This window comes from Geobacillus sp. E263 (assembly GCF_007197795.1).
Taxonomy (GTDB): domain Bacteria; phylum Bacillota; class Bacilli; order Bacillales; family Anoxybacillaceae; genus Parageobacillus_B; species Parageobacillus_B toebii.
In genome coordinates, this window is record NZ_CP041632.1 from 2,824,351 (window position 1) to 2,882,021 (window position 57,671).

At 40.9% G+C, this 57,671-nt stretch carries 61 protein-coding genes, 5 pseudogenes and 1 riboswitch (1 of these 67 running past the window's edge); of the genes and pseudogenes, 9 read left to right on the forward strand and 57 right to left on the reverse strand.

What is annotated here, in order from left to right; genetic code table 11:
- A protein-coding gene (locus FNL97_RS14450) for an RNA polymerase sigma factor (RefSeq protein ID WP_062753977.1) crosses the window boundary here: on the forward strand, positions 1-271 show its final stretch. The gene continues 290 nt to the left of window position 1, outside the view; 271 of the gene's 561 nt are visible here — the last part of the coding sequence; its start codon lies beyond the left edge, outside the window; it ends in the stop codon at positions 269-271.
- Positions 268-1,818 (forward strand): DUF4179 domain-containing protein, encoded by a 1,551-nt coding sequence (locus tag FNL97_RS14455; protein ID WP_143416033.1) that lies wholly within the window; start codon positions 268-270, stop codon positions 1,816-1,818. The genes FNL97_RS14450 and FNL97_RS14455 overlap by 4 nt, the downstream gene beginning before the upstream one ends.
- A gap of 28 nt (positions 1,819-1,846) precedes the next feature.
- Here the strand turns inward: FNL97_RS14455 and FNL97_RS14460 are convergent, their stop codons facing one another.
- Positions 1,847-2,167: a DMT family transporter gene (locus tag FNL97_RS14460; protein ID WP_143416034.1), complete on the reverse strand. Its 321-nt coding sequence runs from the start codon at positions 2,165-2,167 to the stop codon at positions 1,847-1,849.
- A gap of 58 nt (positions 2,168-2,225) precedes the next feature.
- A riboswitch (guanidine-I (ykkC/yxkD leader) is annotated at positions 2,226-2,328 on the reverse strand.
- A gap of 118 nt (positions 2,329-2,446) precedes the next feature.
- On the opposite strand from FNL97_RS14460, the gene FNL97_RS14465 reads away from it, so the two are divergent.
- Positions 2,447-2,926 (forward strand): DUF6141 family protein, encoded by a 480-nt coding sequence (locus tag FNL97_RS14465; RefSeq protein ID WP_143416035.1) that lies wholly within the window; start codon positions 2,447-2,449, stop codon positions 2,924-2,926.
- A 60-nt stretch (positions 2,927-2,986) separates the two neighbouring features.
- On the opposite strand, the gene FNL97_RS14470 is transcribed toward FNL97_RS14465, so the two are convergent.
- From FNL97_RS14470 to FNL97_RS14485, 4 genes are all read right to left on the reverse strand, one after another.
- Positions 2,987-3,847 carry a VOC family protein gene (locus tag FNL97_RS14470; protein ID WP_143416347.1) on the reverse strand — a complete coding sequence of 287 codons (861 nt, stop codon included), beginning with the start codon at positions 3,845-3,847 and terminating at the stop codon, positions 2,987-2,989.
- A 66-nt stretch (positions 3,848-3,913) separates the two neighbouring features.
- Entirely contained in the window at positions 3,914-4,120 is a 207-nt protein-coding gene (locus FNL97_RS14475; protein ID WP_071997977.1) for an NAD(P)H-binding protein, read from the reverse strand.
- 90 nt (positions 4,121-4,210) lie between these two features.
- Positions 4,211-4,651 carry an Rrf2 family transcriptional regulator gene (locus tag FNL97_RS14480; RefSeq protein ID WP_042412101.1) on the reverse strand — a complete coding sequence of 147 codons (441 nt, stop codon included), beginning with the start codon at positions 4,649-4,651 and terminating at the stop codon, positions 4,211-4,213.
- Between the two features lie 199 nt (positions 4,652-4,850).
- Complete coding sequence (locus FNL97_RS14485) at positions 4,851-5,207, reverse strand: VOC family protein (protein ID WP_143416036.1); 357 nt, start codon at positions 5,205-5,207, stop codon at positions 4,851-4,853.
- Positions 5,208-5,663: 456 nt separating this feature from the next.
- Here FNL97_RS14485 and cdr point away from each other — a divergent pair, with 456 nt between their 5' ends.
- Complete coding sequence (gene cdr / locus FNL97_RS14490) at positions 5,664-7,316, forward strand: CoA-disulfide reductase (RefSeq protein WP_143416037.1); 1,653 nt, start codon at positions 5,664-5,666, stop codon at positions 7,314-7,316.
- A gap of 232 nt (positions 7,317-7,548) precedes the next feature.
- Here cdr and ybaK read toward each other — a convergent pair whose 3' ends face one another.
- The 36 genes and pseudogenes from ybaK to FNL97_RS14665 all read right to left on the reverse strand — a co-directional run.
- Complete coding sequence (ybaK, locus tag FNL97_RS14495) at positions 7,549-8,025, reverse strand: Cys-tRNA(Pro) deacylase (protein ID WP_012749287.1); 477 nt, start codon at positions 8,023-8,025, stop codon at positions 7,549-7,551.
- A 260-nt stretch (positions 8,026-8,285) separates the two neighbouring features.
- Positions 8,286-9,680: an acetaldehyde dehydrogenase (acetylating) gene (locus FNL97_RS14500; protein WP_012749278.1), complete on the reverse strand. Its 1,395-nt coding sequence runs from the start codon at positions 9,678-9,680 to the stop codon at positions 8,286-8,288.
- 541 nt (positions 9,681-10,221) lie between these two features.
- Positions 10,222-11,172 (reverse strand): LLM class oxidoreductase, encoded by a 951-nt coding sequence (locus FNL97_RS14505; protein WP_143416348.1) that lies wholly within the window; start codon positions 11,170-11,172, stop codon positions 10,222-10,224.
- Positions 11,173-11,512: 340 nt separating this feature from the next.
- On the reverse strand, positions 11,513-11,815 hold the full coding sequence (locus FNL97_RS14510) for an ArsR/SmtB family transcription factor (RefSeq protein WP_012749276.1): 303 nt from the start codon (positions 11,813-11,815) through the stop codon (positions 11,513-11,515).
- 608 nt (positions 11,816-12,423) lie between these two features.
- Positions 12,424-13,464, reverse strand: coding sequence for a zinc-dependent alcohol dehydrogenase family protein (locus FNL97_RS14515; RefSeq protein ID WP_062753995.1), 1,041 nt, complete (start codon positions 13,462-13,464; stop codon positions 12,424-12,426).
- A gap of 256 nt (positions 13,465-13,720) precedes the next feature.
- On the reverse strand, positions 13,721-14,011 hold the full coding sequence (locus tag FNL97_RS14520) for a hypothetical protein (protein ID WP_143416038.1): 291 nt from the start codon (positions 14,009-14,011) through the stop codon (positions 13,721-13,723).
- Between the two features lie 113 nt (positions 14,012-14,124).
- A complete protein-coding gene (locus FNL97_RS14525) occupies positions 14,125-14,907 on the reverse strand; it encodes a sulfite exporter TauE/SafE family protein (protein ID WP_062678946.1) in 783 nt (260 codons plus the stop codon).
- Positions 14,908-14,970: 63 nt separating this feature from the next.
- Positions 14,971-15,198, reverse strand: coding sequence for a sulfurtransferase TusA family protein (locus tag FNL97_RS14530; RefSeq protein WP_143416039.1), 228 nt, complete (start codon positions 15,196-15,198; stop codon positions 14,971-14,973).
- Positions 15,199-15,217: 19 nt separating this feature from the next.
- A complete protein-coding gene (locus FNL97_RS14535) occupies positions 15,218-16,354 on the reverse strand; it encodes an MBL fold metallo-hydrolase (RefSeq protein WP_143416040.1) in 1,137 nt (378 codons plus the stop codon).
- Positions 16,355-16,401: 47 nt separating this feature from the next.
- On the reverse strand, positions 16,402-16,971 hold the full coding sequence (locus tag FNL97_RS14540) for a sulfurtransferase TusA family protein (RefSeq protein WP_012749270.1): 570 nt from the start codon (positions 16,969-16,971) through the stop codon (positions 16,402-16,404).
- Between the two features lie 27 nt (positions 16,972-16,998).
- Positions 16,999-17,295 (reverse strand): rhodanese-like domain-containing protein, encoded by a 297-nt coding sequence (locus tag FNL97_RS14545; RefSeq protein ID WP_003252666.1) that lies wholly within the window; start codon positions 17,293-17,295, stop codon positions 16,999-17,001.
- A 19-nt stretch (positions 17,296-17,314) separates the two neighbouring features.
- Positions 17,315-17,680 (reverse strand): rhodanese-like domain-containing protein, encoded by a 366-nt coding sequence (locus FNL97_RS14550; RefSeq protein ID WP_143416041.1) that lies wholly within the window; start codon positions 17,678-17,680, stop codon positions 17,315-17,317.
- A 12-nt stretch (positions 17,681-17,692) separates the two neighbouring features.
- Positions 17,693-18,175 (reverse strand): DsrE/DsrF/DrsH-like family protein, encoded by a 483-nt coding sequence (locus FNL97_RS14555; RefSeq protein WP_012749267.1) that lies wholly within the window; start codon positions 18,173-18,175, stop codon positions 17,693-17,695.
- A gap of 56 nt (positions 18,176-18,231) precedes the next feature.
- The gene (locus tag FNL97_RS14560; protein WP_003252677.1) at positions 18,232-18,459 is read right to left on the reverse strand and encodes a sulfurtransferase TusA family protein; all 228 of its coding nucleotides are present in this window, start codon (positions 18,457-18,459) and stop codon (positions 18,232-18,234) included.
- 91 nt (positions 18,460-18,550) lie between these two features.
- Entirely contained in the window at positions 18,551-18,811 is a 261-nt protein-coding gene (locus tag FNL97_RS14565; protein ID WP_012749266.1) for a metal-sensitive transcriptional regulator, read from the reverse strand.
- Positions 18,778-19,167 (reverse strand): sulfurtransferase, encoded by a 390-nt coding sequence (locus FNL97_RS14570; protein WP_216368308.1) that lies wholly within the window; start codon positions 19,165-19,167, stop codon positions 18,778-18,780. Before FNL97_RS14570 ends, FNL97_RS14565 begins: the two co-directional genes overlap by 34 nt.
- 146 nt (positions 19,168-19,313) lie before the next feature.
- Positions 19,314-19,880 (reverse strand): class I SAM-dependent methyltransferase, encoded by a 567-nt coding sequence (locus FNL97_RS14575; RefSeq protein ID WP_012749264.1) that lies wholly within the window; start codon positions 19,878-19,880, stop codon positions 19,314-19,316.
- Between the two features lie 24 nt (positions 19,881-19,904).
- On the reverse strand, positions 19,905-20,102 hold the full coding sequence (locus FNL97_RS14580; protein WP_041269582.1) for a hypothetical protein: 198 nt from the start codon (positions 20,100-20,102) through the stop codon (positions 19,905-19,907).
- Positions 20,103-20,200: 98 nt separating this feature from the next.
- Positions 20,201-20,434: a glutaredoxin family protein gene (locus tag FNL97_RS14585; RefSeq protein WP_012749263.1), complete on the reverse strand. Its 234-nt coding sequence runs from the start codon at positions 20,432-20,434 to the stop codon at positions 20,201-20,203.
- 13 nt (positions 20,435-20,447) lie between these two features.
- Complete coding sequence (locus FNL97_RS14590; RefSeq protein WP_041269581.1) at positions 20,448-20,837, reverse strand: DsrE/DsrF/DrsH-like family protein; 390 nt, start codon at positions 20,835-20,837, stop codon at positions 20,448-20,450.
- 152 nt (positions 20,838-20,989) lie between these two features.
- Entirely contained in the window at positions 20,990-21,088 is a 99-nt protein-coding gene (gene cydS, locus FNL97_RS18940) for a cytochrome bd oxidase small subunit CydS family protein (protein ID WP_012749261.1), read from the reverse strand.
- A 13-nt stretch (positions 21,089-21,101) separates the two neighbouring features.
- Positions 21,102-22,115 (reverse strand): cytochrome d ubiquinol oxidase subunit II, encoded by a 1,014-nt coding sequence (locus FNL97_RS14595; protein ID WP_012749260.1) that lies wholly within the window; start codon positions 22,113-22,115, stop codon positions 21,102-21,104.
- Positions 22,112-23,461 (reverse strand): cytochrome ubiquinol oxidase subunit I, encoded by a 1,350-nt coding sequence (locus FNL97_RS14600; RefSeq protein WP_062678939.1) that lies wholly within the window; start codon positions 23,459-23,461, stop codon positions 22,112-22,114. Before FNL97_RS14600 ends, FNL97_RS14595 begins: the two co-directional genes overlap by 4 nt.
- A gap of 541 nt (positions 23,462-24,002) precedes the next feature.
- Entirely contained in the window at positions 24,003-25,421 is a 1,419-nt protein-coding gene (locus FNL97_RS14605; RefSeq protein WP_143416349.1) for a SpoVR family protein, read from the reverse strand.
- A 308-nt stretch (positions 25,422-25,729) separates the two neighbouring features.
- Positions 25,730-26,897: pseudogene (locus FNL97_RS14610) on the reverse strand (IS256 family transposase).
- A gap of 294 nt (positions 26,898-27,191) precedes the next feature.
- Positions 27,192-29,330 (reverse strand): heavy metal translocating P-type ATPase, encoded by a 2,139-nt coding sequence (locus FNL97_RS14615; protein WP_143416042.1) that lies wholly within the window; start codon positions 29,328-29,330, stop codon positions 27,192-27,194.
- Entirely contained in the window at positions 29,323-29,691 is a 369-nt protein-coding gene (locus tag FNL97_RS14620; protein WP_011230088.1) for an ArsR/SmtB family transcription factor, read from the reverse strand. Before FNL97_RS14620 ends, FNL97_RS14615 begins: the two co-directional genes overlap by 8 nt.
- Before the next feature lie 223 nt (positions 29,692-29,914).
- Positions 29,915-31,267 (reverse strand): Nramp family divalent metal transporter, encoded by a 1,353-nt coding sequence (locus FNL97_RS14625; protein ID WP_143416043.1) that lies wholly within the window; start codon positions 31,265-31,267, stop codon positions 29,915-29,917.
- A 325-nt stretch (positions 31,268-31,592) separates the two neighbouring features.
- Complete coding sequence (locus FNL97_RS14630) at positions 31,593-32,639, reverse strand: flavin-containing monooxygenase (RefSeq protein WP_143416044.1); 1,047 nt, start codon at positions 32,637-32,639, stop codon at positions 31,593-31,595.
- A gap of 25 nt (positions 32,640-32,664) precedes the next feature.
- Entirely contained in the window at positions 32,665-33,612 is a 948-nt protein-coding gene (locus FNL97_RS14635) for a cation diffusion facilitator family transporter (RefSeq protein ID WP_011230085.1), read from the reverse strand.
- Between the two features lie 14 nt (positions 33,613-33,626).
- Positions 33,627-33,935 carry an ArsR/SmtB family transcription factor gene (locus FNL97_RS14640; protein ID WP_011230084.1) on the reverse strand — a complete coding sequence of 103 codons (309 nt, stop codon included), beginning with the start codon at positions 33,933-33,935 and terminating at the stop codon, positions 33,627-33,629.
- 291 nt (positions 33,936-34,226) lie between these two features.
- Complete coding sequence (locus FNL97_RS14645) at positions 34,227-34,949, reverse strand: ZIP family metal transporter (RefSeq protein ID WP_012749256.1); 723 nt, start codon at positions 34,947-34,949, stop codon at positions 34,227-34,229.
- Positions 34,950-35,085: 136 nt separating this feature from the next.
- Positions 35,086-35,559 (reverse strand): PCYCGC domain-containing protein, encoded by a 474-nt coding sequence (locus FNL97_RS14650; RefSeq protein WP_011230081.1) that lies wholly within the window; start codon positions 35,557-35,559, stop codon positions 35,086-35,088.
- A 270-nt stretch (positions 35,560-35,829) separates the two neighbouring features.
- Positions 35,830-36,249 (reverse strand): annotated as a pseudogene (locus FNL97_RS14655) (transposase); the annotation flags it as partial.
- Between the two features lie 314 nt (positions 36,250-36,563).
- A complete protein-coding gene (locus FNL97_RS14660) occupies positions 36,564-38,432 on the reverse strand; it encodes a DUF8451 domain-containing protein (protein WP_143416046.1) in 1,869 nt (622 codons plus the stop codon).
- Between the two features lie 296 nt (positions 38,433-38,728).
- A pseudogene (locus tag FNL97_RS14665) lies at positions 38,729-39,535 on the reverse strand (SpoVR family protein); the annotation flags it as partial.
- 251 nt (positions 39,536-39,786) lie between these two features.
- On the opposite strand from FNL97_RS14665, the gene FNL97_RS14670 reads away from it, so the two are divergent.
- Together FNL97_RS14670 and FNL97_RS14675 are read left to right on the forward strand one after the other, a co-directional pair.
- A complete protein-coding gene (locus tag FNL97_RS14670; RefSeq protein ID WP_012749251.1) occupies positions 39,787-40,383 on the forward strand; it encodes a DedA family protein in 597 nt (198 codons plus the stop codon).
- A 121-nt stretch (positions 40,384-40,504) separates the two neighbouring features.
- Entirely contained in the window at positions 40,505-40,756 is a 252-nt protein-coding gene (locus FNL97_RS14675) for a YhdB family protein (protein ID WP_012749250.1), read from the forward strand.
- Positions 40,757-40,840: 84 nt separating this feature from the next.
- On the opposite strand, the gene FNL97_RS14680 is transcribed toward FNL97_RS14675, so the two are convergent.
- The 10 genes and pseudogenes from FNL97_RS14680 to FNL97_RS14725 all read right to left on the reverse strand — a co-directional run bounded on the left by FNL97_RS14680 (position 40,841) and on the right by FNL97_RS14725 (position 50,626).
- Positions 40,841-42,058 carry an MFS transporter gene (locus FNL97_RS14680; RefSeq protein WP_143416048.1) on the reverse strand — a complete coding sequence of 406 codons (1,218 nt, stop codon included), beginning with the start codon at positions 42,056-42,058 and terminating at the stop codon, positions 40,841-40,843.
- Complete coding sequence (locus tag FNL97_RS14685) at positions 42,055-42,582, reverse strand: NADPH-dependent FMN reductase (protein ID WP_143416049.1); 528 nt, start codon at positions 42,580-42,582, stop codon at positions 42,055-42,057. The genes FNL97_RS14680 and FNL97_RS14685 overlap by 4 nt, the downstream gene beginning before the upstream one ends.
- 118 nt (positions 42,583-42,700) lie before the next feature.
- Positions 42,701-43,318 (reverse strand): response regulator transcription factor, encoded by a 618-nt coding sequence (locus FNL97_RS14690; RefSeq protein WP_143416050.1) that lies wholly within the window; start codon positions 43,316-43,318, stop codon positions 42,701-42,703.
- Positions 43,319-43,334: 16 nt separating this feature from the next.
- Entirely contained in the window at positions 43,335-44,468 is a 1,134-nt protein-coding gene (locus FNL97_RS14695; protein ID WP_143416051.1) for a GAF domain-containing sensor histidine kinase, read from the reverse strand.
- Positions 44,469-44,538: 70 nt separating this feature from the next.
- Positions 44,539-45,036: pseudogene (locus FNL97_RS14700) on the reverse strand (SDR family oxidoreductase); the annotation flags it as partial.
- A 48-nt stretch (positions 45,037-45,084) separates the two neighbouring features.
- On the reverse strand, positions 45,085-46,167 hold the full coding sequence (locus FNL97_RS14705) for an RNA-guided endonuclease InsQ/TnpB family protein (RefSeq protein ID WP_015863580.1): 1,083 nt from the start codon (positions 46,165-46,167) through the stop codon (positions 45,085-45,087).
- 94 nt (positions 46,168-46,261) lie between these two features.
- On the reverse strand, positions 46,262-46,510 hold the full coding sequence (locus FNL97_RS14710) for an SDR family NAD(P)-dependent oxidoreductase (RefSeq protein WP_286173391.1): 249 nt from the start codon (positions 46,508-46,510) through the stop codon (positions 46,262-46,264).
- Between the two features lie 31 nt (positions 46,511-46,541).
- Complete coding sequence (locus FNL97_RS14715; protein ID WP_143416052.1) at positions 46,542-48,290, reverse strand: phospho-sugar mutase; 1,749 nt, start codon at positions 48,288-48,290, stop codon at positions 46,542-46,544.
- A 99-nt stretch (positions 48,291-48,389) separates the two neighbouring features.
- On the reverse strand, positions 48,390-48,833 hold the full coding sequence (locus FNL97_RS14720; protein WP_062678929.1) for a CBS domain-containing protein: 444 nt from the start codon (positions 48,831-48,833) through the stop codon (positions 48,390-48,392).
- A 104-nt stretch (positions 48,834-48,937) separates the two neighbouring features.
- Positions 48,938-50,626, reverse strand: a complete 1,689-nt coding sequence (locus tag FNL97_RS14725; RefSeq protein ID WP_143416053.1) for a glycoside hydrolase family 13 protein — start codon at positions 50,624-50,626, stop codon at positions 48,938-48,940.
- A gap of 157 nt (positions 50,627-50,783) precedes the next feature.
- Here FNL97_RS14725 and FNL97_RS14730 point away from each other — a divergent pair, with 157 nt between their 5' ends.
- Entirely contained in the window at positions 50,784-51,224 is a 441-nt protein-coding gene (locus FNL97_RS14730; RefSeq protein ID WP_081189042.1) for a disulfide formation protein C, read from the forward strand.
- Positions 51,221-51,697: a thioredoxin family protein gene (locus FNL97_RS14735; protein WP_143416054.1), complete on the forward strand. Its 477-nt coding sequence runs from the start codon at positions 51,221-51,223 to the stop codon at positions 51,695-51,697. Before FNL97_RS14730 ends, FNL97_RS14735 begins: the two co-directional genes overlap by 4 nt.
- A gap of 31 nt (positions 51,698-51,728) precedes the next feature.
- Here the strand turns inward: FNL97_RS14735 and FNL97_RS14740 are convergent, their stop codons facing one another.
- Positions 51,729-52,127 (reverse strand): YhcU family protein, encoded by a 399-nt coding sequence (locus FNL97_RS14740; protein WP_143416055.1) that lies wholly within the window; start codon positions 52,125-52,127, stop codon positions 51,729-51,731.
- Positions 52,128-52,252: 125 nt separating this feature from the next.
- On the opposite strand from FNL97_RS14740, the gene FNL97_RS14745 reads away from it, so the two are divergent.
- Positions 52,253-53,167, forward strand: coding sequence for an RluA family pseudouridine synthase (locus FNL97_RS14745; protein WP_143416350.1), 915 nt, complete (start codon positions 52,253-52,255; stop codon positions 53,165-53,167).
- A 27-nt stretch (positions 53,168-53,194) separates the two neighbouring features.
- Here FNL97_RS14745 and FNL97_RS14750 read toward each other — a convergent pair whose 3' ends face one another.
- The 5 genes and pseudogenes from FNL97_RS14750 to FNL97_RS14770 all read right to left on the reverse strand — a co-directional run.
- Positions 53,195-54,541 carry a hemolysin family protein gene (locus tag FNL97_RS14750; protein ID WP_143416056.1) on the reverse strand — a complete coding sequence of 449 codons (1,347 nt, stop codon included), beginning with the start codon at positions 54,539-54,541 and terminating at the stop codon, positions 53,195-53,197.
- Positions 54,542-54,601: 60 nt separating this feature from the next.
- The gene (locus FNL97_RS14755) at positions 54,602-55,291 is read right to left on the reverse strand and encodes a zinc metallopeptidase (protein ID WP_143416057.1); all 690 of its coding nucleotides are present in this window, start codon (positions 55,289-55,291) and stop codon (positions 54,602-54,604) included.
- Between the two features lie 194 nt (positions 55,292-55,485).
- Entirely contained in the window at positions 55,486-56,313 is an 828-nt protein-coding gene (locus FNL97_RS14760; protein WP_143416058.1) for an aldo/keto reductase, read from the reverse strand.
- A gap of 107 nt (positions 56,314-56,420) precedes the next feature.
- Entirely contained in the window at positions 56,421-57,035 is a 615-nt protein-coding gene (gene wrbA / locus FNL97_RS14765; protein WP_012749237.1) for an NAD(P)H:quinone oxidoreductase, read from the reverse strand.
- A gap of 300 nt (positions 57,036-57,335) precedes the next feature.
- Positions 57,336-57,605: pseudogene (locus FNL97_RS14770) on the reverse strand (cation:dicarboxylate symporter family transporter); the annotation flags it as partial.
- Between the last annotated feature and the right edge of the window lie 66 nt (positions 57,606-57,671).

A 57,671-nucleotide genomic window follows, 5' to 3' on the forward strand; every position in this document is an offset into this window, starting at 1 on the left:
CGATATGCTTCCGTTTTTATCGAATTCCCATCACTTGCCCGTTGACGAAGTGATCAGCAAAGAAGAGGAGCAGGAGCTTTTGGCGCACATTCTTAAGCTCGACATGAAATATCGCGTTATTCTTGTGCTTTATTACTATCAAAACATGAAAATAAGCGAAATTGCCGAGCTTCTCCAAATCAAAGAAGGCACGGTGAAATCGCGGCTGTTTCAAGCGCGAAATTTGCTTTATCAATATTTTCAAAAAGAACGGAAGGAGGAGCTTCGATGAGTTCCCATGATGATTTAATAAAGCAAAAGATAGAAAGCTCGATCGATCACATTCCCGTTCCGGAAAGCATTTTTGCTTTTGCCAAAGAACTGCCTTTCCAAGTAGAAAAACAACAAAACCCGAGACTCACACGTAAACCGAGATGGCGAAAATGGCTAGCAGTTGCTGCCGTTTCCATCTTCATTGGAATTTCAACAGGGGCTTATATTTCTCCGACATTTGCCGCCTACATTAAATCCTTTTTCATCCGTCCTGAGCTGGATGAAGGCTTGCAAACTGCCGCAAAAGAAGGATTCTCGCAAAAAGCAGAAGCCGCTGTCACTGATCACGGTATTACGTTTAGAATCAAAGAAGTAATGGCGGATACGAATCGCCTTATCTTTACGTATAGTCTTGAAAACAAAAACGGAAAATTGATCGACCCAACTATTCTTTTTGAAAAAGAGCAATGGGGACCAAAGCAAACAATGTATTTTGTTAAACATGCCAATGAATTTTACATTACTAATGAGAAAGGGGAGGTCGTATCCACAAATAGGACATACCAAACAAACACGGGGAGAATGGTTTCGCAATCTATTGATCAAGTATTCCCTCACGGCCATTACGCTGATCTTATGTTCTCATTAAACGATAAAGCCCGCGAAGCAAAACAGCTTTTTATCCATATCGATCTGAATCAAATTGGTACGGTCAATGGTCAATGGAAACTGGAAATTCCAGTCAACATCGATAAAAGCATGTTGGTTACAAAAACAGTACCGATTGGCCAAACGTATGTCACTGATGACGGATTGCAAATTACGGTGAAAAATCTCATCCATTCTCCTACATTAACGAGCATTGAGTTAGAAACGTCATGGACAGAGGAAGGAAAAGAACGGCTAAAAAGCCACCCAGAATACTGGCTTGGTGACCAAATGTTTTATCAGCCGCTATTCGATATTGTAGATAGCAACGGAAATATTGTCGCAACAACTTTACCAAGATGGGACATCGAAGAGTCAAAAAGTGCGGTATTTGTCTATAAAAAAGAACTTCCTTCTTCCCGACAACCAAATGTCGTCCGCTGGCGCTATTCGTTCCTCCCGTTTTCATCAAAAGGAACATATACGTTTGTATTTCGCGGGATTGAAAGAATGGAATATCCAGATCAATCGCTGGCATTCTCTGCGGAAGAATTGAAAAAGCACCCAATTTCTCTTCACTATAAAGGAAATACCCTTACCATTCATCAGTTGCGATTAGAAACAAATAAAGAGAACAAATCCGTTGGGATATTAGATGTAGAAACAAACACATATTTAGGAATGGACTTCCAACTAAGAGATGAGACACAGCAAGTCTACACGATCAACCAAAAAAATTCCTGGCTGCCAACGATCATCAGCTACGACGAAAAGAAAATGATGTATAAAATAAAAAGCAATGTCGAAGTAGAGGGAATGGACAAGATCCCGAAACAGCTGACAATTACTTTAAAATCGGTGATCGTATTTGATCCAAGCGAGAATTGGCATGTTTCACTTCCCGCCAGCAATGAATAATAAAAAAGCAGGGCGCTCCCCTGCTTTTTTACTGCCCGGATGTCAACTTTAATCCAATCAGCCCGACAAGAATAAACAACAAAAAGATCATCCTCGGCACGGTCACCGGCTCGTTTAAAAAGAGCATGCCGATAATAACCGCTCCCATCACTCCGATTCCCGTCCATACCGCATAGGCGGTTCCGATTGGCAGCGTTTTTGTCGCTATCGACAAAAAATAAAAGCTGGCAAGCGCGCCGAAAAACGTAATGATGGACGGCACAAGCCGCGTAAATCCCATCGTATATTTTAACGCGACCGCCCATACGACTTCGAAAATGCCGGCAATGACTAAGTATACCCAGGCCATTTTCCTCATCTCCTTTTTGTCCAAATAAAAAAAGCCGTGAAGAAATATCGAAACGATACTCTCCAGGGCTTTTATCCCTCTGCGTACGCGGAAACACCGCGCGTTTTCTCTCGGTCGCAGACTGGCCGCCGCGTGGCCACGGAACCCTAGAAAACTTTTTATCTCCTTATTCGCCATTATTGTAACACTTATGATTGTTGCCGGCAAATAAAAGGAGTTCTTCATGTTCTTGAAGAATATGATAATTAAGGAGGAGACAAGAAAGGAGGAGCAATAGCCATGCGCGAAGTGCAGCGTCTGCCTTGGTATGCGAACACGCTTGTCCTTATCGTCGCCGCTGTTATATGGTACGGATTTATCCAGCAAATCATATTTGGAATCCCATTTGGCGCAAAGCCGGCAAGCAATGCGGAAATGTGGGGCTTGTTTCTGTTGTTCGGCATTTGTTTTCCTCTCTTCTTTTTGTCGATGAAACTAGTCACAAAAACGGAAAAAGAAGGGCTTGTCATTCGTTTTTTTCCATTTCGATCTCGCGTTATTCCGTATCAACAAATTAAAAACGTCCAAGTTCAGCCTTACCATCCTATGTCCTACGGCGGCTGGGGAATCCGCTGGAGCTTGAAAAAAGGCCGTGCTTACACAATGAAAGGAAAGAAGGGAATATGGATCGAGCTGACGGACGGAGACGGTTTGTACCTCGGCTCGCAAAAACCGGAAGAACTTGCGAAATATATACAAAGAGAGTGTCTGCACCGCTAACAGGTGAACACTCTCTTTTGTATGTCATCCAATCTGCCTTCATAGAAAAAGCGCATAAAACTACTGTCGAATGATCAGCTCGATTTCGTTGCCAGACGGATCGCTTGTCAATATGCTATTTTCGCTTCGCCGCACCGATGCACCGATATGTTGGAGCCGTTCCACCACTTTTTCTCTTTCCGCTTCATTTGGCAGCACAATCGAAAATACGCGCAATCCAACGGCGTTCACTGGCGGTTTTGGCGCCCCGACTCCAGCCCATGTGTTCAGACCGATATGGTGGTGATAGCCGCCCGCGGAAACGAATAACGCGTGCGTTCCCATACGTGTCGTCGGTTCAAAGCCTAATCCTTGCACATAAAAAGCATAAGCTTCTTCGATGTGGGCGACGTGGAGATGAATATGGCCAATCCGCGTATGCATTGGAAGCCCCGACCACGCTTCCGTTCCCGCTTGCGCCAGCAAATTGTTCACATCTAACGGCTCCGTTACCGCTTTATATTCTCCATTTGCCGTCTTCTCCCACTTTTCCATCGGGCGGTCGGCGTATATTTCGATGCCGTTTCCGTCTGGGTCAGCCAAATAGATCGCCTCGCTGAACAAATGATCGGACGCTCCCTGCAGCGGATAGCCGGTCTGTAATAAATGGAGCAGCGCCTCGGCGAGACTCTTTCTGTCGGGAACTAAAATCGCGACATGATAAAGTCCCGTTGTCCGTGGCGGCTTCGGCACCACATCCGCTTTTTCCTCGAGCACCGCTAACGGGGTAACCCCATCCACGGTTAATACCGCTTCATTTTGATTTTGCTTTAATAGACGAAAGCCAATGATTTCTGTATAGAAAGGAACCGACCGTTCCAAATTAGATACGATAAGATGCACATGTCCGATCGTTGTTTTTGGATGAATAATATCGCTCATCATAATAACCTCCATCTTTAGTAGCCAACGGTAAACCGCATTCGACTGAAGCGCGGATTTTCGGCTTCATCGAGGATTGCTACCGCAAAATCTTCCTCCGAAATCCGGCTTTCGCCGTTTACATCGACTACAAGTTTTATTTTCGTTAAAAATATCGCCGACAACGGCATGCAATCGTTCATGTTCTGTATTCAAACGCGACGGATCACGGACAATCGCTGTTACCTCATGTCCTCTTGACAAAGCTTCCGCTAAAATGCGCTGACCAATCATTCCAGCGGCGCCAAACGATCAATTTTCATCATTGTTTAATGTGAAGGAAATACTGTTGTAACAACCATGGTTACAACTAGTTTAAAAAAATTAAGGACGATTCGCTTCGATTTTTTGCGCTAATGCCGTCACAATATCGTGCAGGCGTATTTCCCGCAAAACGTTTTCCATTGCCTCTTGCGCACGAAGCAATATTACTTCCAGAACCGCTTGAATATTCGCCCCTACCGGACATTTCGGATTTGGATGTTCATGAATTTGAAACAACTCTCCCCCTTCTACTACTTCGGCCGCCCGATAAATGTCAAGCAGGGTAATCTCTTGCGTATCCTTCGTAAGAAACGCTCCCCCCGTCCCCGGGCGGACTTGAACAAATCCTGCTTTTTTTAGCTGCCCGATTACGCGTCGGACAACGACCGGATTCGTATTAACGCTTCCGGCAATCCATTCCGATGTACAGTGCGCGTTTTTTTCCAATGCTAATAAAGCTAAAATGTGGACTGCAACAGTAAAACGGCTGCTAATTTTCATCATGCTCCTCCTCTTGTAACCATTGTAGTTACAACATGACATAAAGTCAATATTAGAAAATGAACCTTTCCTCCTAAATAAGGTTTTTGGTTCAACCAATGAAAATAACACAGCCTAGTAGTTCTCAGCTGCCATAATAAAAATACTCCCATGATTATGGCAGTATAGCAAAAAAACAATATAAAACAATTCTCTAGCCTTATAGAATGAATTCATTTCCATCGTTATCCTTGAATTGTACAAATGTGCCCCATTGCATTTTTTGCGGTTCTCCTAAAAATTCCACACCTTTAGCTTTCATCGTTTCATATGTGCCTAGCACATCATCACATTCAAACACAATAGACGGCTTTCTCTCGTTCCAATATTTCATCATCGATTTTGGATAGATGACTAATGCTGTTTGCGCCCCTTTTGGAGCTACTTCTAGCCAAAAGGCATTCGGTCCCATTGGATGTTCAGCGACCACTTCAAACCCTGCTTTTTCTGTCCAAAACTCTTTCGCTTTTTGCTGATCTTCTACATAAATAGCAACAGTTGCAATCCGTTTAATCATCAAGTTTCCTCCCTCGATAAATATGTTTTAACTTGTCCATTTGTAATGCATCATATTTTTATTTACTCATCTTGTAAAAACGCACATATCCCTGTCAAGTAGACGATGAAAAAAGAGTATATTAAACTGCATTCAACCGAGGAAAGGCCGTTCCGCTTTTCTTGGAATGGCTGTGATTGTAAAAATGAATATACTCTTCAAGCTCATTACTCCCCTCTCTGAAACAGCCTCTGTGGCCATCTCCATCCCCACCTTCCATAAACATACGTTCGTAATCTTCGGTATTAACTATGAAATAAATGTGAACATCATTGACAAAAGTAATAATCACCTTTAATATACCGTATAGGGTATATTATTAAAGATCATTCAATACGAACAGATAGGATCTTTCATGCTTGCAATAATTAGTCAATAAATGCAACTTCGTAATCTATATAATGGAGGGGAATCTTCATGCGAAAAATTGTAATTGTCGGCGGTGTAGCAGGGGGAGCCACCGCAGCGGCCCGATTGCGCCGGTTAAGCGAAAAATACCAAATTATTATGTTTGAGAGAGGCGAATACATTTCGTTTGCTAACTGCGGCCTGCCGTATTATATCGGCGAAGTCATTACGGATAGAAACAAACTATTAGTCCAAACGGTTGAAGGAATGGCGAAGCGTTTTCGTATTGATGTTCGCAATTTAAGCGAAGTCACAGTGATTCATCGTGACCGTAAAACTGTTACAGTAAAAAATATCCGCACTGGCGAGGAATACGAAGAAACATACGATACATTAATTTTGTCACCTGGCGCAAAGCCGATTATACCACCAATTCCTGGAATTCATGAAGCCAACGCGTTATTTACGCTTCGTAATCTATCTGATACAGATAAAATAAAAGCGTACGTTGATCACGAAAAACCAAAGAGCGCCGTAGTCATTGGCGGAGGGTTTATCGGTGTCGAGATGGCAGAAAACTTAGTCAAGCGCGGAGTGAACGTAACGCTTGTGGAAATGGCAAATCAAGTGTTGGCACCGATTGACTACGAGATGGCATCGATTGTTCACGCGCATATGCGTGAAAATGGCGTAAATTTGATTTTGGAAGATGGCGTGAAAGCTTTCGAAGACAACGGCCGACGTATTGTTCTAAATAGCGGCCGCACGCTTGAAACCGATATGATTATTTTGGCCATCGGGGTACAGCCAGAAAGTCAATTAGCGAAAAATGCCGGACTTGAACTTGGGGTGCGCGGCACTATCAAAGTCAATGAATATTTGCAAACATCCGATCCGAACATTTACGCCATCGGCGACGCTATCGAAGTAAAAAACTACATTCATGGTTTTGAGACATTTGTCCCTCTTGCATGGCCGGCGAACCGCCAAGGCCGCTTGGTAGCGGATCATATTCATGGGCTCGATGTGAAATACAATGGCACATTAGGAACTGCGATCGTGAAAATTTTCGAATTAACCGTCGCAGCAACAGGAAATAATGAAAAAACCTTGAAACAACTCGGCATCCCATATGAAGTTGTCCATGTTCATCCAATGAGCCATGCGGGCTATTATCCAAATGCAACACAAATGACATTGAAACTGATTTTTGACAAAGAAACAGGCAAAATTTATGGTGCGCAAGCCGTTGGAAAAGACGGCGTCGACAAACGTATCGACGTCATCGCAACCGCTATTAAAGGCGGCTTAACGGTTCGTGATTTACCGGATTTAGAGCTTGCCTACGCACCGCCGTTTTCTTCCGCGAAAGATCCAGTGAATATGGCCGGTTACGTTGCTTCGAACATTCTCGATGGAATGGTGGAAACTGTACAATGGCATGAAATTGATGAAATCATCGCAAACGGAGGCACGCTCATTGACGTTCGTACACCAAAAGAAGTCGCATGTGGAACGATTCCTGGTGCTATCAATATTCCGCTTGATGAACTGCGCGAACGTTTAGCGGAACTTCCGAAAGACAAAACCATTTACGTAACATGTCAAGTCGGCTTGCGTGGATATTTAGCAACACGAATTTTGCACGACAACGGTTTCCGCGCGAAAAATTTAGATGGCGGCTATAAATTGTATTCCTCCGTATTTGGTGCAAAACACTAAGTTCAAAATATGCCGCCGAAAGTCATAGAAAAATAATGAACCACTCCCACCTTCATTCCATGAAAAGGTGGGAGTTTCTTATTATCTCCAGCAAAGAAGTTTTGGCATAGAAAAATTCTTGTATAGAACTTTGTTTTTATACAAAAAAACCGCTGATCATCTTGCCCTTCCCTTCGTTTAGAGAAAGGAGGCTTTTCGGGAAAAAAGGGAAACGATCAGTAGTTTTTGGCGTTTATTTTACCACTTCATGAAACGTAGCTTCTGTTATGCTTTGTAAATCTTCCACGCTTAGTTCAATTAACAAACCAATTTTGCCGCCGCTAACGATGATATGCTCAAATTGACAAGCACTGGAATCGATAAAGGTCGGATAATGTTTTATCATCCCTATCGGTGAACATCCTCCACGAATATAGCCAGTCAATTTTTCGATATCTTTCATCGGCGCCAATGCGACATTTTTCTCTCCCGTTATTTGCGCAGCTTTTTTCAAATCGAGTTCCGATTCTACAGGGATGACAAACACATAAACGTTTCCGCTCTTCCCCTGTGTTACTAATGTTTTATATACCAATTGAGGGTCTTTCCCAATTTTTTGAGCAACCGATATGCCGTCAATTCTCCCATCCTGACTGTCGTAGGTAAAGACATTGTAAGGAATCATTTTTTTATCAAGAACACGCATCGCGTTGGTTTTTTCTGTCGCCATTTTTCTTCCCTCCAGTTCGTTTCAACAGTAAATGCTGGATAATCAACACACATGATACTACAATAAATATCCCAATTTCCACTTTGCAACATGAAACATTAAATCATTCCGATTCAACGTTCATCACATTCTCCCGCGATGGTTAGCTGCCCGGCAATTTCAACTTTTTTACAATCCACTCTATAGAAGTAACAATTGGCCCAAAAAATATAACAAACCCAGTTTATCACTGGGTTTGTTATATATACTTTCCTGATTTATTATTTCGTTAATGCAGCTTCTTTTTGTGCCTCATCTTTTTTTGGCATCTCGCGAACTCCAAATGCAACACGTTTAATGTTGAACAAATGAGTTACTGTAACGTTGTCAGATGTAACGTTGTTGCCGATTGCACCGCATCCAAGTGTCAAGGATGGCATTAAATTCACTGTAGCACCAATTCCACCAAATGTTGTACCAGAATTTACAATAATACGAGATGCTGGTTTATCGATTGTGTACGCTTCGATCACTTTTTCGTCTTCAGCGTGAATTCCAACTGTGTGACCGAGTCCGCCCACTTCAAGCAGTTTTAGTGCAAGCTCGCTTGCTTCTTCCATACCTTTTACAGTATAGAATGCTAGAATTGGAGACAACTTTTCGATTGAGAATGGATATTCTTTACCCACTCCTGTTTCTTCCGCTACAAGCACTTTCACGTCAGCAGGAACTTCAATACCAGCCATTTCCGCAATTACTTGAGGCGTTTTTCCAACGATCTTCGCATTTAACGAACCGTTTACCATGATGATAGAAGCTACTTTTTGTTTTTCCTCTTCATTCAAGAAGTAAGCGCCTTGTTGCTTTAATTCAGCAACAACTTTTTCTTTAATAGATTCATCAACTAAAAGAGCTTGTTCAGAAGCACAAATTGTTCCATTGTCAAAAGTTTTACTTTGGATGATTAGTTCAACAGCTTTTGCGATATTTGCACTTTCATGGATATAGACTGGTACGTTACCAGGTCCTACGCCATATGCAGGCTTTCCAGAGCTGTAAGCTGCTTTCACCAAGCCAGGACCGCCAGTTGCTAAAATGACATCGGTTAATTTATGCTTCATTAACTCGTTTGTTGCAGCCATTGTTGGTTGTGTGATGCAAGAAATCAAGCCTTTTGGAGCTCCAGCGCGCTCTGCCGCTTCTTGCATGATTCTTGCAGCCTCTACTGTACATTTTGCAGCTGCTGGGTGTGGGCTGAAAATAATAGCATTTCCTGCTTTAACTGCGATCAATGATTTAAAAATAACTGTTGAAGTTGGGTTTGTGGATGGGACGATTCCTGCAACGATTCCTACAGGTTGAGCAACTTCCCATACGCGATTTTCTTCATCTCGACGAATAACCCCGACAGTTTTCACATCTTTGATAGAGTTGTAAACGTCATTCGCCGCGAAAAGGTTTTTCGTCGTTTTATCTGCAACATTACCAAAACCAGTTTCTTCTACTGCCATAGCCGCTAAGCGTGCCGCTTCTTCTCTTGCCGCATTTGCCATGCTTTCAACAATTTTATCAATCTCTTCTTGTGTCATTTTTGCAAGAATTTTTTGCGCTGCTTGAGCTTCTTCAAGGTAATTTCTTACTTCTTGGATGGATTGCAAATCAATATCACGTAACACTTTTAATCCCTCTCCTTTAATGATTTTTATTTTTTATAATTTCCTATAACCGGTAGAATAATTTTGTCATGTCAATATTGCTCGTGTGAGCAGCAACGTTATCTTTTGCTTCCGCCATCACCTCCTCTAAGTGGCAATCACTTGGCGTTCAATAGCACCCTCCTTTCCTAGCAAGAATGAGGCAATATCGACCACACAAAACTGGCAACGGTTACATAAAGCGGTTACATAAAAGCCCAATATTCGACAGACAGGTTATTACGCTGCTTAGAGTATAGTTGATATTCTACGTCGCTTTTGTCCTGTACAATCTCAATTTCCTCTTTCTTCATAATCGAACTATCATCTCTTTTGAGACATACAACTCCTGTCCTGAATGTTTTCCATCATCCCCGTGGCATTTTTGAGTTGCTATAAAACTTTAAGAGGATTCATTTCTCTCAAACCAAGACTAGTAGACTAACAAGTAGAACCCGCGATTCCGATCTCAAGGTGGATTAGAACGGAATCGCGCGAGTTCTTAATATTTCATTTCCCTGAATTACTCCTCAGTTAATGCTGGAAAGTGTGGAACAACTTCTTCTCCTAATTCTTCAATCACTTCTTCAACAGGACGATGGCCATATTTTAAGTTGATAATTACGTGATTGACACCAATATTTTTAAGACTTTCCAAGAATTCAATGAGTATATTGCGTCCGACTCGGAACCCTAAATGAATAGGGATTGGCGGATGATTTGGGTCCTCCGTCAAATCTACATATAAGGATTGAGTGAACGGTTTAAACTGATCGGTATGAGAGCGCCAATTTTTAATCAATTCCGCTTGGAATCTCAAGTTTCGCGGATAATACATCCAACCATCGCCGTTTTCAGCAATCCATTCCACGGACTGAGAACTGTGGCCAGTTACCAGCACCGGAATGTCCGACAAGCGCGGTTTCGGCAAAAGATCCCCGCTCGACATATGAACTCTCGGCGATTCGATCACCGGGAAGCTCTCCTTCCACGCTTTTTTCATTACGAATACAGCTTCTTGAAACAAAGCGCTGCGCTGTTCAGGCTCGACTGAGAAAGCTGGAAATTCGATAGGGCGATCCCCAGTCGCCACCCCTAGAATCAAACGTTCGCCAGATAGTTTGTCAACCGAAGCGGCTGCTTTGGCAACATGCAAAGGGTGGCGCAAGGTGAGAATAATACTTGCGGTTCCCAAAGCAATCTTTTCGGTATGGGCGGCTAGATATCCTAAATAAACCCAAGGATCATAAATTTGACCTACATCTCCAAAATAAGGGTCATGTAATGGAACATCTCTAACAAACAATGCAGCAAAATTGAGCTCTTCTGCTCTTTTTGCCAGTTTCATTTGTTTTTCAATGTCCATCTTTGGAATGCTGCCCTCGTATGATTCAATTGGAAAGAACAACCCAAGAGTGAGATGGTTTTCTTTAAACATGCGTGAATATCCTTTGTGCTTTTCAAAACGATTCATCATCGTTCCTCCACATTTACATTTCTTTCTGCCAATCCCGTTGCTTTCGATGTCTTAATACTACCCCTAGTATTCCAAAGACAAAAAACAGTTCGACAGTCAGATAATGCGCAAATCTATATTTACCAAACCGATTTATTCCGTCTATTTTTATCCATTTTTATAAAAATATAAATATCTAGAATTATCGATATAAATCATAAAAAATAAAAGAGATTTAGAACTAATTCTATATTTATAGATATCTAGAACTATGAATATAATAATATAAAAATAAAAAGGATTCAAGCCCAAAATAATAATTGATGCTCACAATCTAAACGTGAGCGAAGAATTGGGGCTATAAATCCCTAGATAACAATTCGATTATTTTTTTGATGTTCTCCTCATCTCTTTTATAATAAGTCCATTGCCCAACCCGTTTTGCTTTTATCAATCCGGCGTTTTGCAACATGGACAGGTAAAGGGACACTGTAGATTGTGACAATCCAACTTTTTTATGGATGTCGCTTACGCAAACTCCATCTTCGTGTATATCCCCATGCTGCGGTTTTGGAAAGTGAATTTCAGGATTTTTTAACCACTGTACGATTTGCAGCCTTGTTTCATTGGACAAGGCTTTAAATACTTCTAAAAGTTCCATTGCTACCTCCAAGTTCGTCAAAATATATTATTGTTATATGTATATTATACAATTATAGATTGTAATTGAGTAAATTGATTAACATAAATTTATAAATGCACATAAAATCAAAAAACATGAACCAACTTTGGAATACGATATACAAGCAAAACGCTCCAAATACAGAGGTTTATGTCTCTCGTATGGATAGATTAGCACATCGCCAAGAAATCTACAATCCCCTATCTTCTTACAATGAAATCTAGAACTGCACAGCAGCCTTTTCTTGGGCCGTAAATATTGTAGTATCCAGTTGTTCAACACGATCTTTGGATTTACCAATTAATCAGAACATATTTAGCACTGATAAAATTTCCCTTCCAAAAAAGCCTTTTGATGGAAAAATCGAAACAATCGCTTGATTAATATTATTTATTTTGTCATCTTTCCCTATAAATGTAAAGGATCCTACTCTCAGAAGGGAAAGTCAGGGCTTTTTATGGGAGCTTTTCGGGACATGACAGAAACGGAGCCAAAAATATGAGCAATGCATAAAAAGAACCCGCATCATGGTGTAAAATGATACGGGTTCTAATGATCAAGAATTGTTTTTTGGAACAAAAGAAAACTTAGTCGTTGGAAATAATAACTTTTAATGCTTTTTCTTTTGCCGCGTTGCCAAATACCTCATAAGCTTTCATAATGTCAGAAAAAGCAAAGCGATGTGTAATTAATTGTTCCGGTTTTAATTTTTTCGACTGCACCGTTTTTAATAACATCGGGGTAGAAGTCGTATTGACAAGACCGGTTGTCAACGTAATGTTCCGTATCCACAATTTCTCAATATGAAACTCCACACTTTTTCCGTGAACACCTATATTGGCTATATAGCCGCCTGGTTTTACAATTTCTTGGCAAATATCAAATGTTACTGGAATTCCGACGGCTTCCATCGCGACGTCTACACCTTTTCCGCCGGTTAATTCCATAATTTTTTCCACTGCCTTACCATCAGCGCTATTAACCACTTGAGTTGCACCAAATTTTTTCGCAACTTCTAAACGGTTATCGTCTAAATCAACCATAATGATCTCTGCAGGTGAATAAAACTGAGCCGTTAACAGCGCTGCCATACCTACGGGACCAGCTCCGATAATGGCAACGGTTTGTCCAGGCTGAACCTTGCCGTTTAACACACCAATTTCAAATCCTGTCGGAAGAATGTCACTAAGCATGACGAGTGCCTCTTCATCCACGCCTTCCGGAATCGGATAAAGACTGTTGTCTGCGTGTGGAATTCTTACATACTCTGCTTGGGTTCCATCAATTAAGTGTCCTAAGATCCAGCCGCCATCTTCGCAATGAGCATATAATCCTTTTTTGCAATTTTCGCATTTTCCACACGAGGTAATACAAGAAATCAGCACTCTATCGCCTTTTTTAAAATTCTTTACGCCCGAACCAACTTCTTCGATAATTCCTACGCCTTCATGCCCTAAAATTCGACCTTCTTCTACAGTAGGAACATCCCCTGAAAGAATATGCAAGTCTGTTCCACAAATCGTTGTTTTTGTGATCTTAACAATTGCATCGGTTTCCTTTTCAATTTTCGGTTTTGGCTTTTCCATTACTTCTTTTTTTCCTGGTCCCAGATAGGTAAGGGCTTTCATTTTTGGTACCTCCCTGAATAGTTTCACTTTTTCCAATTTTTATTTTATAGAAAAATAAGTTGATATTTCAATGAACCATCAATAAAATATTGTGTCGAAATTTTGTCAATATTGTATCAATATTTTGTCGAAGATTTTTTCTGCTTAGGCTTTTCTCTTTGTGGATCTTCTCTCTCTCTTTGTGGATCTTCTCTCCCAAACAACAGTAAACAAGCTTTCTTCTACAAACATTTTTTACTAGGAAATCTTCTCTTATTCACACCGGATCATTATCTACGTTGCTGTAAGATTCAATCGCTTGATCAAGCGCCCGATACGCTTCGGCAAAAGCGTTCGTTGTCGACTCATCGCCCGCATTGGCAAGCTGTGCTTGCGCGTTTTTCGCGTGGGTGATAGCGCGAATGACATCTTCCATCATTTGTTGTTTGTCGCCTGCCGTCGCCTTTAACTGCTCGAGTTCGCGGAGACATTGTTCCAAATCGTAAGCGCCCGGATTGTCAAACGATTGTTCCAGCTTTTCTTTGACACGCTGCAATACTTCTTTCATTAACGCCCACACCCTCCTTGATATTTTCACCAGCTAGTGTGGGCGATTTAAAGCAAACTATACAGGGAAATGAAATGATTGAAATAAAATGCGGTTCATATTTATACTTGAAATTATAAAATATCAACCCAAATTTTTACGGCTGTCGCTAAAATTAAAAACGCTAAAATAACTTGCAATATTTTTGTATTCATTTTTTGGCCCATTTTTGCTCCTAAAGGAGAGGCGATTAAGCTGGCAATAACCATGATGATGGAAGGAAGCAGTTCCACTTGACCCGTTGTGATTTTTCCAAACGTCGAACCAATGGAGGAAATAAACGTAATCGCCAGCGAAGAGGCAATCGTCATTCGTGTTGGGATTTTTAACACAACAAGCATAGTAGGCACCAGCAAAAACGCTCCCGCTGCGCCAACGATTCCTGAACCAATCCCAATGACAAGCGCTAATGCAGCGGCAAGCCATTTGTTAAAGGTCACTTGATCGCTTGGAATATCGTCAATGCCTTTTTTCGGAACAAACATCATGACAGCAGCCAACGCGGCAAGAATACCGTACACGACATTAATTGTTCCTTCACTCATCACTTTTGAACCGAATCCGCCAAGGAAACTGCCGATCAAAATGCTAATCCCCATATAAAGAATTAATGTTTTATTTAAATAACCGCTTTTTCGATACGCCCAAACGCCGCCAATCGTCGCAAAAAACACTTGCACCGCGCTAATTCCCGATACTTCATGGGCGCTGAACGAAGCAAGCCCAAATAACGGCGGAAGATAAAGCAGCATCGGGTATTTAATAATGGACCCGCCAATACCAACCATGCCAGAAATAAATGAACCGATAAAGCCAATGAGAAAAATCACGATGATGAAATTCAATGTCAATTCCATCAATACATTACCCCTTTTGACTTTTCGAAAACTAGGGAGTACTTTATACGTACCCCCGAATGATTATTTTCTTTTAACCCAAAATTTCCATACACCATTTTCTTCTTTATAATCGACTAGCTCATGACCGCTTACGTTTATCCAAGCGGTTAGATCATTTTTTGCTCCTTGATCCGTTGTTTCGATTTCAAGTATTTGGCCGGGCGGTAAGTCATCGATAGCCTTTTTTGCTTTCACAACGATCATGGCACAAGATAATCCTTTTGTATCGACGACCTTATTCCCATTCATTTTTTCAACTCCCTTCAAATTAACGGGTATGATGCAGCGCACAACGGTTTGGGCCGATTTCGAGTTCTTGCTGCTGTTCGATGTCGACCGCTTTTAGCCCGCGGTTAATCGCTACGATATCTTCAAAGTTTGGCGGTGTCTCTGTATTCGCGTTTTGAACGACAATATCGATAAATTCTTGTTTTTTCTTATGCTGCATCATGTCGTTGCGGGCGCGAATGTTGCCTAATGTATCGCCGATATATCCCGCTTTGCTCATTTCTTCATCCAAATTAGCGTAATGGGCAGGCAGAACGATTACATCATCCGCAATCGCGGCTACTTTTTCGTATACCGTGTCATACAAATCCGCGGCCCATTCCGCCGCTTTTCCGCCTAAATCCGGGCGTCCGAGTCCGCCGACAAAAATTGTATCTCCAGAGAAAAGCAATTGATTATTCACGAAGAAGGAAACACTTCCCGGCGTATGCCCTGGCGTTTTCACCGCTAATACTTCTAATTGCACTTGCGCAAAATCAATGCGGTCATGTTTTTCCAGCGGTTCGAAATCAAACACCGCTCCTTCGCTTTTCATCAAATAGTATGTCGCTCCTGTCCGTTCCGCTAGCGCTTTTCCGCCGGAAATATGGTCTGCATGTAAGTGGGAATCGACGATATGCGTAATCGCTACTCCTTCTTCTTTTGCGACTTGTTCATATACATCAATAAACCGCGACGGGTCCACGACAAGCGCTTCTTTTCCGGAAATCACCATATAAGAGAGACATCCTTTTCCGACACGAATGAATTGATATACTTTCATCTTGTCATCTTCATATACTTTTGCTTTATGAAGATGTTCACTCCACGCTTTCATGCCGCCAACGAGCGTATAAATATTGTCAAATCCTGCTTCTACTAATTGTTCTGCAACAAACGCCGCTGAACCGCCTTTGGCACAAACGACGACAACCTCTTTTTCTTTTGGAAGGCGGTCGATTACCGAATTGACACCATCAATCAACTCAAAGTATGGAACATTAATATATTCAAAGTTCTCCCCTTCAATTTTCCAATCATGAAAATCGCTTTCGTTACGTACGTCAAAAATAACGAGATGTTCTTTATTTAATACTTTTTCTGTTAATGTTTGCACCGTCATTTCTTTTACCGCCATTTTTATACCCCCTATAGTATATTTTTGTTTTTTAAAAAACCGCTCAATCAGGATTGAGCTGTATCGAGCGGTCCTTCCCATTTTGACATGCCTGGGACGACATTCCATACATTAGTAAATCCTTTTTCTGTTAATTTTTGTGCCGCTAAATCGCTGCGCGTTCCAGTACGGCAAACAACATAAATCGTTTTATTCTTCGGCAACTCATGGATGCGGTCTTCTAATTCTCCAAGCGGAATCGAAATAGCGCCTGGTATATGTCCGAACGCATACTCCGCCGGCTCGCGGACATCTATAATGACCACAGAATCATCATTTATTTTTTCCGCCAGCTGTTCATTGGAAATTACATGAGAATATGTTGCTTCGCCTTTTGTCTCATGGTCACTTGCTTTACGAATATAATGTTTTAACACGTTTCCTTCTTCAATCGTTCCTAAGTATTGATGGCCGGTACTTTCCGCCCATGCTTTGATATCGGCTTTCGAACCTTTATCGGTTGCCTGTACTTCAAGCACTTGTCCCGGTTGCAAGTCATTGATCGCTTTTTTTGTTTTTACAATTGGCATTGGACAAGATAATCCCTTTGCATCGACTGTCATATCTACACGAATCATGCTGCATTCCTCCTTTTGCCGTTTTATTTATTCCACAGGTCCTTCCCATTCCAACATGCCGCCAGTCATATTGATCACATGATATCCATGACTTTCCAGCAGTTGAGCTGCGCGCCCGCTTCTTCCACCCGAACGGCAAACAAGGATATATTCCTTATTTTTATCTAGCTCATTCATGCGAAATTCGAGCAATCCTAACGGAATATTAATCGCACCAGGAATTTTCCCAGCCGCTACTTCATCCACTTCACGAACATCGATAATGTTCAGTTGTTTTCCTTCTTGAAGAAGTTTTTCAACTTCTTTTGCCGTTAATTGTTTCATCAACGATCCCCTCCTTTTTTTATGACCAAGCGTTCATTCCGCCTTTTACGTTTGTTACGTATTGGAATCCAAGTTTCTTCAATAGTCTGCTGGCTTTTGTACTTCGCATTCCGCTTTGGCAAATCACAATCACTTCTTTTTCCTTGGATAATTCGTTGGCACGTTTTGGCAGTTCATGAAGGGGAATATTTTTAAATCCGCGAATATGATTCGTGCGGAACTCCGCGGGAGTACGTACATCCACATACTGCACATCTTTTTTTCCTAATTCTTTCTTTAGCTCTGCTGTTGTAATCATCCGTACTCCACGCGGTGGAATGACGCGGATTGCAATAAACCAAGCGAGCAACAGGAATAAAACGATATTTATTACTGTTTGTGCCATTCGTAATCACCTTTAAATGAATAAGTTTATGTTCCCTTCTGACGCATCCGCCAAATACGTTGCCACTCCAGCAAACTCAATGCCATCGATCAATTCTTCTGGTTTCAACCCTAATAAATCAACAGTCATTTGACACGCGACTAACTTAACCCCTTGCTCTTTTGCCATTTCGATTAATTGTGGCAGCGGCATCGCGTTATGCTTTTTTATAACGTGTTTGATTAATTTTGGTCCGATGCCGCCAAAGTTCATGCGGGAAAGCCCCATGCGATCCGCTCCACGCGGCATCATTTTGGCAAACATTTTTTCCAAAAACCCTTTTTTCACCGAAATATGCCCGTCTTTTCGCAATGCGTTCAATCCCCAAAACGTATGAAAAATCGTGACGTCATGGTCATAAGCGGCGGCACCGTTCGCGATGATGTAAGCCGCCATCGCTTTATCGTAGTCGCCGCTAAATAAAATAATCGTTGTTTTTTTCTTTTGTTGCGACATTAAGTCCCCTCCTTCCATATACATATACTTATATAGGTATATGGACAGCTAAAAAATTACCCTTTTTGAATCCAAAACGTCAATACGCCATTTTCTTCTTTCATGTCAATAACCGTATGGCCGCTTGCTTTTGCCCATGCCGGCAAGTCGTTTTTTGATCCTTTATCCGTTGTTTGCACTTCGAGCACTTGCCCTGATGTTAATTCATCCATCGCTTTTTTCGCTCTTACAACCGGCATTGGACAAGCTAATCCTTTCGCATCTAATACTTTATTTACATTCATAATGGATAACCTCCTTATTATTTTACCATTACCCCTATAGGTATATTAATATGTGTAAAAGAGTGTGTCAACCCTTTTTTCAAGAGTTGACTTATCTGCTTTTTACTAATAGCTCTACCGCTTCTTTGACTAAATGTTCCGTTTTTTCTCCTTTTTCCATGCTTTCGCGCAGACAATTTTCTAAATTGGTACTTACAATGACCGCAATGGCGCGATCAATCGCATTGCGTGCCGCCGATAATTGCGCGACAACGCTTTTGCAGTCTTTTCCTTGTTCCATCATGCTAAGAACGCCTTTCACTTGTCCCTCAATCCGTCTTAAGCGGTTTTTGATTTCTTTATTGTATTCCATTTTTCATTTCCCCTTTCTCGACAAGGACAATGGATGATTGAATAGCTTTGTACGTCAAAACCGCGGCGTCGTAAAAAACGTACGCCTAAATTTTTTTCGATTTCATCGTTTGCAATAATATGAAGCGATTTACTCGGAATATTAGAAAAATGCCGTTTTAAATAAGCATACGGAATATGAAGAGAATTAGCAATAGGCGGTTCTGTTGTTTCGTTATAATCACGAATATCTAACACAACCATATCCTTGATTCGTTTATCGGCTATATCTATGCATGGAACACCGCTTACCGGATAATAACGGCGATACAATGCTATGAATAATAAACTGAAAATAATCAGGCTGATGATATACAATATAGCGATCACCTCGCTCCATCATTGATGTCTGTGTTTATTATATACCCTTATAGGTATATTATCAACTGTTTTATTTTAACAATATGTGGATAAATGATGTATCGTTCATCATCCCAACATGTATTGGGATAACCACTGTTGACTCAATACGTTAGCAATATACCGTATACGGTTGGATGAAAGGAGAAAAATTCCACATTCTGGTGTTTTGTTTTCATATATTCTAGCAATTGCTGAGAAGGAATTCTCTCATGAAGCGGCGGCCCCATTTCGCTTTCTACCGCTTCCCATTCAATGATCAGAAATTTTCCGTTCGGTTTCATCACCCGTTGTATCTCAGCAAGCACTGCGTCATGATCATCTACTTCATGAAACACGAACGACATGAGCCCCTTATCCGCCAATCGTGAAGGCAAAGACGTATTCGATACATCCTCAAGTATATATTCAATATTGTCCACTTGTTCTTTTTCTGCGTGTGTCTTTAAAAATTCCAACATTTCTTGTTGTACATCGACAGCATATACTTTTTCTTTCGTCATTTTCGCCATTGGCACGGTAAAATACCCATTGCCAGCTCCCAAATCAACGATGACATCTTGCGTTCCGATTTGCAATATCTCTATTGCCCGTTCTGGAGCAATGATTTCTTTTCGCTTCGGATCTAATAATTTTTCCGCCTTTTCTGGATGAAAACGATGCCCTGCCATCATAAATCCTCCTGTATTCTTTTTTTAATGATTATTATAATCAAAAAGCTTCGGAATCCATAATCCGAAGCTTTTTCTTGCTGATGCATTTTTAGCAAATTGCACAACGGTTTGGATCGATTTCCATTCCCCGTTGTTGTTCTTTATCTGCTTGAAATTTTCCCATATCCGTTTGACATACTTCCAATCGTATATGTTTCTTTCCTTCCATTTTTCAATCATCGAATATCTCTTTGTTGCATACATCAAGAACGAACCATTTCTTACCGTTAATCATTGTTGGAACAAGTTCTTTTCCAGCAATGACATCCCATATCTTGCTAACGTTGCAGTAATTGCATGATGGCGTCGGGATCAAATCCGATTACCCATTGACCATCGATTTCGATTTGCGGGACTCCGACTTGCCCTGTTGTTTCAACAAGTTTCCGAGCCGCGACAGGATCCCGTTGCACGTTGACTTCTTCAAACGGAACGTCTTGTTCACGTAAAAAGTTTTTTACCATTACACAATACGGACATGTCGTTGTCGTATATACCGTAACTCGTTTCATTTTCGTCCCTCCACTAGAACGTCAACGTAATGTCGGCGTCTTTTGCAAAGTTTAGAAATGTTGCAGCGCCAGCGACTTCAATTCCATCGACAAATTGCTCTTTGTCAAGGCCCATGACATCCATCGTCATTTGGCACGCAACTAGTTTCACACCTAATTCTTGCGCCATTTTTACAAGCTCTTCGATCGATGGAACATTTGCTTTTTGAAATCCTTCTTGGAAATGCTCTTTTCCTTCTGGAAGCGGTAAGTTTTTATGTGCTTCTTTATGAATGAGATTCAACCCTTCAAACGTGAAAAAAATGCCTACTTCCGCCTCAGATGCTGCTGCCGCTGTGGCAATATTAAATACTTTGTATGCGTCAAATAAACCACCGTTAGCTGCGATAATCGCTACTTTCATCATGAAGTCCTCCTTTTTCTCGATCATAGTTTTTACGAAATAAAATATTTTTATTTACATATACATGTATGGGTATTTAATCTAGTTCTTATAGTAATCGATTTTTCCATCCATGTCAACGAACAAATATAAAAAATGTCGAGCAGGAAGTCCTACTCGACTTGTTCGTCTTTCAATCCGGCCCAAAACGCAGCAACCACCGATAGCGCCACAATGAGAATTGGTGCATACATAAGCAAAAACGTTTGCATCGCATTCTCCTCCTTATAATTGTCCTTTTACGTATTTTTTGTTGAACAAAAATAGTTTTAACAACAGGTACAATGATGGAATAAGCAGCAAAAATCCCGCGATAAACGCGATAACAAGCGCGATCGCCATCGTTTTATTCGTAAATCCGTCGTAAATCGTCAAGTATGGGTACAACAAATACGGATAGTGAGAAATGCCGTATGCGTAAAACGCGAACGCGTATTGCATCACTAAGCTAACAAACGCCCATCCGAAATATCTCTTTTTCCAAAGCAAATAAACGGTCAACACGAAAAACAGAAATGATATGGCAAACATCCAAGCAACGTTTAACATGTTGCTATAATGCTCCGGATTATGGTGGCGCAGCTGATAAATGATAAGAAGCGCCGATAAAATCGTTGGCCCGCTCCAGCTTAGCGCATATTTCCGCAACAATTCACGCGCCTGCATGTCGCCTGCTTCGTTGGCATAATACGTAAGAAATGTCGCTGAAATGTACAATACACTTGTAATACTGAGCAGCACAACGCTCCACGTTAAAGGACTAACAAATAATGTTTTATATAATAGTGTCAACGTTTCTCCTTGCTTTTCGATAAACCCGCCTTCAGAAATCGTTAAAACGATCGATAATGACGCTGGAATGAATAATCCAGTTAATCCGTAAGCAAACAGATACCATTTCCGCTCGGTTCCTCCGTATGTGTTAAAGGCGTAATAGGAACCTCGAATAGCAAGCAAAAGAATGGCGATGCTGGCGGGAACGAGCAAAATCGTTCCGTAATAATACGCCGTTTTCGGGAAAAATCCAACGATTCCAACGAAGAAAAAGACAAGAAACACATTCGTTACTTCCCATACCGGGGAAAGATAACGCTGAATGATTTTATGCAAAATATGTTTTTTCTTCGCGATATCGCTGTACGCACTGAAAAATCCGGCACCAAAATCAATCGATGCAACGATGACATATCCAAATAAAAACAGCCATAAGACAGATATACCTATAATTTCTAATGTCATTGGGATACTACCTCCCGTTCAAGAGAGCGTTCCGCTAACTCTTTTTCCACCGGATTTTTTCGGAACATGTTAATCAGCACTGTCACACTTGCAATTCCTAAAATGAGATACAAAATCGAAAAAGCAACAAGCATCGTATCTACATGTCCCGATGATGTCGCCGCTTCAGCCGTTTTCATATAACCGCGCAAAATCCATGGCTGCCGGCCAACTTCGGTAAAATACCAGCCTGCTTCAATCGCCAGCATTGCCAATGGGCCTGTAGTGACAAGCAATGCTAAAAACCATTTATTCATGATAAATTTCCATTTCCACTGTTTACCAAGCCAATAAACAGCCGATACCATCGTAAGCAAAATTCCGATCGTAACCATTACATCAAATAAATAGTGGATATAAAGCGGCGGTATTTCATCTTCCGGAAACTCATTTAACCCTTTCACTTCCGCGCCCGGATGATTATGCGCTAAAATGCTTAACGCATATGGAATTTCGATCGCATTTTTTACATTGTTGTTTTCGTCTAACGTACCGAACAGCACAAGCGGCGCATGTGTACTCGTTTCAAAATGCCATTCCGCCGCCGCTAATTTTTCCGGCTGATATTCCGCCAAAAATTTTCCTGATAAATCACCGACAAGTGCGCTTGCAAGCGAAAAAATGAATGCCGTTTTCATCGTTAAATGCAGCGCTTTTTTATGATAAACATGGCGGTTGCCTCTCATCAAATGCCAAGCAGCGATGGACGCCAAGACAAAAGCAGAAGTCATATAGGCGGTTGTCAATACGTGTGCTACTTTCGTCGGCATCGCTGGATTAAACATGGCCACAAGCGGCTCGATATTCGTGATGACTCCATCTTTCAACTCAAAACCTTGCGGAGTATTCATAAACGCGTTTACCATCGTAATAAACATTGCCGAAGCCGAAGAACCAATCGCCACTGGAATCAATAACAATAAATGCTTCTTCTGATTCTCAAACCGGTCCCACGTATATAAATAAATCCCAAGGAAAATCGCCTCAAAAAAGAAGGCAAACGTCTCCATAAACAACGGAAGACTGATAACTTGACCTGCAAGTTGCATAAAGTTTGGCCATAATAATGACAACTGCAGTCCGATCGCTGTTCCCGTCACAACGCCGACGGCTACCGTAATAACGAAGCCGCGCGTCCATCTTCGCGCAAGTAGAATGTAATGTTCGTCATTTTTCCGAATACCTACCCATTGCGCAATGGCAATCATCAACGGAACACCGACACCAATCGTCGCATAAATAATGTGAAACGTTAACGTTAATTCCGTTAACAACCGGCTAAACAGCAACGGATCATATTTCCACATTGCCATATCCTCCCTCTATAAATGTTGATATATCAACGGTTGTAGCCGTTTCAGGGGTGTCAAAAAAATATTTTTCGACAAAGTTCCTCCTTTTATGAAAACAATTTGCCAACAATTGATAGAAACATAATCAGGGCAACAAGAAAACTAACGGTCACAAGCCATTTTTCTTGGCGTTTCCACACGGTTTTTCCTCCTTCTATTTCCGCCGTATTTACTTTATCAATAGTTAATACGGTACTTACTTTTTACTTTATCAATAAATCATGAAGAAATAACAAAATAACTTTGACAAGATAGTGACATTGTGATGTTTGTCACAAAATTGTCATGATTAACAGGCTTATAAATGTAAAAATGTTTTATACCATACAATTTTTGCACAGTATGCTTATGGATCCCAAAAAAATAAAATGGTTACTATCGGCAATGATGACAACCATTTCCTTATACTTAAAAATAATAACCAAACAACAGCGTTACAAACAACGTTCAAACACATAAAAAAAGAGCTGTCTTCAAGCAGCTCTTTTTATTGAATTTATATATATTTTCGATGCACTACTCTTCCATCATACGTAAATAATACAGGCTTCTCTTCCACGACCGTTTCCATATGAACAGCGCGTCCCCATAACTGATAAATATACGGAAGAACTTTTTCTAAATATTTTATATCTAATTCAATTCCTTCATACCAATGTTTTAAATACAGCTCACCGTTGCGCATATAATCTCCATCATTTACCGTAATGTATGGAAACCCGCCATTGACACGCATGCTGACGAGTTGGTCGCGAATGTGCTCCCAATCTTTATCGACGATTTTATACTCTCTTCCTTGCTTTTGAAATAAATACATATCTTCGCGCATCACTAATTCTTTTGTTAAATAATTACGCAAAAACGAAATATCGGATTCCAATTCGCGCACTTCGAAAATTTTTTCGCGACCCGACCCTGGCTTCACCCCAAGTTTTTTCATTTCCTCCGTTGGGTTGTTCCAACGTTCTTCAATATCTTCAAAAATTTTCAACCCCAAATAATATGGATTAATCCCTGTGCGAGATGGCTGCACGACATTGGCGTTTAATTTCGCAAATTCAATCGCCTCTTCGCTCGTTAAATCCATTTCCCGTAAAATCCGTTGATGCCAATACGTCGCCCAGCCTTCGTTCATGATTTTCGTTTCAAGCTGCGGCCAAAAGTATAGCATTTCTTCGCGCATCATCGTTAAAATGTCGCGCTGCCAGTCTTCCAGCTCGCGGCTGTATTCTTCAATAAACAATAATACGTCTTTTTCCGGTTGCGGCGGGAATTTCCGTCGCTTTTTACGCGGTGGCGGAGTCGGCTTATCTTTTTCATCGAGCGACCATAAATCATCATATGGCGACACTATTTTTGGCGGTTCTTCTTCGTATACTTCCGTATCTTCCAAAGTCCATGATAATTTCGGACGAAGCAGTGACGGATCGATATGCTCTTGAATTGCCAATACCGCATCTAAAAACTTTTCTACTTCCAATTTTCCATATTGATGTTCGTAATGTTTGATTCTCTCAGCGGTTGCTGCCATGCTTTCGACCATATCCCGCTTTGTGTTGCTGAAACGAACGTTATTTTTGAAAAAGTCACTATGCGCTAATACATGTGCGACGATCAATTTATTTTGAATCAGCGAATTTGTATCCAATAAAAATGCGTAACAAGGGTCAGAGTTAATGACTAGCTCGTAAATTTTGCTTAAGCCTAAATCGTATTGCAGTTTCATTTTGTGAAACTGCTTGCCAAAAGTCCAGTGGGAAAACCGCGTTGGCATGCCATACGCACCAAACGTATAAATAATATCCGCTGGACAAATTTCATAACGCATCGGATAAAAATCAAGCCCAAACCCTTCAGCGATTTCCGTAATCTCCGCAATCGCCCGTTCCAACTTCTTCAAATCATCTTGTCGCATGCACATCTCTCCCCCCTTTTCCCTCTTATCACAATGTATGAGAAAAAAGGAGTTTTGATACGTATAAGTCCATTCCATATCAATTGGTAATTATTTAGGGAAGAATTGGATTATGATTAAACAATATATGGATGAATATCGGGTACCGTCAAGAATTTTGCGTAATGCAAGATAGATAGGGTATCTCTGAAATGGATTTGGAATGGATAGGGGACTAGTTTCCTCCACACGAGGGACTGAATATTCAGTCTATTGCGCAGAAAGGGAGAATCCCCTTATCGTATTGGTTTGATATTTACATTATTTGGTTAATTGTAACGTTCTTCAAACATTCGCTCGAGGGCTTCCTGTGCTTCGGCAAATCCTCTTAACTTTCGCCCTGCCCATTTCTCATTAAAATCTTGGATGGTCAAATACACGACTTTTTCCGCGGCTTCTAAACTGCTCAAACTGTTCATCGGCTTTAGACGTTTCCGAATCTCTTTGATCGTTCGTTCGATGGCATTCGTCGTGTAAATCACACTTCGAATACTGCTTGGATAGTCCATAAATGAGAAGGACATCCAACTCGTTGGCCCAAGATTGAACTTCTCTCGAGTATTTACCAGACCATTTCGACTCAAATTGTTGAAACATCTCCAGTGCAATTTTTTTATTCGGAGATCGATAAATAAGTTTCAAATCTTCTGCCATTTCGAATTGGTCTTTTTTCCGAACACGGCTGAGGGTGTTGCGGACTTTGTGCACGACACAGCGCTGCACATCGGCTTTCGGATACACCGCCTTAAAGGCTTCCTCTAGCCCCGGAAGGCCATCGAAGACGCCTAAAAACACTTCCTTGACGCCTCTTTTGTAGTGCTGTTGGAGAATCTCCTGCCATACATAGGCGCTTTCCTGTCCTCCTATGAAGAAATCCAGAATTTCACGATCTCCTTCTTCGTTCACACCTAATACCACATAAATGACTTCTTTCTCTACCGTATCGCGGCGAAGTTTCACGTACAAGCCGTCCAAATACAAGACCGAATAACGCTGGTGTAGTGGACAAGCGTGCCATTTCTCGATGTCTTCCTTCACGACATCGGTAATCCGGCTGATCGTCGCAGGAGAATAGGTGCTTCCTAGAATTCGTTCGATAAACTTGCCAATTTCCCGTGTGCTCATGCCACTTTGGTACATCCTAATGATGTCTTCCTCCAGCCAGCCGGTGTGCCGTTGGTAAGGGGCAAACAACTGTGTTTGAAATTCCCCGTTTCGGTCTCTTGGAACCAAAAGACCCTCAATCCGGCCATATTGCGTATCTAGATTTCGTTGATAGCAGCCGTTTCTCATATTGGATGTGTCCGCCTGTTCGATTTCGAGGAAATGTTTGATTTCTTCCCGCATAATCAGCTCTAATTTTTCCTTCACAAACTGACGAATGACACTTTCCAGTTGATTTGCCCAGTCGACATTCGGTATACTTCTTTTAGACATAGGTAGGGTACTCCTTTCTCTAAGATTTTTGGTCCAATCAGAGAATACCCTACCTTTTTTCTTTTGTTCTAGCAAAATGCTTTACACAAACTTTTATACATCATCCTTTAAGCGCCAAGCATTTTTATTAAAATCCCATTTAATTAATTAAGATCTCTAAAATTTAGGTCATTTGTTTTGTTAGTTTTGACTGTTTTTAATCAGGACTTTGTTAAATTTCAATGTTGATTTTTAAACCACACAAAAAGACCGAAATAAATTCGGTCTTTTTGTGTGTCTTCTTCAACTATTGCATTATTCTTTCACATTTAGCAATCGCATGCTGTTTAATGTTACGATTAATGTTGCTCCCATATCCGCAAATATCGCTAACCATAACGTTAACCAACCAGGTACAATTAACAATAACGCCAGCACCTTAATGCCCAAAGAGAAGGTAATGTTTTGCTTAATAATTGCTAAAGCCTTGCGGCTTAATTTAATCGTATATGGCAATTTACTTAAATCATCAGACATTAAAGCAATATCGGCTGTTTCAAGGGCTGTATCGGTTCCAGCACCACCCATTGCCACACCAACGGTTGAAGCTGCAAGAGCTGGTGCATCGTTCACACCATCTCCAACCATCGCAACACTTCGATACTTGTCGCGAAGCTCTTTGATGAAATTCAGTTTATCTTCTGGAAGTAAATCGGCTTTAATATCGGAAACACCGACTTGTTTTCCGATGGCTTCGGCTGTTCTTTGGTTATCTCCCGTCAGCATCACCGTTTTTTCAATACCGACTTGATGAAGTTTTCGAATAACCTCTTTGGATGATTCTCTTATTTCGTCTGCCACGGCAATTAACGCCAGAATTTCTTTTTCCGTTCCTAATGCCATGACCGTTTTCCCTTGTATTTGAAGGGTTGTAATTTGTTCTTTTATTTCTGATTGGATGCCATTTGAAAGAAGTTCTTCAAAAAGACCTGGACTTCCGACATAATACATTGCGTTATTTACTTTGGCTTTGACCCCTTTACCTGTAATGGATTGGAATTCTTCAACCGATACATCATTAAAATTCAATCCATCTTCTTCTGCTTTTCTTATAATGGCGGAAGCAAGTGGATGTTGTGAGCCTTTTTCAATGGCTGCTGTAATGGTCATTAGTTCATTTTCATTGCCATTATAAGTGACTACATCGGTGACGGAAGGAATACCTTTTGTTAATGTTCCTGTTTTATCAAAAGCAATCACTTTTAAGTTTCCTGCTTCCTCTAAATAAATACCACCTTTAATTAACACACCGTTTTTCGCTGCATTTCCAATGGCAGTTACAATCGAAACAGGCGTGGAAATAACCAACGCACACGGACAACCAACCACTAATACAGCTAGACCTCGATAAATCCATTCGCTCCAATCAGCACCCATAAATAATGGAGGAATAACGGCTAGTAAAAGAGCAAAAATGATAATGGCTGGTGTATAGTATTTGGCAAAACGATCTACAAACGCTTGAGAAGGTGCTCGTTCTGCTTGAGCTTCTTCCACTAAATGGATGATTTTCGAAAGAGTTGTATCTTCCACTCGTTTTGTAACTTTTACTTCCAATAACCCTTCTTCATTCAATGTTCCTGCAAAGACTTCATCACCGACTGTTTTGGTTACTGGAACACTTTCTCCCGTAATGGCAGCCTGATTTAGCGTAGATGTACCCTTGATGACGATTCCATCCATCGCTAATTTCTGACCAGGCTTTACGATCATAATATCTCCGACTTGAATATCGTCAACAGGGACCATCATTTCTTCATTTCCGCGACGAATTAATGCTTCTTTTGGAGCAATATCCATCAACGATTCAATGGATTGACGAGCTTTATCCATGGAATAACGCTCTAAGGCTTCGCTAATGGCGAATAGAATAACAACCGTTGCACCTTCTCCCCATTCACCAATCGCTGCAGCTCCTAAAATCGCCACTGTCATCAGCGTATTCATATCAAAATTCAATCGAACTAGGTTTTTGAAACCTTTTATAAATAACGAATATCCACCGATTAAAATTGCTGCAGCATATCCAATTGTCGCAAAGATATGCTCTTCTCCGTATTGCTTCCCTAAAAACCAACTGATCACAAGCAAAACGGCGGAAATATACACTTTAATGTTCTCTTTTTGCTTCCAAAAAGGTTCACGCTTGACTGCTTTTTCTTTATCTTCCCGAACCTTTAAGTTTTCAAAAGCTCCTGCTTTTTCTAATTCTTCGATGGTTGTTGTACCCCAAACGGTAATTTTAGATGCTCCAAAGTTTACTTTAGCATCTTGAACACCTGGCAATGATTTTACATTATTTTCAAACTTTGCCGCACAGTTTGCACAAGTAAATCCTTGAACACGGTAGGTTTTCGCTTCTGATTTAGATAATTTTGCTTGTTGTTCAGACACGGACTTTCACCTCTTTATCATGTGCTAACGCAATCATGATTAACTGCTTAATATGGTCATCATCCAGCGAATAAAATGCTAGCTTTCCTTCTTTTCGATACTTTACAATCCCTTGTTTATAAAGAGTCCGTAAATGATGGGAAGTGGTTGCAACAGAAGCCCCAATGATATTGGCAATATCACATACACATAACTCTTCATCTTGGCAAAGTGAATAGGCAATTTTTGCCCTATTTTCATCTGCCAGTGCTTTAAACAACAGGACAACACTGGATATATCTTCTTTTTGCAATTCCCCTTGTATTCGATTGACTTTTTCTTCGTCATAACAATAAATTTCACATGTATCTTTCTTACTCATTCATTATCCCCCTTTCATATTCAAATTTCCGTTTGAATATATTATACCTCATTTCTTTTATTATTCAAACATTTATTTGAATGAAAAACAAAAAAGAATTGGATGTAAAAAATCAACCTAATATTTACCAGGCATTTCATTTAATTAGCTACATCAAAAAATTCTATTAGCTAAAAACAATAAACCTCATTATCCGCAAAAAGATAATGAGGTTTACTATTTCTTAACCAAAGAATGTTTGGAACAATAAATATGCGTTTAAGCTGATAATCACCATCGCTACCATCCAAGCAAGAACTTTCAACCATAATGGATTTGCGAACTCGCCCATTTTCTTTTTATCGCTAGTGAATTGAACGAGAGGCACTACCGCGAAAGAGAGCTGTAAAGAAAGAATAACTTGGCTCAAAATAAGTAATTGAGCCGTTCCGCTTTCGCCATAAAGAGCAGTTACAACAACGGCTGGGACAATGGCAATCAATCGAGTGATCAGCCTTCTTAACCAAGCAGGAAGGCGAATGTTTAGAAAACCTTCCATCACAATTTGACCAGCTAAGGTTCCTGTTAATGTGGAGTTTTGACCAGAAGCCAACAAAGCAACTCCAAATAAAATACTTCCAAGTGTTGTTCCAAGCAGTGGAGCAAGCAAGTGATAAGCATCTTCAATCTCCGCAACATCTTTCATTCCTGCTTTATGGAATGTAGCAGCAGAAACAATAAGGATAGATGCATTAATAAATAAAGCGAAAAAGAGTGCAATGGTTGAATCCCAAGTGGCATATTTGATCGCTTGTCGTTTACCCGAGCTGGTTTGTTCGTATTGACGTGTCTGCACAATGGAAGAATGCAGATAAAGATTATGAGGCATTACGGTTGCACCTAAAATACCGATTGCAATATAGAGCATGGATGGATTGTTAATAATCTCTGGGCTTGGAACAAATCCCTTCAATATGCCACCTACATCTGGCTTAGAAAGAAAGATTTCAGTCACAAAGCAAGCACCAATGGTTAGAATTAAAACAATTACCAACGTTTCAATATAACGAAACCCTTTATTCTGTAATAGCAATACGACCAGTACATCCAGAGCTGTAATAATCACTCCATATATTAACGGAATGCCAAACAACAATTTCAAAGCGATTGCCGAACCGATCACTTCGGCTAGATCACAAGCTGCGATTGCCAACTCGCATAAAACCCATAAGATCATTGCTACAGGCTTGCTGTAATGGTCGCGACAAGCTTGGGCTAAATCCCTTCCCGTTACAATTCCCAACTTGCCAGCCAATGCTTGAAGCAATATTGCCATTAAATTGGAAAGCAAAATAACGGAAAGCAACGTGTATCCGAACTGGGAACCTCCTGCGATATCAGTCGCCCAGTTTCCCGGGTCCATATACCCCACGGCAACTAAGTATCCTGGTCCAGCAAACGCAAGAAACTTTTTCATCCAAGAACCCGTTTTTGGTATACGCAAACTTCTATATACTTCGGGCAATGTTGGTTGTGTCCGTTTCTTTCTCCAACCTTCCTCAACGACTAACGGCAGTTTTTTTCTATTTTCACTCATGATGATCACCTCATGATTGGTTTTCGCTAAATATTTTGCATTAAGGAAACTTTTGGGGTAAAAAAATTTGCTCCTACAACTTAGAATTAGATATATGTAAGAGCAAAGAAAATGTTGCCTAAATAAATTGTACATCAGAAACTTTTTTAGTCAATGGAAACTTTTATCGTTTGTTAGTTTAAGATCGCTAAAATATTGAACAAGGTACTGACCTTGTTCAAACCATTTAATGATATTTGAAGCTTATGTTTGAATGAATACTCTCCCACTTACGCTAAGCTTAGAAGGGCTATAAAAAGTTCTAACCACAACATTGCAAGCACCTTCAATGGTTTAAAATATCATTTATCAAATACTCTGCATCGGCACCCACTCCTCCAATAAGAGCAGATCCCCTTCGATACTGCCACGGCAATCCCAAGAAGTACAATCCTTTCACAGAAGTTACCCCTCTTTGGTGAATGGGCTTTCCTCTATGGTCTAAAACATTCGGAATTTGAATCCAACTGTAATCAGAATAAAATCCAGTTGCCCAAATGACATTTTGAACTTGAATTTGACTGTTATCTGCAAAAGAAATAACATCTCCTAAAATACTTTCTGTTCTGGGTTTAATTTTAATTTTGCCTTCTTGTATTAAATGTTTCAGTTCTTTACCGAAAATAGGGTCACTTTGCTTACTGATAAACTGACCTAACGAGCTGTTGATATGGACATTTAATAAACCTAATTTTTTAAACCACCAGAAAATACTTTTACCCATTATTTCAAGTGGAAAGAACTTCATTTTATGACCTACAGATAAATAAACTTCTCTGTCTTCGGACAATTCAACAGCAATTTGTGCCCCTGAATTTCCCGCACCGACTACCAAAACAGAGCCTTCTTGTAATTGAGATGGATTCAAATAACGGGATGTATGCACTTGATACACTTTATCGGATAAGCTTTCTGCAAATGGTGGAATGTATGGCTTTTGGAAAGGACCCGTTGCTACAACCACTTTCTCTGCCACATAATTACCATTATTGGTTGTAACTTTAAAAATCTCATCTTCTTTTTGAAGGGAAATGACTTCTGTGTTCAGATGAATAGGTAATTCAAATTTTTGAGCATAATCCTCTAAATAATCGGCAATTTCATCCTTGGTTGGATATCCGTTCGGGTCACCCTTTAAAGCCATTCCTGGCAAAGAACTGAACCAGCGAGGAGTAAAAAGAACTAAGGAATCATATCGGTTTCTCCAAACATCTCCGATTCGATTTTCCTTGCCAACAATGGCAAACAATATATTATTTTGTTTCAGATAATATCCCATCACTAGTCCTGCCTGACTAGCACCGATAACCAGAACATCAACGATGTGTTGCATTTTATCACCTCTCTTCTGAAAAGGATTAAACTTTCATTTCCCCGTGATGGATTTGAGAGGTTTCAATTTGAATGGTTGCATGCTGAATTTTAAAGTGGTCCTCAATAAAATGGATCGCTTCTTGTAAAACCTTTTGGCTGTCTTGATGATCTTCAATCAAAATATGGCAACTTAATGAGTCTAACCCTGAAGTAATTGTCCAAATATGAAGGTCGTGAACGTTAATCACTCCTTCAATACTTTCTAAGGCTTTTTTCACTTCATTTTGGTCAATGGTAATTGGCGTTCCTTCCATCAAAATGTGAACCGTATGTTTAATCACTCCCCAAGCGCCTTTCAAGATTAATAAGGCAACCAAAATGGAAATAATGGGGTCAGCGACATACCAACTAAAGAGCCACATGACAAGCCCAGCGATGATAGCACCTACGGAACCCAAAGCGTCACCGATCACATGAAGATAGGCACTACGCAGATTGACATTATTTTTTACATCCCCTTTTTTCATTAACGCCCAGGCACTTAAAAGATTGGCAAAAAGTCCAATGGACGCAATCAGCATCATAGAGCCGCTAGCCACGGTTGGAGGATTGTAAAAACGTTCAATTGCTTCCCAAATAATAAATCCAGCGATAACAAACAAGGTAACTCCATTAAACAAAGCGGCTAAGATTTCAAAACGATAAAAGCCATACGTTTTATTGGGGGAAGCTGGTTTGGTGGCAAACCAAATTGCCACTAAGCTAAGAACAAGTGAACTAGCATCACTAAGCATATGACCAGAGTCAGAAAGAAGGGCTAGGCTGTTTGTGATTAAACCTCCGAAAAACTCTAACAACATAATTCCAGCGGTAATGAGAAGGGCAATTGTAAGCCCTTTTTTATTTCCTTCTCTACTGTGATCATGGTGATGTCCGTGGTGATGGTGATGACCATGGTGGTCGTGAGAATGATGGTGGTGATGATGATGCATGATAAAATACCTCCTTAATGATGTTCAGAATGGTCAATGGCTTGTTTTAATAATGAAATAACATGTTCGTCATCGCAGGAGTAAAACAGTGTTTTTCCTTCACGGCGATACTTAACCAGTCTCAGATTTCGTAACATACTAAGTTGATGGGAAACGGCTGATTGAGACATTTCCAACACTTCTGCAATGTGATTGACATTGCACTCTTCTTGCGATAACAAATAAAGAATTTTGATTCGTGTTGGATCGGCTAATACCTTAAATATTCGCGATACATTTTCAATGGTTTCAGATTTTAAGAAAGAATGGTCTTCCATCTTCATGATGATTCCCCTCACTTTATTTATTATATATGAGCATATGTTCATATGTATGTATCATATTTTATATTCATTTTTTTGTCAAGTTTAGGAAATGTTTTTTCATGAAAATGGGTTATTTAGCTCATAATGAATGGAAGGAGGATGATGACAACCGTTCAGGTGGAAAAATCGGACTTGCAACATGGCGATTTAAGGGTATAAAAAGGACAGCAGTGAGCTGTCCTTTCGAATATCAGCACATCTTTTGTAAATTCTTCTTCAAGTTCCCGTATGACGTTATCCTCAAGTTTTTTACAGAAAAAACAAGTAAAATGAAACCAATATAAAACCGATTATAGCCATGATAACACAGTATATTTTGGTAGATGCGCGTAAAGCTGTTCCAAAAATTTCTTTTCCCGTCACGGAAAGCATTACCCCCATCGCCAATGCGATAATCATTGCTACTAACCAAGGAACCCCCATTCCGTAATTGCTTCCGATGAATGCTCCAACTCCTATGGGGGCGGAGGCTATGGTTGCCCCAAGTATGATGCTGAGAATTCCAAACCCAGCCATCAGCAAGGGAGTAAAAACAGCAATACCTTCTGGAATATTGTGAAGCATAATCGCAGTCATCATTGGTTTAGTCAATGAATCGTGAGTATTGGCTCCAAGTGCGATGCCTGTTGGAAAATTGTGTAGGGCAATACTGAATGTTAAAAATAGACCAGAATGTACAAATAAGTCTTTTTTAGCGTCATTGGTAATAATGATCACATGATGGGAAACCTTTTCTAGATGCTTATAAATAAAATAACCAAAAATCAATCCGACAATAGCAATAAACCAACCTCCAATTTCTATGCTTTCAGGCAAAATTTCCATCGTGACCAGTCCAAATATCATACCACTACATACTGAAAAAATGGTTGGCGTTCCTTTTTGCCAGCCTTTAAACAACCAAGCAATCACTCCGCCAGATAACATTCCAATAGCAGAAGCAGAAAACCCTAAAAGCCAAAGTGAGTTCATCCATCATCCCCCTTGTACTAAGTTGTCTTTACTTTTATATCTGCCAAACTTATAAAATATGCCTTAAGAAAACAAAAAATCCTCCACCGTGGGAGGATTGTAAAGCCTTCGTTTTCGGAAAAGTGAGGTTTGTTTATTATAAAGGCATTGGAGTTTTAGTTGGTTTTGCGTAACCTTCTTTGTACTTTTCATCAATGTAATGGCGAATTTCCTTTATAGACTTACCTTCTTGTTTCATTTTAATGGATTCCGCTGCGATTTGTAAGCAAACACCACAACGAGTACCGTGGTCATCCCAGACAACAGAACCATCTTTATTGATTTTTTTGACAAAGCAATTCATACTACTTTTATGTCCCGCACTCTCGGCACAACCGCAATAACAAGGAATCCATTGTAACAACTCTATTGATTTGCCAGCAGCTTGATATACCAAGCGGACCTCTTCACTTTGACCTTTCAAAAAGGTCGGTAAAACGTCAGCAGAAGCAGTTTTTTCTTGCAAATCCCCATTGGAAGAATGCTCTTGATGTGATTGTTCTTTATTGGAACTGCAAGCCGAAATGATCAAAGTGAGCAGAAGTAAAACAATCATTCCCTTATATTTCATCCTTGTCACCTCTTATAACATTAGACATGACTAATATATCATAAGGGGTGGACATATTCAGCGTAATAATAAATTGTTCAAAATATTGTCAATTTATAAAGCTGGTACCGTCAAGAATTTTGCGTAATGCAAGATAGATAGGGTATCTCTGAAATGGATTTGGAATGGATAGGGGACTAGTTTCCTCCACACAAGGGACTGAATATTCAGTCTATTATGCAGAAAGGGAGAATCCCCTTATCGTATTGGTTTGATATTTACATTATTTGGTTAATTGTAACGTTCTTCAAACATTCGCTCGAGGGCTTCCTGTGCTTCGGCAAATCCTCGCAACTTTCGTCCTGCCCATTTCTCGTTAAAATCTTGAATGGTCAAATATACGACTTTTTCAGCGGCTTCTAAACTGCTCAAACTGTTCATCGGCTTTAGACGTTTCCGAATCTCCTTGATCGTTCGTTCGATGGCATTGGTCGTATAAATCACACTTCGAATACTGCTTGGATAGTCCATAAAGGTGAGAAGGACATCCAACTCATTTGCCCACGATTGGACTTCCCTTGGGTATTTGTGAGACCATTTGGATTGAAACTGTTGAAACATCTCCAATGCGATTTCTTTATTCGGAGAACGATAAATGAGTTTCAGATCCTCCGCCATTTCTAATTGATCTTTTTTCCGAACACAACGGAGATAGCAGCCGTTTCTCCTATTCGGTGTTCCAGCCTGTTCGATTTCGAGGAAATGTTTGATTTCTTCCCGCATAATCAGCTCTAATTTTTCTTTCACAAATTGACGAATAACACTTTCCAGTTGATTTGCCCAGTCGACATTCGGTATACTTCTTTTAGACATAGGTAGGGTTCTCCTTTCTCTAAGATTTTTGGTCCAATCAGAGAATACCCTACCTTTTTTCTTTTGTTCTAGCAAAATGTTTTACACAAACTTTTATACATCATCGAGAAATTTGTCTAATAACAATAAACCAGCATTAGGAATCCAGTATCCTAATGCTGGTTAAAAAGAGATCGTGTCATATATGCTTGTTTCGGATGATTTACTTGCTCCGGATATAGCAGTTCTAACTTTCCTTCCCTAAGCAATCGTGAAATGTACTTTTTGCGAAGAGGATCCATCTGCCTATTCAGTAATTGACTTAATTCTTTGAGCGTTAACGGCTTAATTGCACAAAGATTTAAAATGATCTCATCCATTTCGGAAGGATGTAATCTCTTTTTCTTCCTTGCTAATTCAGAAATATCCAATAGCACTTTTTCATGATCTTTTGTTTGTTCGTTTTCGTTAGGTCCGGAGTTAGCAGCGTTAGGTCCGGAGTTATTAACATTAGGTCCGGAGCTTATCCGATTATATCTGGAGTTCCCTATAGACTTTTGATGAAACATTTCCGTTAGCGTATATTTTGTACCTCTTCCTTGTCCATTTGGTTCTAAATATCCTTTTTCCACCAGTCCGGATAATAATTTGCTTATTTCATCACTCTTTTTATCTGTCAGGCTTTGCAATCTCGTATTAGTCACATAATTTTCTTGATGTGCCGTCACTAAAATTAATACTTCATCATTGGTTAAAAACTTATAATGTTTCCCAAGAACTGCTTTTAGAAAATCGACGCTTTCCTGTGGTAATAATGAAGTTGTTCGCAACGTAAGAATCGTGCGATCCGGCTGAAATTCTTCAATTAATTCCGGGGCAGTCCAATGTTGTTCTTTCCACGCCAAATGAATATTCTCAATCCCCGACCCTGCCCGTTCACCGAGCCCAATTAACATAAACATTTTAAAAATCGTTGGATTTCTCGGATCACTTATTCCACCTTTCAGTGCTTGTTGCAAAGGAATCCGAAGAACACCCGGGTTGGAAAATCGAAATAACATCTTTTCCTTTTCGACAACAATTCCGCGTTGCCCGTAGTAATCGGCATGAGCCAACGTATTGACTAAAGCCTCACGAAGAGCAGCGTGCACCCTTGTATCATCCTTGCGAAAAAGCCCCTCCATTTGAAAAGGAATGTTTAAATCATCCGTTAGTCTGCGGATCACTTTAAAATAAAAATCATACAAATTCCCCGACCAAGTACCGTCGGAAGAAATAATCCGATCTGTCCATCTCTCCCCCGGCACATCCGAACTCTTTTCCCGATATTCTAAGAAATACTGCGGTAAATACTCTGTAATGCTGCGCTCTTCCCCAAACATGAGCAACCCGGCTAATGTTAGCCCTTCCTCGTTGGTTTCGCGTAGCCTTCCCAAAGCTCCAATTTTATATAAAAATTCCTTCAGTTCTAAACCATTCCAAGGATGATCTGGTTTCAAAGAAGAAAAGCGATTTCGATAACTTCTCACCGATTCCATATTCAAATCATTTAAACCGTAATTGGGAAGAACTTTGCTGTCTTGAGGAATTGGCGACTGGTCCGCTATCATTCGTTGTACTTCTTCCTTAGTACATTTATAATCCCCTTCATAATTGCGGCGATATGTACCTGTAAAAGGATTATGACCAATATAAATTGGCTTGTCCTCACGCGAAGCCCTTGGAACATAAATTTTCACGATTTCTTTCCCATCAACTTCAACAATTTCTACATTTCGATCCACTAAGATATTTTTGCTAATTCTTTGTGGATTATTAATTCCGTCCCAAAAGTCTTTAACTAACTTTTTTGCATCAACATGGACTGGGAAAAACTCTTGTCCTTTTTGCTCGACCCCAAGCAAAATAATACCGCCATTTGTATTTGCAAAAGCAGAATACGTTTCCCAAACATCTTTCGGCAGACCACCTTTGGCTGCTTTACATTCCAATTCGGCATTTTCCCCATCGTCTATAATACGTAACAAATCCTTTGCGTCCATTCCGCCATATATCCCCTTTAAATTTCTAATATTATTTACTACAAATTATTTGACAAAGAAAAGAAACAATCCTTTTAACATTTAACAAATTATACAATTTCCCATTTGTCAAAGAAATCTATGGTTCACCAAAATGTATTACAAACGTTATTTTAGCATGATCACTAAACATTATCGAACCATGCAGCAAACCATTAATCAAATGTGCAATATTTAAACATTTTAACATCAAGAAAATAAAAAAATCACTTTCGTATACAAGTGATTTCTCATTTACATATTTAAGCTCCTTTGCGAAACGAAGCCCAGCCTTCGTTCATGATTTTCGTTTCAAGCTGCGGCCAAAAGTATAGCATTTCTTCGCGCATCATCGTTAAAATGTCGCGCTGCCAGTCTTCCAGCTCGCGGCTGTATTCTTCAATAAACAATAATACGTCTTTTTCCGGTTGCGGCGGGAATTTCCGTCGCTTTTTACGCGGTGGCGGAGTCGGCTTATCTTTTTCATCGAGCGACCATAAATCATCATATGGCGACACTATTTTTGGCGGTTCTTCTTCTTCGTATACTTCCGTATCTTCCAAAGTCCATGATAATTTCGGACGAAGCAGTGACGGATCGATATGCTCTTGAATTGCCAATACCGCATCTAAAAACTTTTCTACTTCCAATTTTCCATATTGATGTTCGTAATGTTTGATTCTCTCAGCGGTTGCTGCCATGCTTTCGACCATATCCCGCTTTGTGTTGCTGAAACGAACGTTATTTTTGAAAAAGTCACTATGCGCTAATACATGTGCGACGATCAATTTATTTTGAATCAGCGAATTTGTATCCAATAAAAATGCGTAACAAGGGTCAGAGTTAATGACTAGCTCGTAAATTTTGCTTAATCCCAGGTCATACTGCAGCTTCATTCTGTAAAACTGCTTGCCAAAGCTCCAATGAGAAAAGCGTGTTGGCATGCCGTACGCACCAAACGTATAGATAATATCCGCCGGACAAATTTCATAACGCATCGGATAAAAATCAAGCCCAAACCCTTCAGCGATTTCCGTAATCTCCGCAATCGCCCGTTCCAACTCCTTCAAATCATCTTGTCGCATGCACATCTCCTCCCCTTTTCCCTCTTATCACAATGTATGAGGAAAAAGGAGTTTTGATACGTATAAGTCCATTCCATATTTCGCGTTTAATCCATACGACTGATCAATCATATGTTTACTTTTCTTCCCCATCTTTATATAAAAAATTTCCTTCAACGTATGTATTGTTTATAATGGACATTAGCAAATAATAAAGCCCATTTATTTTCTGCTGACTCGCTTTGCTCATACTATTAAAGTGTGGTGATACAGTGGAGCATTATTTACATTATTTTATCGATCATTTTGGATATATCGGCATTATGGTCGTGTTAATGTTAGGAATTGTCGGTATGCCGATTCCGGATGAGCTGCTACTTACGTACATTGGATACCGAATTTCCACAGGTTCCATGTCATATCCTATCTCATTTGTTTTTGGCTTTATTGGTGCTATAGCTGGTATCTCCATCAGTTACTATTTAGGAGTAAAACTCGGATTGCCGTTTTTGCAGAAAATAGGTCCAAAAATACATATTACAGAAAAGCGAATAGAGCAAACGAAAGCATTATTTGCCAAACTAGGGCCATCGGTGCTGTTTATTTGCTATTTTATCCCTGGCATCCGTCATCTTGCTGCATTTTTAGCTGGATTTAACGCATACGATCGAAAAAAATTTATGTTATATGCCTATAGCGGAGCGTTTGTCTGGGTCTTCACCTTTCTCACAATTGGTAATTATTTAGGGAAGAATTGGATTATAATTAAACAATATATGGATGAATATCGCACTTTTTTTATGGCCGTATTTATTCTCCTCATTTGCCTGCTCACAATATATTGGTTTTATCAGCAAAAAAAGAAGTAAAACACCGGCACTTTGAAACCGGTAAATTTATTTTTTACCTTCTAACGTAACATTTACAGCGTAAAAAAAACAAGAACCATCATACACTAAAGACATCTCCTTCTATAAAGGAGGCATGAACTTGAACACCATCGATTATGACAAAGCATTATACTATACGCACCGCTCCGAATGGGATAATTTGCTTATTTTAATGGTGCGTACACAAGATGATTTGCTGTCGAAAAAAATTGAGCAATTTCTTCACGCCTACAATTTTGAATATGATTACTCAGTCATTCAAAAACGGCTAACCGCTCTGTTGCGTTATATCGACCATGCCCTTGAGGCAAGCGAACAAAAAACAGGAGCTGAGCAATACGCTTATTCGTAAATAAAAAACGGGGAATTGGTTCGATCCAATTCCCCATTATTTATCCTATCGATTCTCCGACCGATGTATAAGAAAAATCTCCTTTTATCCTTTCAGATGAAATTGTTCTTTTTTCACCGATTCTCCAGTCCTTAGCACCAATAGCCCGGAAATGATAAGCAATCCGCTTAATATGGCATATGGAATCAGGATATGCTGTAATGACACAAGACCAGTAAATACGCTTAACAAGATGGAACGAATAAGAAAACCGAGCGCTCGAAATAAGCTGTCTATCCTTCCGATTTTCCCATTAGGAATCCGTTCCATCATCAGCGAGCTGCGGGCCACCCTTGTCCCCGCATTGCCAAACGCCGTTAGGCTAACAAGCACATAAAATATCCACGTGTTTTTCACCAATAGAAACATGGTCATCGCCATCGCATACATAAAGACGGTAATGGTGATGCTTACTTCGGTTCCGATTTTCCTTAGCCATAACGGCACGATTAACCCTGCGAGCGCGGCCCCGATTCCGTATATCATGCTTTGAATGCCGTATACCGAACTATCTTCCTTTAAGACATCGGTAATATAAATTGGATGAAGATAATTGGTCATCATCACACCAATAAAGGGCATGAACGAAGCGAGCAAAAACCAAAACAACAGCGGACGAGCTTTCATATAATGGTATCCTTCGGTCATCTTCATCCAAAACGAATGTGTGTCTCCATTTCTGACAGAACGTTGATATGGGATAAAGAAAAGGCAAACAATCGCTACCACATACGTGCACGAATCTAGCCATAAAATCGAGTAAAGTGGCACTTTCGTAAGAAGCAGGCTTGCCGCTCCGCCGGAGATGACGGTAGCCAATTGTCCTTGAATCTCCATAATCCCATTTAACGTCTTATATTGATCAGGGTGAAATACTTCTTGGGTAAATGCAAATAGCGTCGGATAAAAGAGAAAATAATATAGGGAGCCGCTGGCAAATAAAATCACTAAATGCCATACGTGATACTCTGTTCCCATCATCCCATAAAGCGCAAACATAGCGGCAATCACTAGTCCCATTGCCTCTCCAAGCATTAACATAGCTTTTCGCGACATATGATCAATCCACATTCCGACATACGGTGTCAATAAAAACATGATGATCGTCATCGTTGTGGACATGTAGCCAAACCACGTTCCTCCGTCAGGTTTTTGCACAAGCAGCCAAGGAACGGCCGTCATCGTGATTCCTGTTCCAACGGAAGAAAACAAATTGGCAACGAGTAACAAATATAACCGACGGTCGCGATGCAGGCTGTTCATGCCTGCTCCCTCCACCACTTGGCTGCGTTGATATAACGCCGCAATTCGAAAAAGACATCATCCACCTGCAAAGCTGCCGGCTTCGTTAAATGATCGCCAGCACAACTAGGAGGATCTAAAACCAGCTGCTTCGGAATAGTATTCGCATGCAGGCTGCGCATCACCGTCCGCATGTTGTTTAAGGCATTAATTCCACCTTTTCCTCCCCCTGCTACCGCGATAAGAGCAACTGGTTTGTGTTCAAATTGGTCGCTGCTTAAAAAATCAAGAGCATTTTTTAACGCTCCACTCATGGCGCCGTGATACTCAGGCGAGCAAAGAATAACGCCATCTGCCTGTTGCATTTGCCGACGCAGATGAAGGACACTGGGCAATTCTTCTTGGCTTGCCTCGCCGTTATATAGCGGAATCGCTTCTTCGCTCAAATCAATCAGCTGAGCCTTGTATTGCTTTGCAATATGTCTAGCGACGATTCCCGTTCTCCCCGATTTGCGCGGACTTCCGTTCACGACAACAATATGCATATCGGTTCTCTCCTTTGCTCCTTGTTTTTCTGATTATAGTGTAAGCAAAAGGAGCTGTTTCCTACCTCATCAAATCGGGGGATCTTTTTCTACGGAATTGGCCAAAAAAAGAATACGACTAAAGTCTGAGATGTTTTACGGCATAAAGAGCTGCTTGGGTACGATCCGCAAGATTTAACTTGGCAAGTATATTGGATACATGCGTTTTGACTGTTTTTTCCGTAATCATCAATGCTGCAGCAATCTCTTTATTGCTTTTTCCTTTTGCAATTTCCGCAAGCACTTCTTTTTCCCGCTTCGTCAGCGTTTCAATAAGTTGTTCCTTACGATCCCCTTTGGACAAGTGAGTCATCAAATGAGCAGTGATTTTCGGATGAAGCTGATTTTCGCCTCGGTACACAGATATAATCGCCTGTACTAACTGATCGGGTTCCACATCTTTCAATTGATACCCCGACGCGCCGGCGCGAATGGCGGGAATAACATGATCCACATCAGAAAAACTGGTTAAAATGAGAATCTTCGTATGAGGAGACAGTTCCTTTATTTTTTTCGTGGCTTCAATACCATCCATGACCGGCATGACCAAATCCATTAACACGACATCCGGCTGCAGTTCTTTCACTCGTTCCACCGCTTCTTTGCCGTCGGCCGCTTCACCGACGACGTTGATTTCTTTTTGCGTCTGGAGAAAAAATACTAATCCTCGCCGAACAACATGATGGTCATCCACAATAAGTACGTTGACCCCATTATCCTCTCCCCTTTTTCAACGGAATGATGACATCAATCGTCGTTCCTTCCTCTGCGGCACTTTTGATATGAATGTCGCCATTTAACGATGCGACCCTCTCTTTCATACTATTTAAGCCGAGAGAAAAAGGATGTCCATCCGTCTTGGAAAATCCGCATCCCTTATCACGCACCTTCATATGGACATGGTGCTTTTGGGCGTGGATCGCCATATCGACCTCGGATACTCCCGCATGTTTTTTGCAGTTATTCAATGCTTCTTGCCCCACTCGCCATAAACATTCTTCGACTTCATTAGATAAATCGATCAGTCCGTTAATATCCACGGTTACTTTTAACCCGAGCATATCTCCGTAATGCTGAAAGGCGTTGGCTAGTCCATGTTCCAAACCGTGCGGACGAAGCTGCCAAATAAGCGCCCGCATTTCCTGAAGGGCTTCTTGCGCTAATTGCTGAATGTAGGCGAACATATCTTTTATTGTTTCATCTTCCGTCATTTCCTTTGCGCCACGCGCCGTCAACTGCAGCGAAAATAATAATTGGCTCACCGAATCGTGCAAATCTCTCGCTAAGCGGTTGCGTTCCGCGATTAACGCGAGTTTTTGTTCATTTTCCGCGAGCTTGATGCGCTTGATTGCTGTCCCGATTTGATAAGCAACCGCTTCTAATAATGCCAGTTCCTTATTAGAAAAGCTTGTTTTATGCGGAGCGGCTACATTGAGCACCCCAAATTTTTCGTCCCCCGCACGAAGGGGAATGCTCGCGTGGTGGGTGACGCCGTTGGTATCTCCCCATTGCTCTTCGATTGCCTTTCCAAGCCGTTTGCATTCAATAACGTTCGCAGCCCGCTGCAGCCGCCCATCTCTGTACCGTTCTAAACACCAACAGCCTCCTTCGCACATCGGCTTCTTATTTTCCCATGTCAGTGCAGGAGGTAATTGATAGTCAGCAATAAGAGAGTATCCTTCTTTTGGATGAACAAAAAAAATCCAGCCGCATTGCAGTTTCATCACTTGTATTAATTCCTTTAATACCGTCTGCAGCATTTCCTTTAAATCATTGCACTCATTCAATGTTTCGGCAATGGATTTTAATGTAAGCAATTCTTGAATATCCTGCTTGTCCTTGCTCATTTTTCTTCCCCCTTCGCTCCAATCGTATAGAAAAAAGACAACGCCGACCTTCGGCATTGTCTTTTTCGGCTTATGCAATAGGATACTGTTGAATGAGCGGATGAAGGACGATTTCATCGATCAGCATGTGCTTTGGAGCGCTTGCCATATAGACGACTGCTTTGGCGACATCTTCGGCTTTTAGCCAATCGCGTTTTTCCGGAACGCCTTGGACCGAATTGGCGAAGTATGTATCAACCATTCCTGGGTTAATCGTACCAACGCGAATGCCGTATTTTCTTACTTCCTGCGCCAGCGAACCGGAAAATCCTTGAACAGCGTATTTGGTCGCGGTGTATGCCGCTCCGTTCGGAATCGTGTAGCGGCCGACATCGGAAGAAATGGTAATAATCGTTCCCGATTTTCTTTCTTTCATATGCGGAAGCACGGCTTTTACTCCGATGAACACGCCTTGAACATTAACGGCAAAGATACGTTCCCATTCTTCCACAGTTGTCTCTTCCACTTCTTTAAAAAATCCGATCCCTGCATTGTTGACGAGAATATCGATTTGTCCAAACTCTTCTAATACTTCTGTCAACTACCCAACGGCTAAAGCCGTGGGCTTGCAACTAGCCTAATTGGCTGCCGCGTTCGGCTGGTTGACAGCAGCCCTGCGGATGTTTTCCGCAGCCACGTTGTCGGCAGGGGCAGCGTACCCACAAGCTCGACAACAAAACTGATCCCTTGACGGTCTGTTTTCTTTGGCCACATGTCCGCAAACCGGACAGGTGCGGGAAGTATTTTTTGGATGAACCAATACCACCGGCACGCCAGCGATCGCCGCTTTATACTCAATAAACTTTCTCAACTGATAAAAAGACCAAGAAGAGTGTTGACGACGCTGTTGCTTTTTAACCGTTTTCTCGGTGCGTTGGCGGATGCCCTTTAAATCTTCAAGGGCAATGCCGCATCCGAGTGCCTTTGCCTTTTCAACAATCTTCTTGCTAATGCAGTGGTTCACATCACGGGCAAATAGTTTTTCCTTCTTGGAACGCTTTTTAAGCAGGCGTTTCGCTGACTTGGTGCCTTTCTTTTGGAGTTTGGCGCGAAGTTTCGCATGGCGGCGGCGCAGCCCGTTGACCTTCGAGCCGGAAAATACCTCACCGGTGCTATCGACGGCGATATTAATGATGCCAAGGTCCACACCGATAAATCCGTTTTCGGAATTGGGCTGGCCTTCGGGAACGTCCACCACGAGCAGTAAATAAAAAATACCGTTTTGAAGGACTAAATCGGCTTGACCCCGAACACGGTTGCCGCACAGCAAACCTTGATGGTAGCGGCTAATGACCATAGGGATTTCCATTCTTCCTTGCAAGGTAAGGATGGAAGCATACTCTAACCCTTTAAAGGACAGGATTCTTTCATCATACACGATGGCACCGGTTTCTTTAAAGTTATGCAAGGTTTTTTTATCCAAACGATAGCTTTCCGACACTTTGCCGATGGCACGAACGGTCATTTGGGCAGAGAGGCCAAATTTTTCCCTGACGTCATAGTAGCAAAGCCGCTGGATTTTCGTTTTGGAAAAGGTTCTGGAGCGAAAAGCAATCTCGCTAATATAGTTGCATGCTTGGTTAAACCGTTTCATTGTTTCCAGCAGCGCATGAAACTGTTCAAGAGTTGGCATTAATTTAATCTTGAGAGTGCAGAGCATTCTTGATTCACCTACCTTTCTAAATCCAGTGTACTTATACTGAACGAAAAATTCAATATATATTGAAAATATAACCCCCGCCTTCCTCCCACAGCTAAAGCAGTGGGCTTCCGGCGGATGTTCTCGTGACCATCTTTTGCATTTGCTGTTCATTGGCAACGTCCACTTGGAACGCCTTCACATAAGAGAATCCTTTTTCTTTCAGCTCTTTTTCCGTTTCATAAACCTCTTGAGAACTTCCCACGAGCGCTAATTTTGCTCCTTGTTCCGCCAATTGAAACGCAATGGCTTTTCCGATTCCTCGAGAAGCTCCTGTGACAATCGCTACTTGGTTTGTTAACATGTGGCATGATCCTTTCTGTTATGTTTATTATTTAAGATAGCGAAGCAGTACGAAGAAAGTCATGAACTCGTTTCATCACTACATTGGAAAGTTGTTGCAGCTTTGCTTCACTGTCGGCTAATGACTTCCCTTTCACGCCGAAATATACTTTGATTTTTGGCTCTGTTCCCGAAGGACGCAAGCAAAACCATGAATCGTCTTCCAGCAAATACTTTAATACGTTGGAAGTTGGAAGTGTAATCATTGTTTTTTCGCCAGCCGCAGTATTTACCCGTTCTTTCGTTTTGTAATCCTCGATCACGGTTACTTTTTTTCCTGCTACTTCTACCGGAGGTTCATTGCGGAAAGATGTTAAGATAGCCTGGATTGTTTCCGCACCTTCTTTTCCTTTTAACGTTAATGACTGCTGTCCTTCACGGTAATAGCCGTATTGGTCAAATAATTGCAGCAATCCTTCATATAAAGACATACCTTGTTTTTTATAAAAAGCACATACTTCCACCGCTAATACCGCTGCTTGGACCGCGTCTTTATCACGTACAAAATCACCAATTAAATAGCCATAGCTTTCCTCATAGCCAAATTGGAACGTATACTGACCGGTCTGTTCATATTCTTTTATTTTTTCGCCGATAAATTTAAATCCTGTTAATGTATCCACCGTATCTAAGCCGAAAGATTGCGCAATCGCGCGGCCAAACTCGGAGGTTACAATCGTTTTTAGCACCACGCCATTTTGCGGCAATATCCCTTTTTCTTTCTTTTGGGATAGCAGGTAATGAAGCAATAAGCCTCCTGTTTGATTTCCGGTCAATACAACATAGTCGCCTTTTTCATTTTTTACGGCAATCCCTAATCGGTCGGCGTCAGGGTCTGTCGCAATTAACAAGTCAGCATTGACTTTTTTGCCGTACTCTATCGCTAACGCAAATGCCGCATGCTCCTCTGGGTTTGGCGATGCAACTGTGGAAAAGTTCGGATCTGGCTGCTCTTGTTCCTTAACAACAAATACATTTCGGTATCCAAGTTCCTTTAACGCGCGGCGAATCGGTTTGTTTGATGTGCCGTGAAGCGGTGTAAAAACGATGTGAATATCGACTTCTTCCGCAAGCTTCGGTTGAAGGGAGACCGTTTTTACAGCGTCAATATAAGCATTGTCCACTTCTTCGCCGATGATTTGAATGAGCCCTTTTTCTTTTAAAATTGCTTCGTCCTCAACATGGATATCAAGTTCATTTTCCACTTCATTGACGTATCGAATCACCGCATCTGCCGTGTCTGGAGGAAGCTGCCCCCCATCTTCTCCATATACTTTATATCCATTATATTCTGGCGGATTATGGCTTGCGGTGATGACGATGCCGGAAAATGCATGCAAATAACGAACAGCAAACGAAAGCTCCGGCGTCGGTCTCAGCTCATCAAATACATATGTTTGAATGCCGTGAGTGGCCAATGTTTTCGCTGCTTCCATCGCAAATTCCCGAGACTTATGCCGCGAATCATAGGCAATGACAACACCGCGTTTTTTTGCTTCTTCGCCAAAGGACTCTATGTATCGCGCCAAACCTTCTGATGCTTTCCGAATCGTGTATATGTTCATCCGGTTTGTCCCCGGACCAATTTCTCCCCGCATGCCGCCTGTGCCAAATTCTAAGTTTTTATAAAAACAATCTTCCAGCCATTTCAGGTCGTCTTGACGCTCTGTTAATAAACGCTTTAATTCTTTGTCTAATGACTTATGTGCTAACCATTGTTCATATTTATTTTTCCAATCCAACGGACATCCCTCCCTTTCTTTATGTATTCGTTATCATCATACAATATCCTTCATAAAAGAAAAAGGATGTCTCATATGTCAGAGACATCCTTCATTTTTTTATCCTTGTGGTTGCGACGGCTCAGAAATGTTTGTCAATGCTTGTCCCGCCGCTTGATCGGACGCGCTGTTTGTCGCGATATCGCCTAAAGCGACAATTCCTTGAAGTTGGTTATTTTCGACAATTGGCAAACGACGAATCTGATGTTGCGCCATCACACTTGCCGCCTCTTGAACGCTCATATTAGGCGTACCAGTGACCACACGATTCGTCATTATTTCCGATACAGGAGTGGAAGCTGGATCTTTTCCTTGCGCCGATGTACGAAGTGTAATATCACGGTCCGTGATCATTCCTTTTACTTGACCGTTTTCCACTACTGGAAGAGCCCCAATATTTTTTTGGCTCATGATTTGCGCAGCTTCTTGAACTGTTTGGTTAGGAGAAACTGTCGCTACATTTTTCGTCATAACGTCTTGAACTTTGTTGCTGTTGTTATTCATGTGATCCTCCCCTTTCACCGATTATTATGGGCGGATTGGCGGGAGGATATAGGTAGAAAATAATGTTTGCACCGTTTAGTATTGGCACCGGAAAAGCAAATGTTTCATGACAAACGGATTTTATATACGCGCGCCTCCCATGGACGCAGGCGAATTTCTTTCAGTTCTTCCGTTTCATCAACATCGTAATTGCTGATAAGCAGCTCTTTTGTTTTATAGGTGATATCATCCGGAAGCCGGAAAACAGGAGTTTTTTCAGAAAAATTAGTAATAACAATCAGCTTTTCATTTCCCAATGTGCGTGTGTATGCGTAAATATACGGATCGTCTTCCAAAATTAAGTCATATGTTCCATAGACAATAATGTCATGCTGCTTGCGAAGTTGAATTAATTTTTTATAATAATGAAACACCGAATTTGGATCCGCTAAAGCCTCTTTTACGTTGATTTCCTTATAATTTGGATTTACTGGAATCCATGGCGTCCCCGTTGTAAATCCTGCGTTTTCGCTGTCATCCCACTGCATCGGTGTGCGCGCGTTGTCACGTCCTTTGTAATAAATTTTTTCCATCACTTCTTGTGGATCTTCACCGTATTCTTCCACACGTTCTTTATACATGTTTAACGTTTCAATGTCCCGGTAGTCTTCAATCGACGGAAAGCGCACATTTGTCATTCCGATCTCTTCACCTTGATAAATATATGGAGTTCCTTGCATCATATGGAGAAATGTTGCAAGCATTTTCGCCGATTCCACACGATACTTTCCATCATCGCCAAAGCGAGAAACAGCGCGTGGCTGATCATGATTGTTTAAGTAAAGACTGTTCCATCCTTTTCCTTCTAGCTCTTTTTGCCATTTTGTCATCGTTGTTTTCAAATCGGCTAATGACCACGGACGAATATCCCATTTTCCTCCAGGCCCTGAATCTAAATCCACATGCTCGAATTGGAACACCATGTTTAATTCATGGCGAGACGGATCTGTATATAAAATGCCTTCTCTCGGAGTCACTCCCGGCGTTTCTCCAACCGTCATAATATCGTACTTTGATAACACTTCCCGGTTCATCTCTTGCAAAAATTCGTGAACGCGCGGACCGTTCATAAAATATTTGCTTCCTGAAACATATTTTTTTCCTTCCTGCGGTTCACCATCCGGTAATCCTGGTGTTTTCGAAATCATATTAATGACATCCATCCGAAAGCCGTCGACGCCTTTGTCAAGCCAAAACTTCATCATGTCATACACTTCGCGGCGTACTTTCGGATTTTCCCAGTTTAAATCAGGTTGTTTTTTGGAAAAAAGATGTAAATAATATTCTCCTGTTGTTTCATCATATTCCCAAGCAGAACCACCAAAGCATGACTCCCAATTGTTCGGTTCCTTTCCATCTTTTCCAGGCCGCCATATATAGTAGTCGCGATACGGATTGTCCTTTGACTTTCTTGATTCGATAAACCACGGATGCTCATCTGATGTATGATTGACGACTAAATCCATCACTAGCTTAATCCCGCGTTTGTGCATTTCCTCAAGCATTTCTTCCCAATCTTCCATCGTACCAAATTCATCCATAATCTCCCGATAATCGCTTATATCATATCCGTTGTCATCATTTGGCGATTTATATACCGGAGATAGCCATACCACATCCACGCCAAGTTCTTTTAAATAATCAAGTTTCGCGATAATGCCGCGGATATCGCCAATGCCATCCCCGTTGGAATCGTAAAAACTGCGCGGATAAATTTGATACACAACCGCTTCTTTCCACCATGCTCGTTCCAAATTTCTCACCTCTATGTACATATATGAAAACGATTGCACATAAGTATTGTACTATAAAACAAAAAGGAGCGGCTATATATATTCAAAATTTTACATTCTCCTTTTCGTCCAATATAATGAAAATGGCAATAAACATGAGAAATAAGGGGACTACAGTATGAATAACAATGCCAAAACATTGGAAAACGCGCTTATTGGCGCTTGGGGAATTTCATTGATCGCGACGCTTGGTAGCCTTTACTTTTCCGAAATTTTAAAATTTACCCCTTGTGATCTTTGCTGGTTTCAACGCATTTTTATGTATCCACAGGTGGTTTTGTTAGGGCTTGCGGCCATTCGGAAAGAATATGGCATCGCTCGCTATAGCCTTGCATTATCCATCATCGGTGGAACGATTTCGCTTTACCATTATGCTCTGCAAAAAATTCCGTTTTTCCAAACCCATGCGATTTCGTGCGGCCGCGTCCCTTGCACGGGACAGTACATTAATTGGCTTGGCTTTATTACGATTCCATTTTTAGCGTTAGTTGCATTTTTTCTCATTAGTGTATTAAGCATCTTCATTATTCGTAAAGAGAAAGAAGGGAAAATAAGTTGAAAAAGCTCCTTATCTTCGGATCGATTATTGTAGCGCTGTTTGCGGCGATCTCCTTTATCACATCGTATCAGCAAAAACAAGCTGCCAAAAATAATCCTTATCATAAAGAAGAACTTGACCCTGCAACTGTTGCGCAGCTGGATGATCCAAATTATCAAAACATCATTTTGCCCGACGAATTAGACCAGAAGTTAAAAAACAAAGAAACGGTCACCGTCTATTTTTACAGCCCGACTTGTCCGCACTGCAAAAAAACAACTCCGATCGTCGTCCCTTTGGCAAAACAAATGGGCATTGACTTAAAAATGTTTAATTTGCTTGAATTTGAAGATGGATGGGATAAGTACCATATTGATGGAACACCAACCCTTGTTCATTATGAAAAAGGGAAAGAAGTAAAACGAATCGATGGCTATCATGAAGAAGCCGTTTTCCGTGACTGGTTTTCTTCGATTCAACATAGCAATAAATAAGGAGCTCGCCCTGTGATGGACGAGCTCCATCTTACATTAACCAATCGCTTTGTGAAGGCAAATACATACTGCATGGGTAATGACGCTTGCTCATAAACTGCTCGATCATAAACGGAAACGCAATACCGTACCGCCTAAGTAATTTGACGTTCCGCTCAAATAGATCGCGATACCGCTTGCAATCTCCGCTTTTTCCTACATACTCAATCACAGTAATTAATGATTGAAGTGATGAAATAATTTGAAATGCTTCTTTCATTGTCCCATTGTATGTAACGTATTCCCTTGGTAATGAAAGGATTTTCAAATTTTCAAACTTATTAATTTGTTCATCATCAAAATAATACGGAAAAATGTTTGTGTAAAAATAATTGACTAAATAATTCATATATTCCTCTTGTTCTTTCGTGGCTGCATAAACCATTTTCATGTTCTTACCACCTTTTCGCACTTGCATAACATACTATAAAACGCTACTATGAGTGTATCATATCTGATACATATATTGAGGTAGAAAGTGTTTCCACTGTTTTGAAATTTTGGAGTGAAATAATGATGTGGTCTAAAAAAGGAGACTGGCTTGAATGCGTCATTCCTTCTTTTTGGGAAGGACGTACGATTGAATCGTTGCTAAAAGAAGTATGGTGCGCCTCTAAAAAGTTAGCTCATCAGCTGCGAATGGAAAAAGGAATCAAGCTCAACGGAAAAGAAGCATCATGGCAAACGCCATTAAAAGAAAAAGACCGCCTGCAGTTGCACCTTTATAAACCTGAACCTTCCATCATTATTCCTGAATATCGAGAGCTTTCCGTTTTATGGGAGGACGAGCATCTCCTTATTATTAATAAAGGCGCTGGAATCGATATCCATCCTTCTGAACCTTCTCAAACAGGGACTTTAGCGAATGCGGTCGCTTTTTATTTACAATCACAAGGGATTTTGACGAAAGTACGGCATATTCACCGGCTTGATCGTGACACATCGGGAACGATTTTGTTTGCCAAACATACGCTTGCAGGAGCCACGCTTGATCGGATGTTGGAGAGACGGCTCATCAAACGGACGTATGTAGCGCTCGTCCATGGCATCCTAAAAAATAAATCAGGAACGATTTCTGCACCGATTGGACGCGATCGCCATCATCCAACGAGGCGAAGAGTTTCGAAAACGGGTGCAAAAGCGGTAACACACTACCGCGTCTTACATACGTTTCCCGATGAACAAACATCGCTCGTAGAGCTTTCCCTCGATACCGGGCGCACTCATCAAATCCGCGTCCATATGAGTTACATCGGTCATCCGTTAGTCGGAGATGTTCTTTATGGCGGAAAAGAGACATTTCATCGACAAGCACTTCACGCCGTTAAACTATCGTTCTTGCATCCTTTTACGAACGAAATGATTTCATGCATCGCTCACGTTGATGATTTTCCTGTTGATATCGCTCGGTTTTACATGGATCCACCATAAAAGGCAGACGTCCTATAAACGTCTGCCTCATAAATGCAATTCCTCTTTTTCACCGAGTTCATGATCTGCCGCTTTCTCTTCTTTCTCCTGTTTTACTACTTCTATCGTCTTTACGTGGTGGCCGTCCATCTCTTTCACCGTAAACAAGTAATTGTCGATTTCGACGCTATCGCCTACTTTAATATCATAATGCTTCGTTAAAATCCATCCTCCAATCGTATCGACATCCTCATCATCAATGGAGAGGCCAAACAAATCATTTACTTCGCTAATCAGCACTTTCCCATCGATAATCGTACGTGTTTCATCAATTTTTTGGATCAACGGAATTTCATCTACATCAAATTCATCTTGAATTTCTCCAACAATTTCTTCTAAAATATCCTCGACGGTAACAAGCCCCGATGTTCCGCCATATTCGTCGACTAAAATGGCCATGTGGATGCGTTCTTTCTGCATTTTCACAAGCAAATCATGGATCGCGATTGATTCAATCACTTGAATGATTGGGCGGATATAATCTTTCATTTGTTTTTCTTCGGATGGATTTGTAACAAGATCGGTAAACACTTCTTTCACATTAATAAGTCCAAGAACGTGATCTTTATCGCCATCAATAACTGGATAACGAGTATATTTTTCCTCTTTAATAATTTCCAAATTCTCTTTCACGCTTCGATTAATATCGAGCGCAACAATTTCTTTGCGCGGTACCATAATTTCTTTTGCAACCCGATCGTCAAATCGAAAAATATTGTTCACATATCGATATTCTGATTGGTTAATCTCTCCGCTTTTGTAGCTTTCTGATAAAATAAGGCGCAACTCTTCTTCGGAATGGGCAATTTCATGTTCTGCAGCTGGCTTTAACCCAAACATTCTGGCGACGAGGCGCGCGGAATTGTTGAGCGTCCAAATAAACGGATACATCACTTTATAAAATAAAATAAGCGGTTGAGCTGTAAGCAGTGTAATCGCCTCCGCTTTGTGGATGGCAAACGTTTTTGGAGCCAGCTCGCCGACAACGACGTGAAGAAACGTAATCGTCGAAAAGGCAATAACGAAGGATAAAACGTGCGAAATCGACTCCGATAAATGAATACGTTCAAAAAGCGGTGTTAATATCCGCTCCACCGTTGGTTCACCGAGCCAACCAAGCCCTAGCGATGTAATCGTAATGCCTAATTGGTTCGCCGACAAATAACCATCAAGGTTGGAGATCACCTTTTTGGCAGCAATCGCCCGTTTATTTCCTTCGCTAACTAATTGGTCAATGCGCGAGCTGCGAACTTTGACAATCGCAAATTCCGAAGCTACGAAAAAAGCGGTACATGCAATAAGCAATGCCACCAGCAACAAATTAACTATGTCCAATTGGTTTCCGGACGCGGATAACGCGCCCGGATCACACCTCCTACAGACAGGTTTATATCCTTATTCTTCATTATTGTTACTCTGCGTAAAAATTAAAACGTATTTTAACAATTCTAAAACCGAAATGAGCGTTGCTGCCACATATGTCAATGCGGCCGCTCCCAATACTTTGTTGACGCCGCGCTTTTCATCCGGATAAATAATGCCTTCCGCTAACATAAATTTTTTTGCCCGCGAGCTTGCGTTAAACTCTACCGGCAACGTAATGAGTTGGAAAGCAACGGCAAATGAAAAGAAAATAATGCCTAATCCAATTAGCGAAAGCTGTCGGAATAAAAATCCCGCCAACAATAAAAATGGCGCCGCTCCTGATGCAAAGTTTACAATTGGAAACATGCGATGCCGAAGCACTAACGCACCATATGATTGTTGATGTTGTACAGCATGCCCGACTTCGTGCGCGGCAACCGATATGGAAGCGATCGAACGGCCGTAATATACCGGTTCCGATAAACGAACAGTGCGCGAAATCGGATCATAATGGTCCGTTAATCTTCCTGGCACCACTTCGACAGGCACATCATAAAGACCGTTGCGGTCCAAAATCATGCGCGCAACTTCCGCACCTGATAATCCGGAAGAAGCAGGAACTTGCGACCAAGTGTTGAAATTGCTTGATACTTTAAATTGCGCCCATAGCGAAATGCCAAAGGCAATGAGAATGAGAAAATCCATCGGATGGAATAGCATTGCAGCACCCTCCGTTATTTTTGTATCACATGTAAATGTGTATACTAATATTTATTGTACTTTAACGATCTTTCATACGTCAAATAATACAATTTATAAATGGTTAACATAAAAAATTTGAATATATATACAAATTTTGTTTTTGCAAAAAGGGACTTCTCGCAACGGAAAAGCCCCTTTTTCTCGCATCATAATTAAAAATCAAAGTTATCTGGATCTGGTCCGATTCGTTTGTTCAAATTTAGCGCGTCGATTTTTGCCATTTCCTCTGCCGTTAGCTCAAAATCAAAAACATCCGCGTTTTCCTTAATGCGTTGTGGCGTTACGGATTTTGGAATCGTGACAACTTCGTTTTGCAAATCCCAACGAAGGACGACTTGTGCTGGAGTTTTCCCATATTTTTCACCAATTTCCACAAGCGTTGGTTCTTGCAAAATTTCTCCTCTCATCAGCGGCGACCATGCTTCAAGCTGAATGCCGTGTTGTTTGCAGAAAGCATGGAGTTCTTTTTGCGTCAAGCGAGGATGATATTCCACCTGATTTACCATCGGTTTAATTTCGCAATCAGCCATTAAATCTTCTAAATGGTGAATTTGGAAGTTGCTTACGCCAATTGCGCGAACACGTCCATCTTTATATAGCTTTTCCAACGCTTTATACGTTTCTTTATATTTTCCTTTTACCGGCCAATGCACTAAATATAGATCTACATAATCAAGGCCTAACTTTTGGAGGCTTGTTTCGAACGCTTTCAATGTTGTCTCATATCCTTGATCGGAGTTCCATACTTTTGTCGTAATAAATATTTCTTCGCGCGGAATGCCTGATTCGCGAACCGCTTGCCCAACTCCTTCTTCGTTTTCGTAAAACGCCGCTGTATCGATATGACGATACCCAATTTCTAGGGCGGTGCGCACCGCGTTAATGACTTCTTCTCCGTTTTTCACTTTATAAACTCCAAGTCCAAGCCAAGGCATTTGCACTCCATTATGTAATGTAACACGATCTTGTAAATGTTTCATATTTTCTCACCTTTTCTAAAATTTATTTATTATTACTTTTATTATCTTTGTGTATATGGAAAAAAGCAAAATATATGCATAAAAAAAGATGAGGGCAAAACCTCATCCTATTGTTGCATTCCATTTTTTACCCATTGTGCAACTTGAACGGTACGGCGCGCTTGATGTTTCACAGCAGCTTCCGCATTTTCTACTATTTTTCCGTTTTGATCGACTGTCACACTCGTTCCGTATGGATTTCCTCCTGCAACAAAAGCAGATTGATCCGTATATCCAGGCGCTACTACGATCGCACCCCAGTGGTACATTGTTGTATATAGTTGTAAAATGGTTTGTTCTTGGCCGCCATGAGCATTTCCTGCAGATGCCATGGCGCTGACCACTTTATTGGCAAGCTTTCCTTGTGCCCATAATCCGCCGGTTGTATCTAAAAATTGCTTTAATTGCGAAGGAATATTGCCAAAGCGAGTCGGCACGCTGAAAATAATCGCATCCGCCCATTCTAAGTCCGCTAACGTAGCTGTTGGGACATCTTTCGTTGCTTCCGCATGAGCTTTCCACGCTGGATTCGATTCAATTGCTTCTTTTGGAGCGAGTTCAGGAACTTTTACTACTTTTACTTCTGCCCCTGCTTCCTTCGCCGCTTCTTCCGCCCATTTTGCCAATTGATAGTTCGTACCTGTTGAGCTGTAATAAATAATGGCTAATTTTACATTTTCCATCGTCTATTCTCCCCTTTACACGAATTTTTTCGTGGAAAAAATGAGTGTTTCACGGCCTTGCCGGATTTCCCAACTGTAATTTCTCCATTTTTTTGCATGCCATTCATTATTCTTGCAAGATCGTTATAAACACTGAATTCATAAATCTTGAATTCAAGATTTATGATATAAAAAATTAGATTTATTGTCAAATTTTTAAAATAAAAAATGCTTTTCTGCCATAAGCGGCAAAAATTTGCCTGCCTTCATATGTTGCATCGAACTGGCAGAAAAGCATAGGTGATGTCGAATTGCTAAAGTTTACTTTGCAACAACCATCTTCGTTCTCTCTGCATGTTGTTCTTCAGAAGGATGAAATTCATTTTCCATCTTAGAAACAACAACAGTCGCTACAGCATTGCCAATTAAGTTTGTAATGGCACGCGCTTCCGACATAAAGCGGTCTACGCCAAGCAATAACGCGATTCCTTCTACTGGAATCATCGGGAACGCTGCCAAAGTCGCCGCAAGTGTAATAAATCCGGAACCTGTGACCCCTGCTGCCCCTTTCGACGTTAACAATGAACCTCCCCCACTTATCGAAGTGGGGGTTTCCTGTTTTCCCTTCGGGGTGGATGCGTGATAGGATGGTTGGCA

Coding starts and splice junctions, on each gene's coding strand:
- FNL97_RS14535 (WP_143416040.1), bottom strand. CDS start 16,354: ATGGCGGTAAAAGAAATGACGGTGCAAACATTAACAGAAAAAGTATTA.
- FNL97_RS14575 (WP_012749264.1), bottom strand. CDS start 19,880: ATGGCAGGGCATCGTTTTCATCCAGAAAAGGCGGAAAAATTATTAGAT.
- FNL97_RS14560 (WP_003252677.1), bottom strand. CDS start 18,459: ATGAATGTAAATAAAGTATTAGATGCGAAAGGATTAGCTTGTCCAATG.
- FNL97_RS14635 (WP_011230085.1), bottom strand. CDS start 33,612: ATGCATCATCATCACCACCATCATTCTCACGACCACCATGGTCATCAC.
- cdr (WP_143416037.1), top strand. CDS start 5,664: ATGCGAAAAATTGTAATTGTCGGCGGTGTAGCAGGGGGAGCCACCGCA.
- FNL97_RS14740 (WP_143416055.1), bottom strand. CDS start 52,127: ATGAAAATGGTTTATGCAGCCACGAAAGAACAAGAGGAATATATGAAT.
- FNL97_RS14645 (WP_012749256.1), bottom strand. CDS start 34,949: ATGAACTCACTTTGGCTTTTAGGGTTTTCTGCTTCTGCTATTGGAATG.
- FNL97_RS14760 (WP_143416058.1), bottom strand. CDS start 56,313: ATGAAACATTTACAAGATCGTGTTACATTACATAATGGAGTGCAAATG.
- FNL97_RS14730 (WP_081189042.1), top strand. CDS start 50,784: ATGAATAACAATGCCAAAACATTGGAAAACGCGCTTATTGGCGCTTGG.
- FNL97_RS14685 (WP_143416049.1), bottom strand. CDS start 42,582: ATGCATATTGTTGTCGTGAACGGAAGTCCGCGCAAATCGGGGAGAACG.
- FNL97_RS14465 (WP_143416035.1), top strand. CDS start 2,447: ATGCGCGAAGTGCAGCGTCTGCCTTGGTATGCGAACACGCTTGTCCTT.
- FNL97_RS14590 (WP_041269581.1), bottom strand. CDS start 20,837: ATGAAAGTAGCGATTATCGCAGCTAACGGTGGTTTATTTGACGCATAC.
- FNL97_RS14600 (WP_062678939.1), bottom strand. CDS start 23,461: ATGTGGAAATATGATCCGTTGCTGTTTAGCCGGTTGTTAACGGAATTA.
- FNL97_RS14455 (WP_143416033.1), top strand. CDS start 268: ATGAGTTCCCATGATGATTTAATAAAGCAAAAGATAGAAAGCTCGATC.
- FNL97_RS14555 (WP_012749267.1), bottom strand. CDS start 18,175: ATGTCGCAACAAAAGAAAAAAACAACGATTATTTTATTTAGCGGCGAC.
- FNL97_RS14475 (WP_071997977.1), bottom strand. CDS start 4,120: ATGATTGGTCAGCGCATTTTAGCGGAAGCTTTGTCAAGAGGACATGAG.
- FNL97_RS14510 (WP_012749276.1), bottom strand. CDS start 11,815: ATGGAACTTTTAGAAGTATTTAAAGCCTTGTCCAATGAAACAAGGCTG.
- FNL97_RS14480 (WP_042412101.1), bottom strand. CDS start 4,651: ATGAAAATTAGCAGCCGTTTTACTGTTGCAGTCCACATTTTAGCTTTA.
- FNL97_RS14565 (WP_012749266.1), bottom strand. CDS start 18,811: ATGGAATACAATAAAGAAATCAAAAACCGCTTAAGACGGATTGAGGGA.
- FNL97_RS14625 (WP_143416043.1), bottom strand. CDS start 31,267: ATGAGTGAAAATAGAAAAAAACTGCCGTTAGTCGTTGAGGAAGGTTGG.
- FNL97_RS14585 (WP_012749263.1), bottom strand. CDS start 20,434: ATGAAACGAGTTACGGTATATACGACAACGACATGTCCGTATTGTGTA.
- FNL97_RS14680 (WP_143416048.1), bottom strand. CDS start 42,058: ATGAACAGCCTGCATCGCGACCGTCGGTTATATTTGTTACTCGTTGCC.
- FNL97_RS14650 (WP_011230081.1), bottom strand. CDS start 35,559: ATGAAATATAAGGGAATGATTGTTTTACTTCTGCTCACTTTGATCATT.
- wrbA (WP_012749237.1), bottom strand. CDS start 57,035: ATGGAAAATGTAAAATTAGCCATTATTTATTACAGCTCAACAGGTACG.
- FNL97_RS14525 (WP_062678946.1), bottom strand. CDS start 14,907: ATGGAATTGACATTGAATTTCATCATCGTGATTTTTCTCATTGGCTTT.
- ybaK (WP_012749287.1), bottom strand. CDS start 8,025: ATGGCGACAGAAAAAACCAACGCGATGCGTGTTCTTGATAAAAAAATG.
- FNL97_RS14605 (WP_143416349.1), bottom strand. CDS start 25,421: ATGCGACAAGATGATTTGAAGAAGTTGGAACGGGCGATTGCGGAGATT.
- FNL97_RS14620 (WP_011230088.1), bottom strand. CDS start 29,691: ATGAGTAAGAAAGATACATGTGAAATTTATTGTTATGACGAAGAAAAA.
- FNL97_RS14755 (WP_143416057.1), bottom strand. CDS start 55,291: ATGCTATTCCATCCGATGGATTTTCTCATTCTCATTGCCTTTGGCATT.
- FNL97_RS14745 (WP_143416350.1), top strand. CDS start 52,253: ATGTGGTCTAAAAAAGGAGACTGGCTTGAATGCGTCATTCCTTCTTTT.
- FNL97_RS14660 (WP_143416046.1), bottom strand. CDS start 38,432: ATGGACGCAAAGGATTTGTTACGTATTATAGACGATGGGGAAAATGCC.
- FNL97_RS14630 (WP_143416044.1), bottom strand. CDS start 32,639: ATGCAACACATCGTTGATGTTCTGGTTATCGGTGCTAGTCAGGCAGGA.
- FNL97_RS14550 (WP_143416041.1), bottom strand. CDS start 17,680: ATGGCACAAACAGTAATAAATATCGTTTTATTCCTGTTGCTCGCTTGG.
- FNL97_RS14530 (WP_143416039.1), bottom strand. CDS start 15,198: ATGAATGGGAATAAGGTCGTCGATACAAAAGGATTATCTTGTGCCATG.
- cydS (WP_012749261.1), bottom strand. CDS start 21,088: ATGCAAACGTTTTTGCTTATGTATGCACCAATTCTCATTGTGGCGCTA.
- FNL97_RS14505 (WP_143416348.1), bottom strand. CDS start 11,172: ATGAATCGTTTTGAAAAGCACAAAGGATATTCACGCATGTTTAAAGAA.
- FNL97_RS14485 (WP_143416036.1), bottom strand. CDS start 5,207: ATGATTAAACGGATTGCAACTGTTGCTATTTATGTAGAAGATCAGCAA.
- FNL97_RS14595 (WP_012749260.1), bottom strand. CDS start 22,115: ATGACATTAGAAATTATAGGTATATCTGTCTTATGGCTGTTTTTATTT.
- FNL97_RS14580 (WP_041269582.1), bottom strand. CDS start 20,102: ATGATTGAAAAATGGAAGGAAAGAAACATATACGATTGGAAGTATGTC.
- FNL97_RS14545 (WP_003252666.1), bottom strand. CDS start 17,295: ATGAAACAATTAACGGCAAAAGAAGTTGAAAAACTTCTTCAAGAAGGA.
- FNL97_RS14640 (WP_011230084.1), bottom strand. CDS start 33,935: ATGAAGATGGAAGACCATTCTTTCTTAAAATCTGAAACCATTGAAAAT.
- FNL97_RS14705 (WP_015863580.1), bottom strand. CDS start 46,167: ATGCTCTGCACTCTCAAGATTAAATTAATGCCAACTCTTGAACAGTTT.
- FNL97_RS14540 (WP_012749270.1), bottom strand. CDS start 16,971: ATGATTCGTGTAGATATGACAGTCGATGCAAAGGGATTATCTTGTCCA.
- FNL97_RS14460 (WP_143416034.1), bottom strand. CDS start 2,167: ATGGCCTGGGTATACTTAGTCATTGCCGGCATTTTCGAAGTCGTATGG.
- FNL97_RS14720 (WP_062678929.1), bottom strand. CDS start 48,833: ATGAATAACAACAGCAACAAAGTTCAAGACGTTATGACGAAAAATGTA.
- FNL97_RS14515 (WP_062753995.1), bottom strand. CDS start 13,464: ATGAAAGCCCTTACCTATCTGGGACCAGGAAAAAAAGAAGTAATGGAA.
- FNL97_RS14520 (WP_143416038.1), bottom strand. CDS start 14,011: ATGAAAGAAGTATTGCAGCGTGTCAAAGAAAAGCTGGAACAATCGTTT.
- FNL97_RS14710 (WP_286173391.1), bottom strand. CDS start 46,510: ATGTTAACAAACCAAGTAGCGATTGTCACAGGAGCTTCTCGAGGAATC.
- FNL97_RS14470 (WP_143416347.1), bottom strand. CDS start 3,847: ATGAGCGATATTATTCATCCAAAAACAACGATCGGACATGTGCATCTT.
- FNL97_RS14695 (WP_143416051.1), bottom strand. CDS start 44,468: ATGAGCAAGGACAAGCAGGATATTCAAGAATTGCTTACATTAAAATCC.